Source organism: Betaproteobacteria bacterium (assembly GCA_016720925.1).
Lineage (GTDB): Bacteria > Pseudomonadota > Gammaproteobacteria > Burkholderiales > Usitatibacteraceae > UKL13-2.
Map to the genome: position 1 here is coordinate 57,672 of JADKJR010000036.1, position 57,671 is coordinate 115,342.

Sequence of the window (57,671 nt, forward strand, 5' to 3'; positions counted from 1 at the left end):
GCAAAGGTCTGGAAAGGTTTGCAAAGCCGAAACCCTTCGCGCAAATAATATGCGGCGGAATTTCCTTTGCTCTGATCTGCGTCAACACTTCTTGTTTAAGAAGTGCAGGCTTTGAAGTCGACCTCTGCGCGAACTGCAAGCCGCGAATCATTCCGGATCAATGATTGGCAGCCATATCTGCCACGTGTTCCGCAATGGACAACGATGCGGTCAGGCCTGGTGATTCGATGCCAAAAAGATTTATCACCCCTGGAACGCCATGGCTTTCGCGCCCGGCTATATGAAAATCTGCCGCAGGTTCCGTCGGGCCGTGAATCTTGGGCCGAATGCCGGCATAGGCGGGTTGCAATTCGTGATGGTCGATGCCGGGCCAGTATTTTCTGATTTCGCCGTAGAACGCTTTCGCGCGCGTTGCATCCACATCGAAGGAAGGTTTATCGATCCATTCCACGTCGGGACCGAACTTGGCCTGACCACCGAGATCGAGCGTCAGGTGAACGCCGAGACCGGCGGCCTCAGGCAGTGGATAGATCAGATGACTAAACGGTGCCCGGCCCGAGATCGTGAAATACACACCTCGCGCGTAACGCAGCACAGGAATGTGTTCTTTCGGAAAACCCTCGAGTGCGTTGGCGACGGCCTGCGCGCCCAGCGCCGCGCAATTGACGACCAGTCGCGCCTTGAGCGGGTCGGCGCCTTTCGCCATCACGACGACCCCGTCATCCTCGATGCGCCCGCCGATGACCGGCGTATTGAACACCACGGTTCCGCCCGCGTTTTCAAGGTCGCCGAGCAATGACAGCATGAAGGTGTGACTGTCGATGATGCCGGAACTCGGGCTAAGCAGGGCGGCCAGGCAATTTAACGCGGGTTCAAGGGCCATTGCATCGGCGGCAGAAATCAATTGCAGGTCATCGACGCCGTTGCCGGCGGCATTTTTCAGCAGCTTTCCGATTTGCGCAATTTGCGCATCGTCCGTGGCCACCAGCAGTTTGCCGCAGCGACGAAACGGTATCGCGCGCTCAACGCAGTATTGGTAAAGCAATTGTCTGCCGGCGACGCAATGACGCGCTTTCAGTGACCCATTCGGATAGTACAAGCCCGCGTGAATGACCTCGCTGTTGCGTGAACTGACGCCGGTGCCGAATGCCGGTTCGGATTCAAGCAACACCACTTCGCGTCCCGCCAGCGCGAGCGCCCTTGCACACGCAAGTCCGACTACGCCCGCGCCAATAACGACTATGTCTACGTGATCCATGAATTCAGAAATCCTTCACTAGCCCGGAAAATTGCCGTGTTTGTTTGAAGTGTGGTTTCTCACGATCACGCCGGGCAAAGTCTAGCACTGGTGCGGTTATCAAGCCGAAAACGCCTGAAACACCGCGCCAGTGCTAGAAATTAGAGTTCCATGGCGCGCATCTCGGCATTGGCATAGCGCAATCGGGCGGTCAGCACGCTGGCGAGGCCTTCAAGCAACTTGATAGCCACCATCTTATGTTCAAACGCGAGCGTATCGAAATTCTTGCGGGAAAGGACAAAAAGCTCGACATCGCTAAAAGCGATGGCGTCGGCCGAGCGTGCCGCACCGTCAAGGAATGCCATTTCGCCAAAGAAGTCGCCCCGTCCGAAAGTGCTAAGGTGAATGCTCTGACGGTCATTGAGAGGTAGCATGATGCGCGCTGCACCTGAGCGAATCAAAAACAGTTCATCGCCGGTATCGCCAAGCGCAAAGATTTTCTCGCCCATCTTGACGCGGCGCTTCTCCATGCAGGCATCGAGCGCCACCATGGTTTCCTCTTTGCGCCCTTTGAATAGCTCGATCTCATGCAGGTCCAGGGGCTTTTCGTCTTCGCGCGGCAGTGTCGCTTGCACCGATGATGCGGTCCTCAACCCATTCGACCGCTTCGTCGAGGTCGCCGAATATCTTGACCTCGCTTTCGGGGTGAACCAGGCCCACCGTGTCGAAGTATTGCTGCATGTCCTGGCCGCTGGGCAGTTTGCTGGGCAACCGGCTGAAAATCAGGAATCCATGGTGCTCTGCCAGCATGTCCCTGACTTGTTCGAGCATGTGGGCGGCCGTCACATCCACCGATTGAACGCGGCGCATATCAAGGATGACGTAGGTGCGCGACTTCAACTCGGCTTCAAGGGCGGAATAGAGCTGATCGGTGGTACCGAAAAACAGGCTGCCTTGCAATTCGAAGATCACCGCTGCATCACCACGCTGTTCCAGAATCTCCATTTCGTCGTGGAGGCGTACCCGCTTCGAAAACGTCTGGTTGCCGTAGCTCTTGCGCCTTACCACGCTGCCGCCGATCTGTTCGCGGATGAACAGCAGGATGGCAAGCGCAATTCCCGTGGCCGACGCCGCGATCAGGCTGATGGTGAGGGCGACACCGACCACGGCGGCAATCACGGCAAAATCGAAAATGGTTGTGCGCGACTTCAGGAAATGAAAGCTGGTGCGATCGATCATGCGTACGCCAATCACAGTCAGGATCGCCGCCAATGCGGCGACCGGCACCCACGCGATCAAGCTGCCGAGAATGAGAAATGCGAGTAGCGCGAGGATGCCCTCGATCAGTCCCGAGACTTTTGTTTTGGCACCGCCGGACATGTTCACCAGCGTGGCGCCCATGGTGCCGGCGCCGGGCAAGCCGCCGATCAAACCCGAGGCAATATTTCCCAGACCTTGCCCAATCAATTCGCGGTTGGAATCATGCCTGCTGTGCGTGAGCGCATCGAGTACGACGCAAGTCTTCAGCGTGTCGATCGAGAGCAGGACCGCCAGCGTCAGCGCGGGCATGATCATGTGGCCAAGTTGCTCGAGGCTGAACTGGCTCATGCCATGCCAGCGGGTCAGAAATCCATCGACGATGCCGTGGCTTCCGTCTCCTCCGGTCAAAGGCCCGACCACCAGCGTATTGCCCGCAAGACTTAGCAGGGCAACATCAAACATCGAGAGACAAAAGTAAGTGAGCACACCGCCGAGTAGCGCAAGAATCGCCGCCGGCACCAGCTTGGTCAAGCGCGCGGCCAGCAACATGATCAACGCCGTGACACCACCGACGGCAATGCCCTGCCATTGCCAAATCGCGGGCGTGGTCAGCGACCGCCATAGCGATGTGCCTGCGGGTGTACCCAGGAGCTTCGGCAACTGGCTGCCGATGATGATGAGGCCCACAGCCGATAGGTAGCCGCTGACCACGGGATAGGGCATGTACTTGATCAGCCGGCCCAGCCCGACCAAACCGAAGATTAGCTGCAGTAATCCCGCCGACAGGCCCAACACTGTCAACAGCAGCATTACTGTGTCGACCGGCATGCCACGCTGGATCTGCTCGATCGCGAATGCCGAGAGGACAGCCGCGGCAGGAGCACAGGGGGCGGTAATGAGGCGGTTGGTTCCGCCAAGCAGTGAAGCGACGAGGCCCAACGCGGTCGCACCAAGGATCCCCGCCAGGGCGCCATAGGCCGCATACGAACCGCCGAGGGTGGCATAGATTGTTACGCCAAACGCAATGGCGGCGGGCAGCGCCACCAGCATCGCCGCCATGCCGCCCCAGAAATCCCCCGCCAGGTTATTGTTTGATGCGTCAGCCATCGCAATGTGTGGTCGTGGAGAATGCACGACTGCTTACATCATAGCCAACTTACCCCGGTCACGCGTGCCCCTGTCCCGCGTTGGAGTCGCGAGGAATCGATTGTTTGGTGCGGCTTTGCGCGGCTATTTGCCGGCCAGCGCTTTCTTCCAATCGCGGTACAGGTCGATATCAAATCCGTCGGGATAGTTCAGGTATCCGGGCGCATGCCCCTTTTTGCCGGTTACGCCGTATTGCCAGATGATTTCCTTGGTCTTGCGGTCGACGACGATGACGCGATCCCGCAAATCATCGGCAATGAGAATGTCACCCGTATCGGGAAGTTCGCGAGCGAGCGACGGATGATCGAGCGCCTTCTCGCCATCGGCAAAGAAATACTCCCATGTAATCTTGCGGGTGGCTGGGTCGAAGATCACCACGCGGCCGGGCTTCCAGAAGTCCGCCACGATCACTTGCTTGCCATCGACAGTCGGAAACGCATCGGAAGGGTAGCGAATGTTCGGCGCGCGCGCGCTCCAAAGCACTTTGCCTTCGCGGGTGATACGGGAGATCCAGGCTTCACTGATCTCGGTGACGAGGATGTCGCCATTCTCCAATGGAGTGGCGCCATTGGGATGGCCCAGTTCATGCGGCGGGTTATGCCGGCACTTGCCGGGTGTTCCCCACTGCGTCGCGATCTTGCTTTCCTTCGGGTCGATGATCAGAACGCGGCAATTGCGAATGTCGGCAGTCAGAAACTTGCCGTCGGCGAGAAGGTGCGCGTCGTCCGGATAATTCAGCAGTCCGTCCTTGCTGCCGCGCACGTCAGGTACACCATAGGTCCAAGTGACTTCGCGCTTTTCGTAGTCGACAATATGAACGTCGTAATTGTCTTCCTCACTGACGGCCAGCAATTTTCCGTCGTGAGAAAAATTGACGTCCTCGTTGCCACGGTAGAGTTTGAGGTTGGGTGACGGAAATTCCCAGATGATGCGTTTGTCCGGCGCAATTTCAATCAGTCGATTATTACGCCGGTCGGCGATGACAATCGGATAGGGCAGGGGCTTGCCCCAAGAAGCAACAGGGTTTTTCCGATCGCCGGTAACGGGCGGAATCGGGGGTAGCTTGACACCGCTGGAGACCATGCCAGCCCCCGTCATTTCGGGCGTGACGACGACTTCCACGCCGGGGGAAGCCTTCTTGGCAGCGGTTGGGGCCTTGGCAGCCATGGGCGCTTTGGGTGCACTTGTGTTTGCAGTCATGTCGGGCGCATCGGTGGAGGCCGCCGCATGGGATGGTACGTACACGCACAGGCATGCCGCAACGAATAGTGCGTGCAGTGTGACCTTCGCGCTAGATGAGATTGCAAGCACATGTGCTGGCTGAAGCTGGAGATTACATCGGCAATTCATTGTTTGAAGCCCTCATTAAATGATCATGCTGTTGACGCCGCTTCTGAACAACGATTGCGCGGCACGATATCCCATCGTCGCGCTGCCCGCGCGGCAATACCCGCTTAACTCTAGGTGCTTTATCGCTGACTGTCTTGATTGAGATCAAATCCGACCGTCAGGTTTGCCGTACATTTCGTGGGCGATGAAAGTACAGGTTTGATCTCCATCAAAAACCGGAATGATTTGAATCGACGACATTTGATCGATATCATGTTCATTTCATGCATCCCCGGCCCTGACTTCAGGCCGGTCAACTTCCTGACGACAGGGCAAAAATGATGTTCCAGGTAAGAATTCACGGTCGCGGCGGCCAAGGGGTGGTAACGGCTGCCGAGATGCTCTCAGTCGCGGCTTTCATTGAGGGCCGGTACTCGCAGGCATTTCCCAGTTTCGGGTCCGAGCGCACCGGCGCGCCGGTGGTGGCTTTCTGCCGCATCGACGATAAGGAGATACGGCTGCGCGAACCGATCATGCAGCCCGATGCACTGATCATCCAGGATCCGACGCTGCTGCACCAAGTCGACGTGCTGGCCGGCCTGAAGCGGGCCGAAGGCTACATCCTGATCAATACCCACAAGACGTTCGCGGAACTGGGCCTGGGCGAATTCGTGAAAGACATGCGATGCGACCGCCTGGTGAGCCTGCCGGCGACCGAACTCTCGCTCAAGCACGTGGGCCGCGCCGTGCCCAACGTGCCGCTGTTGGGCGGTTTCGCCGCGGCCTCCGGCCTGATTTCCCTGGCGTCCGTCGTGTCCGCGATCAAGGACAAATTCAGCGGCAAAATCGCCGAGGGCAACATCGCCGCAGCCACCGAAGCCTACAACAGCGTGAAAGAAAAAACGAAAGAGGCCAGCCATGCTTAAGCAGTGCGAGGGTTCTCATGCCGTGGCCGAGGCGGTGGCCCTGTGCCGGCCCGAAGTGATCTGCGCCTATCCGATTTCGCCGCAGACGCATATCGTCGAAGGCCTGGGCGAGATGGTGAAATCCGGTGACGTGAAGAACTGCGAGTTCATCAACGTCGAATCCGAATTCGCGGCGATGTCGGTCGCAATCGGCTCGTCTGCAGCGGGCGCCCGCACCTACACGGCCACCGCCAGCCAGGGACTGCTGTTTATGGCGGAAGCCGTATACAACGCTTCCGGCCTTGGCCTGCCCATTGTCATGACCGTGGCCAACCGCGCGATCGGCGCGCCGATCAATATCTGGAACGATCACACAGACTCGATGAGTCAGCGCGATTGCGGCTGGATCCAGATTTTCGCCGAGACCAACCAGGAGGCGCTGGACCTGCATATCCAGGCGTTCAAGCTGGCGGAGGAATTGTCCCTGCCTGTGATGGTATGCATGGACGGCTTCATCCTCACCCACGCCTACGAGCGCGTGGACATGCCAACGCAGGAACAGGTGGACGCGTTCCTGCCGCCCTACGTGCCGCGACAGTCGCTCGATCCCGACGACCCGGTATCGATCGGCGCCATGGTCGGTCCGGAGGCATTCTCGGAAGTGCGCTATCTGGCCCATGCCAAGCAACTGCAGGCGCTGGAACTGATCCCGCGCATCTCCGCCGAGTACAAACAGATCTTCGGCCAGGAAGCGGGCGGGCTCATACGCCCTTACCGCATGGAGGGCGCGGATACCGTCGTGATCGCGCTAGGCTCGGTGCTGGGCACGATCAAGGACACCGTGGATGAAATGCGCAGCGAAGGCCTCAAGGTTGGTGTGCTGGGCATCACCTCGTTCCGCCCCTTCCCGCTCGCCGCCATACGCGAAGCGGTGAAGGGCACACAGCGCATCGTGGTGCTGGAGAAAAGCCTGGCGGTGGGCATCGGCGGCATCGTGGCCACCAACGTACGCATGGCGATCGACGGCCTGGCCATCAAGGTAAGCACAGTGGTCGCGGGCCTTGGCGGTCGCGCCATCACCAAAGCCAGCCTGCACCGGGTGTTCCGCCAGGCGATTCACGACCAGATCGAGCCCGTGCATTTCCTCGACCTCGACATCGGCATCGTCAATCGCGTGCTGGAGCGCGAACGCCAGACTCGGCGCACCGGGCCAATCGCGGAAAACATCCTGCGCGAACTCGGCGCGGTCGCGTCGAAAATTGGCTAATCGGAGAACCGGCACCATGGACCAACCAATCAAGTTCTACCAGACCGGCACCTTCACCGTCGGCAACCGCCTGCTCGCGCCCGAGCAGCGCTCGGTGCAGGCCGACATGGCCCGCACCAATTCGCTCAACTCCGGCCACCGCGCCTGCCAGGGTTGCGGCGAGGCGCTGGGCGCGCGCTACGCCATCGACGCGGCGATGCGCGCGGCGAACAACCAGGTCATCGCCTGCAATGCCACCGGCTGCCTCGAGGTGTTCTCCACGCCTTACCCGGAAACGTCGTGGCAGATTCCGTGGATCCACTCCCTCTTCGGTAATACCGCCGCGGTCGCCACCGGCATCGCCGCCGCGATGCGGGTCAAGGGACGCGACAAGGTGCGCGTCATCGCCCAAGGCGGCGATGGCGGCACCACCGACATCGGCTTCGGCTGCCTGTCGGGTATGTTCGAGCGCAACGATGACGTGCTCTACATTTGCTACGACAACGAGGCCTACATGAACACCGGCGTGCAGCGTTCTTCGGCCACGCCGCCAGCGGCGCGCACCGCCACCACCATGCCGGTGGGCCCGGAGCCAGGCAACGTGTTCGGCCAGGGCAAGAACGTGCCGCGCATCGCCATGGCGCACGGAATCCCTTATGTCGCCACCGCGACCGTGGCTGATTTGCGCGACCTGGAGCAAAAGGTCACCAAAGCGATGTCGATTCGGGGCGCGCGATACATCCACATTTTCGTTCCCTGCCCGCTGGGCTGGGGCGCGGCGTCTCACGACACCATCAAGCTCGCGCGGCTGGCCAAGGAAACCGGCATGTTCCCGGTTTACGAGGCGGAACACGGCGAGGTCACGGGCGTATCGAAAATACGCCGCCAGGTTCCGGTGGAAGAATATCTCAGGCTGCAACGCCGTTATGCCCACCTGTTCGGCAAGAAGCTGGCGGTGGAGACGATTGCCAGAATCCAGGCCATGGCCGACCTCAATATCCGCAAATTCGGACTGCTCGAAGCGGAGCGAACTGACATGAACAAAACCCTTTGCCATCACGCTGGACGTCGGCTCGTCGCTTGCGAACAAGACGGGGTCCTGGCGCACGCACAAACCGGTCTACCTCGACCGCCTGCCGCCGTGCAACAACCAGTGTCCGGCGGGTGAGGACATTCAGGGCTGGCTGTTCCACGCCGAGTCAGGCGACTATGAGAGCGCCTGGCGGCACCTGATCCGGGACAATCCCTTCCCCGCCATCATGGGCCGTGCCTGCTACCACACCTGCGAAGGCGCCTGCAATCGCGGCAAAATTGATTTGCCCGTGGGCATCAACTCGGTCGAGCGATTTCTGGGGGACGAAGCGCTGAAGAAGGGCTGGAAGTTCGATGCCCCGGCGCGGGACACCGGCAAGCATGTTCTGGTGGTCGGCGCAGGCCCGTCAGGCATGTCCGCTGCCTATCACTTGCGACGCCTCGGGCACAAGGTCACCGTTTTCGAGGCCGGGCCCAAGGTCGGCGGCATGATGCGCTTCGGCATTCCCAAATATCGCCTGCCGCGGGAGGTGCTGGACGCCGAGATGCAACGCATCACCGACCTTGGCGTTCGGCTTGTGCTCAACACCAAGGTGGACGACATCATGGCGAGCATGAAGGAAGGCGGGTTTGACGCCGCATTCCTTGCGGTCGGCGCCCACATCGCCAAACGCGCATTCATTCCATCGGGCGACGCCTCGCACGTGATGGATGCGGTGGCGGTGCTGCGTTCGATGGAAGGCGAAGACAAGCCCATGCTCGGCCGCCGCGTGATCGTCTATGGAGGCGGCAATACGGCCATCGACGTGGCCCGCACCGCCAAGCGCCTCGGTGCCGAACCCATCATTGTCTATCGCCGTACGCGCGACAAAATGCCGGCGCACGACTTCGAGGTCGAAGAGGCGATCGAGGAAGGCGTGATGATGAAATGGCTCTCCACCATCAAGCACACCGACGGCGGCAAGACCCTGATCGAAAAGATGGAACTGGATGCGAACGGCCAGCCCCAGCCCACCGGCGAGATCGAGGAACTGGAAGCCGACTCCCTCGTGCTCGCGCTTGGCCAGGAAGTCGACCTGTCGCTTCTCGACAAAGTGCCGGGCCTGGAACTCGCCGGCGGCGTGGTCAAGGTTGGCGCCAACATGATGACCGGCCATCCCGGTATCTTCGCGGGCGGTGACATGGTCCCCGCCGAGCGCAACGTGACCGTGGCCATCGGCCACGGAAAAAAGGCGGCGCGCAACATCGATGCCTGGCTGCGCGGGGAAGAGCACAAGGCAGCCATCAAGCACGAGCTGGCAGCCTTCGAAAAACTCAATCCCTGGTACTACACCGACGCGCCCAAGACCGTGCGGCCGACGCTGGATATCATCCGCCGGCAGAGCACGTTTGACGAAGTGCAGGGTGGGCTTGACGAGTCCAACGCCCTGTTCGAAGCGCGCCGCTGCCTGTCCTGCGGCAACTGCTTCGAGTGCGACAACTGCTACGGCGTCTGCCCCGACAACGCGGTTATTAAACTCGGGCCGGGCAAGCGCTTCGAGTTCAACTATGATTACTGCAAGGGGTGCGGAATGTGCGAAGCAGAGTGCCCATGCGGCGCGATAAAAATGGTGGCCGAAACCATCTAGAACCATGGTGTCGCCCGCTCGTTGCGTGAGGTAACGACAGTCGATTGAGACGGCGGTGAGGCTCATTGAAAGGAACATGGCATTGAGCACTGCGCCTCACCAAAACCGCAACATTGCCCTCCTGAGCGCGGCCCAGGCGCTGCTGTTCACCAACAATGTCACCCTGATCGCGTTAAACGGCCTGGTGGGCTATCAGTTGGCGGACGACAAATCATTCGCCACGCTTCCCGTGACTACGCAGGTCATTGGTTCCGCGCTCTTTGCCATGCCGGCATCGCATTTGATGCAGCGTATTGGGCGCCGCGCGGGCTTTCTGGTCGGTACACTCTGTGGGTTGATGGGTGGCGCGATAGCGACTTTCGGTGTTTACTCGCACAGCATGGCACTGCTCTGTTTCGGCACCTTTATCCTTGGCATTTACGGTGCCTTTGGCCAGTTCTACCGATTCGCGGCCGCCGATTTGGCGCCGCCTGACTTCAAGGCAAACGCCATTTCGCTCGTCGTCGCGGGCGGTTTGGTCGGGGGTATCGTCGGTCCGGCCTTGTCAAAATGGACGCGGCATCTCGCGGAGACCGAATTTCTGGCGTCGTATGCGTCGCTCATGGTGTTTTGCCTTCTTACCGCGCTGCTACTCAGCCAATTGCGGATCACCGAAACCAAAGCGAGCGCGAGCAGCGTGCCGGCCCGGCGACTGGGTGAGATTGCATCACAACCCGTGTTTGCAGTCGCCGTAATCTCCAGCGCATTTGGCTACGGCGTGATGAATTTGTTGATGACCGCAACGCCACTCGCGATGGGCTTGTGCGGTCACCCCTATAACGACGCGGCCAATGTGATCTCCGCGCACGTGGTGGCGATGTTCGCGCCATCATTTTTTACCGGCGCATTGATACGTCGCTTTGGCGTGCTGAAAATGATGCTCACCGGTGTCGTGCTGATGTGCGTGTGCCTGAGTGTTTCGCTTTCCGGTGTGAGCGTCGCACACTTCTGGTGGTCGCTGGTGTTGTTGGGCCTGGGCTGGAACTTCATGTTTGTCGGTGGATCCGCGCTCCTCACCGAGTGCTATCACCCCTCCGAAAAGGCCAAGGCGCAAGGCTTGCATGACCTGCTGGTGTTTTGCACCACCGCGACCTCGTCATTTTCATCGGGTTTGCTGCTCAAGGCGAATGGTTGGCTGATACTCAACTATGTGGCAATGCCGTTCCTGCTCATCGCGGCACTGGCGATGGGATGGCTGCTGATGCAACGTCGTGCGGCGGCGAGTGCGTGAGCGCGGAACAACGACACGGAAGTCAGAACTACTGTACGATCACGGCATAAACAAATGTAAAGCTTCCCTATGGGCGGCTCGATACAATGTAAAGCCCGATGTCCATTCAGTCCCTGATGTCCATGCAGTCGTTGTCGCTGATTCTGCTGTTGATGGGAATCGGACTCGCTTTTTCCCAAATTCGCCTGTCAGGCTGGATTCTGGGCTGGATTCTTCTCAGCGGCGCTTTGCTGCTGCAAGGTTTCCGCAGCCTGCTGAGCTACCTCTCCGAGCATGGCGGCGTGGATGCCGCCACCTACTCCATTGCAAATGGCTGGATGGGATTGGGATTCTCGCTGTTGATTGTGGCGGCGATGCCCATGATGCGGGACGTATTTGCCAGCCACCGTAGGGCTGCCGAAAGCCTGCGCATTATCAGCGCAACCGCGAATGACGCCATCATCGTTTTGGATCGATTGGGAAAGATTACGGTCTGGAACCAGGCCGCGCAAACGATTTTCGGTTATAGCGAGCAGGAAGCTCAGGGGAAGAAATTATCCGAATTGATTGTCCCGGAACGACTGCGTCCCGATTTTGAAAATATGTTCAGCCAATTCAGCGCCGACGGCCAGCGGTCGGTTCGCAGCAGTCCTGCCGACCTCGCGGGACTGCGCAAGGACGGTAAAGAGATCGTCACCGAGTATTCAATCTCCAATGCAAACGTAGAGGGAGAATGGCACGCGATCTACATCGTCAGGGACTTGACCGCTCGAAGACGGGCCGAGGAGGCACTGCGGAGGGTTGAAGCGAGGCAGGGAAAAATGTTCGCGAATATCGGTGATGTAATTGTCATTATCGACCGCGAGGGAATCATCAAATATCAAAGTCCCAACATTGAGAAATGGTTTGGCTGGAAACCGGATGAAGTTGTTGGTGTCAGCACGTGGGACAACCTGTATCCGGACGACCTGGACGCCACACAGAATTTCTTCCGCGCGCTTCTGAAGGGGCCCGACGCGACCGGCACCACGGAATGTCGGTATCGTTGCAAGGACCTTAGCTACCGGTGGATTGCGATTACGGTCGTCAATCTCTTGCATGACCCCGATATCCAGGGCTTTTTGGGGAACTACCATGACATCACCGAGCGCAAGCGGGCCGAAACCATCCACGCATCGCTCGAGGCGCAGTTGCGGGAATCGCAGAAGATGGAGGCCATTGGCACGCTTGCAGGCGGCATCGCGCACGACTTCAACAATGCGTTGGCCACCATACTGGGCAATACCGAACTCGCCCGGCAGGACGTCAGCGCCAATCCGTTGGCGCTGGAGAGCCTTGAGGAAATCCGTAAAGCGGGATCGCGCGCGCGCGGGTTAGTGCAGCAGATTCTCTCATTCAGCCGCCGTCAGCCGACCGAGCGCAAGCGGCTGACGCTTGCCTCGGTCGTTGAAGAATGTGCACGATTGCTGCGCGCCACGCTGCCTTCGCGCCTCTCGCTTGAGGTTAATTGTGATGCCGATGTGCCGCCTGTGCTGGCCGATGCGACGCAAATCCAGCAGGTCGTCATCAATCTGGCCACCAACGCCATGCAAGCGATGCCTAGCGGCCACGGGCGCATCGCCATCCAGCTAGACACGGTGGAGCTCGACGCGGCATGGGTGGAGCGGCATCCCGTGTCGCGCGCGTTGTATGAAAAACGCCCGGGCCGCACGGCGCGGCTTATGGTCAGCGACAATGGGCCGGGAATGGACGCCGCCACGCTCAGCCGGATCTTTGAACCCTTCTTCACGACCAAGGCGGTAGATGAGGGCACGGGGCTGGGCCTGTCGGTGGTGCATGGCATCGTGCAAGCGCACGAGGGTGCGATTGAAGTCGAAAGTCAGCCGGGCATTGGCTCGATCTTCACGCTCTACCTGCCTATCGTTACGGAGGATGCCGGCACACCACGGGACGATACAAACGTTGCAGCCAGCGCGCCCGCCCACACCGGCGACGAGGCGGCGACTGCGAACGGCGGTCCGCACATCCTCTACCTCGATGACGATGAGTCGCTGGTGTTCCTGGTCCAGCGCCTGCTGGAGCGCCGCGGCTTCCGCGTCAGCGGCTACACCGACCAGCGTGAAGCGCTTGATGCGATCCGCGCCAAGCCCGCCTTATTTGACCTGGTCGTGACTGACTACAACATGCCGGGCATGTCCGGGCTCGATGTGGCGCGCACCGCGCGCGAGATTCGCGCCGACCTGCCAATTGCAATTGCCTCCGGTTTTATCGATGAGGCGCTACGCACGCAGGCCGAGGGTGCCGGCGTGCGCGAACTGATCTTCAAAGCCAACGCGGTGGAGGATCTGTGCGACGCTTTTGCGCGCCTCGCGCAGACGGTCGGGGAACAACCCGTCCGGCAATGACCCATTGCGAAAACCCCGGCGCCGCTGAAATTTCGGGCTGGCCAACAAAACTCTAGTACTGGCGCGCCTTTTGGGGCAAAAAGCCGCTGTAACCAGCGCCAGTGCTAGTGTTTTACACCGAAGATGGCCGGCGGAAGGTTCTCTCCCGCCGCACTTGTAGCGAATCCTGTCCTGACTTCATTGGGTGTTGTCCAGGCGGCCAGGCATTCGCGTGGCCGGTTGCGACTTCCTGGCGAACATGTCCCATTCAAGGGTCCGGCCAGCATTTTGATTGATATCGATCAAAACAACGTGCCGCATGCCGCGCAAACTTAGATGGTGCCGAACTCAGTTTTGGCGGGGTTGCGGTTGAGTTTTAAAATTTTTTGCTCACGTCACGATACACATGCCGCACTGCGGCTCGGGCAGAGAGATTACTCAGGCACTTTTTTGAGTTTGCACCTGCTCTTGCAGGCGAGTGGGCGAGTTACTTTGGATCAATGGCAAGCGCACCAAATGCCGACGGGATTTGACGTAAATCCAATCGGCCAAACAATTTCACATTCTTGAAGGACAAAATGATGGGCGCCAGGCAATACATTTACGCATTCGAAGAGGGTGACGGCAAGAACAAGATCCTGCTTGGCGGAAAAGGCGCCGGCCTGTGCGAGATGACGCAGATCGGCTTGAATGTGCCCCCAGGCTTTACCGTGACGACCGACGCGTGTCTTGCTTATCTTGAGACCAATCGCCTGCCGGATGGCCTGATGGGCGATATCAAGAGCCACATGGCGGCGCTGGAGAAGAAGACCGGCAAGGGCTTCGGCAGCGCCGGGAATCCTCTGCTGGTTTCCGTGCGTTCAGGTTCGGCCATGTCCATGCCCGGAATGATGGATACCATTCTCAATCTCGGCCTCAACGAAATTTCCCTGCAGGGTTTGATCAAGCAGACCTCGAATCCGCGCTTTGCCTATGACGCCTACCGCCGCTTTATTCAGCTGTTCGGCAAGATCGCGCTGGGCATCGACGAGGCGCATTTCGACGAGAAGATGGTGGCGCTAAAGCGCAAGTACGACGCGCGGCTTGACCTGGACCTTTCCGCCGAGCAACTGAAGGAACTTGCAGGCGAGTTCCTGGAAATCGTCAAGCGGCATAGCGGCAAGCCGTTCCCGCAAGATCCGTATGAGCAGCTCGAAATCGCGGTGGGCGCGGTGTTTCGTTCATGGATGGGCAAGCGCGCGGTGGATTACCGCAAGCAGTTCAAGATCACCAAGGAGTTGGCAAATGGCACCGCGGTCAGCGTCTGCACCATGGTGTTTGGCAACATGGGCAGCGATTCGGGCACGGGAGTGGGTTTCACCCGCAATCCCGGCACCGGCGAGAACGTCATCTATGGCGAATACCTGACCAATGCCCAGGGCGAAGACGTGGTCGCTGGCATTCGCACACCCAAGCCGATCGCGGAGATGGAACAGGAGATGCCTGAGATCTACCGCCAGCTGACGGAACTGCATCACCGGCTGGAATCGCATTACCACGAAGTGCAGGATTTTGAATTCACCATTGAGCGCGGCACGCTCTACTGCCTGCAAACGCGCAACGGAAAAATGAACGCGAGAGGCATGGTTCGCAGCTCGGTTGAAATGTTCCATGAAGGATTGATTTCCAAGGAACGTGCATTGCTGCGCATCGAGCCACCAATGCTCGAACAGTTGCTGGTACCGCAGCTTTCACCCAACTTCCACGGCAAATCGCTGGCGCAAGGCCTTCCCGCGTCGCCGGGTGCCGCGTCCGGCAAAATTGTCTTCGACGCCAACACCGCCGAGGCGCGCGGTAACGCTGGCGAAAAAGTGATCCTGGTGCGCGAGGAAACCAAACCGGAAGACATCCACGGCTTCTTCAGGGCGCAAGGCATTCTGACCAGTCGTGGCGGCAAGACTTCACATGCCGCCGTGGTCGCGCGCGGCATGGGCAAACCCTGTGTTTCCGGCTGCGAGCAAATCGTGATCAATGACAAGACGCGCAGTGCCGTTATCGGCGAGACGACCCTGCATGAGGGGGACGTCATCACGATTGATGGCGGTACCGGACACGTTTACGCTGGCGAAGTGCCGACGGTGGAGGCCGAGTTTTCGGAGGAAATGGGGACGCTGCTTGGCTGGGCGGACGAAACGGCGGAGCTGCGAGTGATGGCAAACGCCGATACGCCGGAGGATGCGACGCGCGCGCGCGAATTCGGCGCGGTGGGGATAGGACTGGTCCGCACTGAACGCATGTTCAACAGCACCGATCGCCTGCCCATCATGCAGGAAATGATCCTGGCGGAGACGGCGGAAGAGCGTCAGGCCGCGCTGGATCGGCTGATGCCGATCCAGCGCACCGATTTCAAGGGTATTTTCAAGGCGATGAGGGGGCTGCCGGTGACGATTCGCCTGCTGGACCCGCCGATGCACGAATTCCTGCCTACCGCCGCGCAGCTTGAACTGGAAATCGCGCACCTGCACCACCTGCGCGACACGATCAAAGGGCTGGAGGAATTGCCGGACACGCTGAAGCTGCTTAACCCCAAGCTGTACCAGCAATACGCTGATGGCCTGACGAGGCTCATGGGCGGGTTGCGCACTTTCAAGGAATCGCACCTGGAAGAAGACGTGATCCTGCGCAAGGAAGTGATCCTGAAAAAAGTGCGCACACTGGCTGAAGTCAATCCGATGTTGGGGCACCGCGGCGTACGGCTGGGCATCACCTATCCGGAAATCTATGTCATGCAGATTCAGGCAATCCTCGAAGCAGCCGCCCTGTGCGCGAGGGAAGGGGTAGAAATCTATCCCGAGATCATGGTGCCGCAGGTCGCCACCGTGGAAGAACTAAAGCGAATTCACAGCATGGTCCAGCGCCTGCACAAAGTGGTGGAGCTTACTCACGGGATCAGCGTCAAATACAAGTTTGGCTCGATGCTCGAAGTGGTGCGCGGCTGCCTGCGCGCGGGCCGCATGGCACAGGACGCTGAGTTCTTTTCTTTCGGCACCAACGATCTGACCCAGGCGACTTTTTCTTTCAGCCGCGAGGATGCCGAAAACAAATTCCTTCCAGCCTACAACGAGACCGGCATCCTGCAGGACAATCCCTTCGAAGTGCTGGATATCAAAGGGGTAGGGCAGTTGATGAAAATGGCGGTAGATAGTGGACGTCAAACCCGACCCGAACTGAAGATAGGGATTTGCGGTGAACATGGCGGCGACCCGGCATCGATTCACTTTTGCCACCGGATCAAAATCAACTACGTGTCCTGTTCCGGTCCGCGTGTGCCTATCGCGCGTCTCGCGGCGGCCCAGGCGAAGCTGCTGGAAGGGAGTATTTTGGACTGAGATTGAATTCACAAGAACAGTCCGCGGAATTGGCCGAATCGGATCTGAACAAGTTCGATGATTGTCCCGACGTCCATTGCAGTTATGTGAGCAGGCGAAATAAAAGGAGTTTTTGAAAATGCTGAATACTGAAACAGGCATCACCGCCACAACTGACGCTGGCGCCCTGGCGCACGGTGCGGACGATATCGGCAAGGGCCGTAGTGAAATCGTGACGGTGGATGGGAACGAGGCGGCGGCCTACATCGCCCACCTCACCAGCGAGGTGATTGCGATCTACCCGATCACACCATCCTCGCCGATGGGCGAGTTTTGCGATCAGTGGTCGGCTCAGGGCGTCAAGAATCTATGGGGCACCGTACCCTGTGTGATTGAGATGCAACACGAAGGCGGCGCAGCGGGTGCCGTCCACGGCGCGTTGCAGACCGGCGCGCTGGCGACGACATTTACGTCGTCACAAGGCCTGCTGCTGATGATCCCGAACATGTACAAGATCGCCGGCGAATTGACCTCAACGGTGTTCCATGTGGCCGCACGCACTGTGGCGACCCATGCGCTATCGATCTTTGGCGACCACTCCGATGTGATGGCCGCACGCGCGACAGGCTGGGTCATGTTGTGTTCCAACTCGGTGCAGGAAGCCCACGACTTCGCGTTGATTGCCCAGGCGGCAACGCTGGAAAGCCGGCTGCCGGTGATGCATTTCTTCGACGGCTTCCGCACCTCACACGAGGTGGCCAAGATCGAACAGATCGGTCACCACGCCGTGCGGGCAATGATTTCCGACGAAATGGTGCAAGAGCATCGCGCCCGCGCCCTTTCGCCGGAGAGTCCGGTGGTGCGCGGTACCTCGCAGAACCCGGATGTGTTTTTCCAGATGCGCGAAAAGATCAATCCGTACTATGCGGCATTGCCGGGCATCATGCAGATGCAGATGGACAAGTTTGCCGCCATCACCGGCCGTCAATATCGCCTGTATGAATACGTTGGTGCACCGGATGCCGAGCGCGTCATCGTGATCATGGGGTCGGGGGCCACCGCGACCGAAGAGGTGGTGGAGCATCTGAATGCGCGTGGCGAAAAGCTCGGCGTACTAAAGGTGCGCCTGTTCCGGCCTTTCGATCCGGGTGCACTGCTGGCGGCCATACCCGCCACCGTGCGGAAGATCGCAGTTCTTGACCGCAACAAGGAACCGGGTGCGGACGGTGAGCCTCTTTACAAGGATGTGCTGGTCGCCATCGCCGAAGCGTTTAGCGCGGGTAACTCGCATTTTTCCGCGCTGCCGCGCGTCGTGGGTGGCCGCTATGGCCTGTCGTCCAAGGAGTTCACGCCCGGCATGATCAAGGCGGTGTTTGACGAACTTGCCAAGCCGGTGCCCAAGAATCACTTTACGGTCGGGATTAACGACGACGTGTCGCAAACCAGCCTGGTCTGGGATGAGAAATTTGGTGTGGACGCCTCGCAGGGTGTGGTGCGCGCCATGTTCTATGGTCTTGGCTCAGATGGCACGGTTTCGGCCAACAAGAACTCGATCAAGATCATCGGCGAGGAAACGGACCAGTTCTGCCAGGGTTACTTCGTGTATGACTCGAAGAAAGCCGGCGCGATGACTATTTCCCATCTGCGCTTTGGGCGCCAGCCGATCCGCTCGTCGTATCTCATCGGGGAGCAACAGGCCGACTTCGTGGCCTGCCATCTGCCGGTGTTTCTGGAGCGATACGACCTGCTCGATGTGGCCGCCGACGGCGCCGTGTTCCTGCTCAATTCGATGGCTGCTCCGGACAAGGTCTGGCAGACACTGCCACGCCGCATGCAGCAGCAAATTATCGACAAAAAGCTGAAGTTCTTCACCATCGATGCCTATGCAGTGGCGCGCAAAGCCGGCATGGGCGCGCGCACCAATACCGTGATGCAAACGTGTTTTTTTGCGATCTCCAACGTAATTCCGCGCGAGGATGCGATCCAGGCAATCAAGAAAGCCGTGCTCAAGACCTACGGCAAATCCGGCAAGGAAGTCATCGAGAAAAATTACCGCGCCATCGATGAGGCGCTCGCAAATCTGCACCAGGTGAGTATCCCCGCTACGGCGACAAGCGCATTCGAAAAGTTTCCGCCTGTCGCCAGTGATTCACCGGCATTCGTGCGCAACGTTACCGGCGAGATCATCGCCGGCCGCGGCGACCGCATCCCCGTGTCCCTGTTCCCGATGGACGGCACCTTTCCTTACGGTACGACCAAATTCGAGAAGCGCAATCTGGCGATCGAAATTCCCGTATGGGACAAGGAGTTGTGCATTCACTGTGGCAAGTGCCCGTTTGTTTGCCCGCACGCGGCGATTCGCTCCAAGGCATTCCCCGTCGGGTTGACCGCGTCCGCACCGCCCACGTTCAAGCATGTTCCGCTCAAGGGCAGGGAGATGGAAGCTGGCCTGCATATCTCGTATCAAATTTCGCCGGAAGATTGTACCGGCTGCAACCTATGCGTGGAATGTTGTCCTGCCGTTGACAAGAAAGACCCGAGCCGCAAGGCGTTGATGCTGGCACCCGTCGCACCGCTCAAGGAACAGGAAAAGGAAAACTGGGAATTCTTCCGCAAGCTGCCTGAATTCGACCGCGAGAAAGTCAAGCTGAATACCATGAAGGGCGCCATGCTATTGCAGCCGCTGTTCGAGTTTTCCGGCGCTTGCGTGGGCTGCGGCGAGACGCCCTATATCAAGCTGGCCACCCAACTCTTCGGCGATCGGATGGTTGTGGCCAATGCCACCGGCTGCTCGTCGATATACGGCGGCAATTTGCCCACCACGCCGTGGACCGCCACGGAAGAAGGGCGCGGCCCGGCATGGTCGAATTCCCTGTTCGAGGACAATGCCGAGTTCGGTTTGGGGTTCCGTATCAGTATCGACAAACAAAGCGAATATGCACGCGAACTCATCAAGCGCCACAGAAATAAAATTGGCGACGCATTGTCCGACGCCATACTCAGCGCGGACCAATCCAGCGAAGCAGGTATCCATCAGCAGCGGGAACGCGTCATCGCGCTCAGGCGTATTCTGGCAAATATCTCATTGCCGCAAGCTCGCGAACTCGAAAGCGTGGCGGACTCGCTGGTGAAACGCAGTGTCTGGATCATCGGCGGTGACGGCTGGGCCTATGACATCGGTTTCTCCGGTCTGGATCACGTCATTGCATCGGGACGTAACGTGAACATTCTGGTGCTCGATACCGAGCTTTATTCGAACACCGGTGGCCAGGCCTCCAAGTCAACGCCCTTCGGCGCCGTGGCCAAGTTTGCCGCCAACGGCAAGGCAACCGGCAAGAAGGATTTGGCGCAGATCGCGATGACCTACGGCCATGTTTACGTCGCGCGCGTTGCGTTCGGCGCCAAGGATGTACATACACTGAGGTCGTTCATCGATGCCGAATCCTACGATGGCCCGTCACTGATCATCGCTTACAGCCCATGCCGTGAGCAGGGCTTTGACCTGACCAATAACATCAATCAGCAGAAACTGGCGGTTGATTCCGGCCACTGGCCGTTGTTCCGATACGATCCGCGCCTGGTGGCCAAGGGCAGGAATCCCATGCAGCTGGATTCGCGGAAGCCATCGATTCCCTACCGGACTTTCGCCACGACCGAGACGCGCTTTCGCGAAGTACTTCGGAGCAAGAATGTCGAGTCCAAGCTCGCGGACATCCAGAAACGGGTGGATGACCGTTATGCCCATTATGAGCAACTCGCTTCAGCCGGTGCCGGTGAATCCGAGACGCCGAAGGAGGAATAGCAGGCATCGAATATCGGGTGCGACTTTGCCGAGCACCTGAAAAGCGGCGCACTGGCTGCTCAGGTCGCAATACTGCTCGCTTTGTCAAATTTTTACCGTTCGCCCTGAGGTATCGAAGGGCTTCCGGCGCAAATGCCCTTCGATACCTCAGGGCGAACGGTGACAAAGCGAATAGCATTGGCTCAGGTCGTGCCTTTCGGCTGCTTTCTACTTCAACAAGCCGGACTTGTCACAACGTAGTTTCGACCCGGTCAGAACGCACGTGGTCATGCGCGTTCCATGATGATCATAGGCACTGATCTGCCAGGTGTTATCCAGTTTGTCCATGACGGCGAAACCGAATTGATTGCTGTGGGCGATGCTTTCCAGCGTCACGCCGTCGGCGGGACCAATTTCGACGGGAAACGGATCGGGAAGATTGGAATATATCTGGCTACCGCCGGCACTCGACACTATTGTGGCGGGATGATTGGACAAGAAGTTGATGGCTTGAAAAATGTGCACGTGGCCTTGCAGCGCGAGGTTCACTGCGGATGGATAGTAGGTCGTGGGATGAAGGATTTTCATCGCCGAAAGCAATGCGGGATTGCCCTTGAGGAGTCGACGCTTGTCGTCGGTTCCAAAGCCGAGGATCGGATGATGATTGATGAAAATGCTGCTGACGCCCGCCTTGCCGGCGAGTGAATCGACCGTGACAAACTGCTCGCGATACTCGGCGAATGTGCGCGCGTCCCGGGGCTTTGCGAGGTCAAGCGGCGCGCCGCCCGCGACGGCTGAATCGAACACAATTAACTGCAGGTCCGCGGACAGCGGCACGGAATAGGGCGGCGTAAAGTTGCCGATCAAATCATTCGTTGCGTCATTGCAGCTGCGCCTTTCTTCAAAAGGGCGCGGATCGAGGAACCGGAACCAGCCTTGCCCGGCGCGCCGGCATTCTTCATGATTGCCGCGCGCAACCACCCACGGAGCCGCTGCCAACAGTCTCGCCGCCGGCTCGAAAAGCTCGGCCTGCCACGTATCCCAGCCATAGCCCCAGGGGCTGCCCTGGCAACCGGCAACGTTTGCCGGGCACGCGTTCTCGCGATAGTGAAAATCGCCGATGTGAATCACCAGGTCGGGTTCGAACGCGGCGGCAGCGTCCGCAATGGCCTGAAACGGCCATGCCTCCTTGTCGAGGCAGGCCTGCCATGCGTTGTCGGCTTTTTTCATGCGGCAGCCGGTATCACCCAGTATCACGATGCGCCGTGGCGCCGATTTGGGCAGGCGCAAGTTGATTCCGCCGACAGAGGCGCGAGTCGCTTGTTGCGGTAGCCGTAATTCGCACGTCAGCACCGGAAAAATGGACGGTTTGGAGTGGGCGGCGTCGCTGGCGGTAGGTCGTTGCGGAAGTGTCGCCGCGCCCGCGCGAACACTCATGCGCTGCGTGTCGCCATCCACGGTGATGCGCGGGCACTGCACATCCGCGAGGTCCGGTGCGGTTGCCGTCGTGGTCGCTGTAGCGATTGCCCGCGCCCACGCGGTTCCGTTTTCACCAACGATAACGTAGGCGGCGACCAATCGCGATTCCGGGCCAGTCACAGGTGCCGACGGAATCAGGCCGCAGCCGGCGAGCAACGGCGCCATGCATGACAAAAGACGAAAAGAGGAGCGCGCGCGATGTGGGGTAAAAAAGGTGCGCATGAGATTTTCGGAAAAGTCCTATGGTACCGAAAAACGATGGCAGGACGAAGGCCGCGTTGAATTGGGATGGTAGAACAAGTTGCGAATTATTGACCAGTGTTTGATTTCCGGGCTTGAGCGATCACCGGTTTGTGGCGCAATATGGATCCAGCGTGGCTGGTATGCATTATGTCTGCCGGATTTTCAATACGGAGGATTCAATGAGTGACGGTTCTTTTTGCGTCGTATTCAGTTCGAAAATGGATGACGCCTATTACCAGTTAATGGAAGGTTATCTGCAGACGGTGCCATCGAACTCGGAGGTACCGCTGTTGTGCGCGTTTTGTTCCTCCGTGGCGTCGGTGGAGCCGTTTTTGCATTTGCGCCTGACCCAGCTTACCGACGCAGGTCATGTCTGGAGCATCCGCATTCCATCGTCGATTGTGGTCGCGATCATTGACCAGAGCGAGGCGATGAACCCGATTGGTTTTCAGGCGAAAGTCGACTTGCTGGGCTAGGTCGGATAGGTGAATCGGGGCAGCAGGTCGCCAGTTCAGCGGCGCACTACCGTTGCGTCAGGGGCGCGCATCCATCATGCGCGGGCAAGCTTGGTCACCTGCCTGTGCGGGATGGGATCGATTGATTCGACTAAACTGGTTCAGTCGCTGGTTCAATAATTGTTCTACCTGAAACCCTAGCACTGGCGCGGCCCTCATGCGTAAAAAGCCATGGAAGCCTCGCCAGTGCTAGGGTTTGACATTTGGATTTGGCGGGCACGCAAGATGCCGCAATCACAGTTGCAAGGGGCGTATCAGTAGCTTTTCTTTGCTCGCCATCGCCATCGTCATGGCGGCGCGATGCCTTGTGGCAGGCTGCGGCAAGGGACGTTAAGGAAGCGCCGATTTATTCCCCGCGAGGGAAAAGATCGGCGCTTCCCTAAGTGATGGGAACAATCTGCGGAAGCACCACGCCCGCCGCTCCGCGTAGTGAAATTTGTGCGACGTTGGTCAACGGCGTTGACTCACGATTCACTTCAATTACCATGGCGCCCGACTGGCGCGCGACGAATGGCAATGACGCAGCCGGCTCAACCAGGGCGGACGTGCCGACCGAGAGAAAAACATCGCAGGTGCGCGCGGCTTTCATCGCGATTTCCAATGCATCGTCCGGCAGCGGCTCGCCAAACCACACCACATCGGGCCTGAGCATCGACCCGCATTGCGGACAACGCGGCGGCACGTCACCTGCCTCAGCCCATGACTCCGCCGGATGGTGATGGTCAAAGCACTTCACGCGGCGAATATTGCCGTGCAGTTCAATTACATTACGGCTGCCGGCCGCCTGATGAAGGCCGTCGACATTCTGCGTGATCAGGGTGAAGTTTGCATCGCGCGCGATGCACTTGCGCTCGAGCTCGGCCAATGCCGTGTGGCCGGAGTTTGGCACGGCTTCCGTTACCTTTCCGCGCCGCCACGTGTACCAGTCCCAGACCAGTTTCGGGTTGGCAACGAACGCTTCGGGGGTGGCCAACTCTTCGGGCTTGAAGCGCTCCCACAGGCCGGTGAGCGCATCGCGGAAAGTCGGAATACCGGATTCAGCGGAAATACCGGCGCCGGTGAGGACAGCAATCGATCGTGCGCGGGAAAGTGCTTCGCGGGCGAGTGTGATGAGATCGGAAGGCATAAATGCAATCATGCCATGGGAGGCGCCTACGTGGCACGCCAACGACTTTATCGATTCTCGCGCAGCGTTTAGACGCTGCCCGCGCAATCCTCAGGCGGCGGAAGCGACGGTGTAGAAATGTGCGGCGAGCATGACGCCTACCCAGATGGTCGGCGTGTAGCCGAACGGTTTGCTGTATTTCCAGATTGGCAATGCAGCAATCAGGATTACGATCAACACCACGGTAATAATGGTGGATGTCATGGTTCTGCTCCTTTGGCGTCAACGACAACGAATCATTTGCGGATTCGGCTTGTCGCTTGTTGCCAGCGAGAAGGCTTCTCGACTAGGGGCAGACACGTCACTTCCACTATAGGCGCATGCGGAAGGAAGCGTATTAATACTTGCGCCCGGTGTTGACGAGAAAACGGGCGCAATAGTTACCGGCATCACACTTCAAGCGCGGAACGCCCGGCATGATTGACGATTTGCCTGTCGGCGCAGATACTGGACTGGCTGGGTGAGGCTAAATTGGTTGTATGGTGAGCGGCGCATTTCATCGATACTTCCTGCGCCGACGTGAATGTTGAATCTGCCGCAATGCACCCCGCACACCGCGTCGCGTCCCACCATCAATGGAGCCGCTTGATGAAAAAGTTCGCCATCCTGTTTTTGTCACTGCTGACGGGTGCGTGCACATCGCTGCCAACCGTCGAGGGGTCCGATCACCTGTTCCGCGATGCACTGTTTGCGGTGCCATCCGAGCGCGTCGGCGCGGCGGAGGTTTTTGCCATCAGTGACGCCATGAAGCATTATCTTCATGTCGAAATCGCCGAGCAGCTGCGTGTCAAGGGCGCGCAGCAAGGGTTGATCGATGCGCTGTACAGCAAGAGCCAGCTGAAGGTTGAATACGATTCGACGCAGACACGCAATGCGGCCCAGACCTTTGATGAACGCGCGGGAAATTGCCTGTCACTGGTCATCATGACCTCGGCGCTGGCCAAGGAACTGGGTCTGCCGGTGCGTTATCAGAGCGTGTTTGTCGATGAAAGCTGGAGCCGTGCGGGCGGGTTGCACTTTTCGGCTGGCCACGTGAATCTCACCGTCGGCAAGCGATCCCATGAAGTCAAACGACGCGTTGATGACAACATCATGCTCACCATCGATTTCAATCCGCCGCAGGAGAACCGCAGCCACCATACCTGGGCCATTACCGAGGCGACCGTGCTGGCGATGTACATGAATAATCGCAGCGCGGAAGCGCTCGCCCGTGGCCAGCTGGACAACGCCTACTGGTGGGCGCGCGAGGCGATCCGGCAAGATCCCACTTTTTCAACGGGTTACAACACGCTGGCCGTGGTCTACCGCCGTCACGGCAATCTTGCCGAGGCCGAAGGCGCATTGCGGCGCGCGCTCGAGCGTGAACCGCTAAATATCCAGGCGATGTCCAATCTGGCCATGGTGCTGAATGATCTCGGTCGCACAACGGAATCAAAGGCCCTGACCGCCAAGCTGGAGCAGCGGCAGCCATTCCCGCCTTTCCACTTCTTCAATCTTGGCCAAGCTGCCATGCAGGCGGGCGACTACAAGACGGCGAGGGACATGTTTGCCAAGGAAGTGGACCGCGACGCCTATAACCACGAATTCCATTTCTGGCTCGCGTCCGCGCACTATCGGCTGGGTGATTTCAATCAGTCGCGCAAGCATCTCGCCATTGCAATGGACTATAGTCCCACTCGCAAGGACCACGATTTGTACACCGCAAAGCTGGATCGTCTCCGCGCCTACCAGTAGTCATTTACCTGCATTGACCCGTTCCATCATTCGCCGGAGAAAGATCGATCCATGTCCCGCCGCACGCTGACGCTCGACGATAAGCTCTACCAATACCTGCTCGACCATTCGGTGCGTGAACACCCTGCGCAGGCGGCGTTGCGTGAAGTCACGCGCACGCATCCGCATGCATCGATGCAGATTTCGCCGGAACAGGGGCAGTTCATGGCGCTGCTGATCAAGCTGCTGGGCGTCCGTCGCGCGATCGAGGTCGGGGTCTTCACCGGATACAGTGCGCTGACCGTTGCGCTGGCCCTGCCTGACGATGGCACGCTGCTGGCCTGCGATATCAGCGACGAATACACGCGTATCGGCAAGCCGTTCTGGGAGCAGGCGCATGTCGCACAGAAGATTAATTTGCAACTGGGGCCGGCGGTGGCGACACTCGATGCGCGCATCAAGGCGGGCGAATCAGGCCAATATGATTTCGCGTTCATCGACGCCGACAAGAGCAGCTACGATGCCTACTACGAACGCTGCCTCACGTTGCTGCGAGCCGGGGGATTGATCGCCATCGATAATACGCTGTGGAGCGGGAAGGTCGCCATTCCGTCCGCACCCGAAGACGCCGATACCGCCGCGTTACAGGCGCTCAATATCAAATTGCACGGCGATGACCGGGTCGATCTGTCGCTGCTGCCAATCGGCGACGGGCTGACGCTGGCGCGCAAGCGCTGATAACATTCACTTCTTGGCGCTCGCTCGTGTTTGCCAGCGAGCGCCTGCGATCATGTCTGCCTGTCCCGCCGTGAGTGCGGGCAATCATCAAAAGAACCAACAACGGAGATCCGATGCATTTATCACGCATATTGCTGCTTGCGGCACTAATTTGTTCAGCGGCGTGGGCGGCAGAGCCAGTTAACGAAGCTGATGCCGCGAAGAAGAAATGGGATGTCAATAGTCCTCCCGGCGAGGCGGCGACCGTGTCGCTCGATACGCGCAGCGGCACGTGGATGAGTGTTGACGTGAGCCCGGACGGCAGGCAGATCGTGTTCGACATGCTGGGTGACCTGTACCTGCTGCCAATTGAAGGCGGCGAAGCCAAGGCGCTCACACACAGCATTGCGTGGGAAATGCAGGCGCGTTTCTCGCCCGACGGCAAGCGCCTCACTTATATGTCGGACGCAGCCGGTGGCGACAACATCTGGGTCATGAATGTTGACGGTACCGACGCGCGCGAAGTATCCAAGGAAACCATCCGCCTGCTGAACAATCCGGTATGGCATCCGAATGGCCAGTACATCGCCGCGCGTAAGCATTTCGCCGGGACCCGTTCGTTGGGTTCGGGCGAGATCTGGCTCTATCACGTCGGTGGCGGTGAAGGCGTGCAACTCAACGAGAAGCCCAATTGGCAGAAAGATCTGGGCGAGCCGGCATTCTCACCGGATGGCCGCTATGTCTACTATTCGCAGGACACGACGTCGGGCATCCGCTTCGAGTACAACAAGGATTCCAACGGCCAGATCTACCAGATTTTTCGCCGCGATCTGCAGGAGGGGAAAACCAAGGCCTTCGTCAGCGGCCCGGGTGGCGCCGTGCGGCCCACGCCTTCGCCGGATGGAAAGTATCTCGCGTTCGTCCGGCGCGTACGTAACCAGAGCACGCTGTTCCTCAAGGACCTGAAGACCGGCGAGGAATTTCCCGCCTGGGGCGAACTGGAACGCGATATGCAGGAAACGTGGGCGATCCATGGCGTCTACCCGTCATTCGCGTGGCTGCCGGACAGCCGGCAGATTGTGGTCTGGGCCAAGGGAAAAATCTGGCGCGTCGATCCGTTTGCCAAGTCCGCAAAAGAAATTCCCTTCCATGTCAAAGACACCCGCGATGTCCGCAAGGCATTGCGATTTGAGAGCGCGGTGGCACCGGATCAGTTCGATGTGCACCAGTTGCGCGGCGTGAATGTCTCCCCGCAGGGTGACAAGGTCATTTATTCCGCGCTCGGATATCTCTACATCCGTGATTTGCCTGAAGGCAAACCGCAGCGGGTAACGCGGCAGGAAGATCATTTCGAATTTTCCCCGGCGTTTTCCCGTGACGGCCGCAGCATCGTTTTCACCACCTGGAATGATGAGAAGCTCGGCTCGGTGCGTACAGTCGAATTGAAGACCGGTCGGGAAACCATCCTTACCTCGAGCCCGGGAAAATATCTGGAACCCGTCCTCTCGCCTGATGGACGGCAAGCCGTTTACCTGCGCGCAACCGGTGGCTTTCTGACGAGCCCATGGAATGGCATCGATGCGGGAATCTTTGTGGTGAGTACCGATGGCAAAGGTACGCCACGACTGCTCGCCGAAGAAGGCCGCGCACCACAGTTCGGCAAGGACAACGAACATGTCTACATCACGCGCCTCGTCAAGAAAGAGAAAGACGAGGAGGAGTGGGCGACGCATCTCATTCGCCTGAAGCTCGACAAGTCTGAACAGCAAGCCATCGTCAAAGGGGAATTTGTCAGCGATTTCGCCTTGTCGCCGAACGGGGAATGGCTGGCCTTTCGCGAACGCTTTCACACCTATGTCATGCCGCTGCCGCTGGTCGGCAGCACGATCACGATTAATATCAATCCGAAGAAGGAAGCGTTGCCTTTCAAGCAGCTTGACGTCAACGCCGGCGACTATCTGCATTGGTCCGGTGACAGCCGCGCGCTGAATTTTTCGCTGGGCGATGAATTGTTCACCCGCGAGTTGAAGGATGCATTTGTCTTCGTGCCGGGTGCGCCCAAAGATTTGCCAAAACCGGCCGAGGCGGGCCGCAAAATCGGCTTCAGCGAAAAGGCGGACAAGCCCGCCGGTGTGACGGTGATTTCGGGTGCACGCATCGTCACCATGAAAGGCGATGAGGTGATCGAGAACGGCCGCATTGTGGTGACAGACAACCGCATCACCGCGATCGGCAAGGCAACCGAAGTTGCCGTACCCGCAGGCGCGACGCAAATCGATGTGCGCGGCAAGACCATCATTCCCGGCCTGATCGATGTGCACTGGCATGGCCGCATGGGTGACAACGGCGTGATTCCGCAGCAAAGCTGGGTGAATTACGCGTCGCTTGCGTTCGGCGTGACGACGATTCACGATCCTTCAAACGATACCGCCACCATTTTCACGGTGAGCGAAATGCAGCGCGCTGGCAAGATTGTCGCACCGCGCGTGTATTCGACCGGCACCATCCTCTACGGAGCAAAAGCCAACGTAACCGCCGTGATCAACAGCCTCGATGATGCGCTTACCCATTTGAAGCGCATGAAAGCGGCGGGGGCGACGACGGTGAAAAGCTACAACCAGCCGCGCCGCGACCAGCGTCAGCAGGTGCTGGAAGCCGCGCGCCAGACACGCATGATGGTGGTGCCGGAAGGGGGTTCGCTGTTTCAGCACAACATGACCATGGTGATCGACGGCCACACCGGTGTCGAACATGCGCTTCCGGTTGCCAGTGTCTATGACGACGTGAAGCAATTATGGCCACAGACGCAGGTCGGTTACACGCCCACACTCGGTGTCGGCTATGGCGGGCTCGACGGCGAACACTACTGGTATGCGCGTACCGACGTCTGGAAGCATCCGCTGCTGTCGAAATACGTGCCTCGCACCGTGCTTGAGCCGCGCAGCATTCGCCGCGAAACCGCACCCGAAGAAGATTTCAACGTGTTCAAGATCGCGAGTACCGCGACCGCGCTGCAGCGTGCCGGCGTCGCGGTCAACCTCGGCGCGCACGGCCAGCGGGAAGGCCTCGCCGCGCATTGGGAGATGTGGACACTCGGTCGCGGCGGCATGACGCCACTGGAGATCATTCGTGTGGCCACATTGAATGGAGCGAAGTATCTGGGCTTGGACAAGGATATCGGTTCGCTTGAGCCGGGCAAGTTGGCCGATCTGGCGATCATCGATGGCGATGTGCTTGCCGACATTCGAAATTCCGACCGTGTTACCCAGGTCATGCTGAATGGACGCATTTACGACACGGCGACCATGAACGAAGTGGGTGCGGTATCGAAGGCGCGCAAGCCGTTCTTCTTCGAGGGCGCACGGGGAACGAACGCAGCAGTGGGAATTGAGAGCTTGGGCGATAGTGATGCACAGGGGCACGGGCTTTGTGCAGGGCATTGATGAATTTGCGGCGAAGGCTTGCCACAATTTGTGAAACTCTAGCGCTGGCGGGCGTTTCAGGGCAAAAATGCCTCAAACGCCGCGCCAGTCTTTGTGTTTGAGTATCTCTTTGGTGGAACGGCAAATAGTTGCCGTTCCCGCGTCGCATAGCGGGACTTCGCTTGTCCGCTTGCGGCGTTGAATGTGACTGTAGTAATGAAGTCAGTCGAACGCATGACGATGAAAGTGTTGAAGGTCTGATTCGATAAACCTGACAGGTTACTCAGGCTCGAAAGCGCGCTTACAATTGACAGGTTCGTTTCGAACACAACCGGTACTTCGGCAACTTGATCTTCCAATGAAACTCGGCACGATGCAGCCATGACCAGACTTTTCCTATGCCGTCTTTAGCGGCACCAATGGACCGGCCAAATCGGACGTTACGTCCCGGAGACGCAATTCGGACCAATCCTCAAGACGGATACTGGGGCTTGGCCGTCGTACTCGACTTGTTCGTATCCGGACCGACAAATCGGGAGCGGGTCCATATTGCGATCACGCCCGTGGTTCGTCGGCAGGAGTTTGCGCTTGACGATCTTGATGATTGCGAGCTTCAAACCCTGCAGTTCGAGCAACACTATTCCCCTTCCAGAGATGTAACTCTGGTAAAGACGGTTCCGTGCGTATACAAGTATCCCAATATTGAAGCGTCAGGAATTGAGATAATTGGGTCCGTCGAACCCGGCTGCATCTACTCGGGCCCGCTGAGCGAACATGTCGACACATCCATTGCCGGCGCATTCCCTTCGGCTCCCAAGATCGACCGCTACCTAGGAAACGAAGCAGTTATTGCGTGGAGGCGCTTGCATGATGCGGACGCATGGAACGCTATCGTGGCCGAGAGCAAGGCTAAGTACTTTGCGCATGAAGAGAAGCGATTGCGCGATGCGAGAGAGAAGGCGCGAATGCGAAGGCAACAACGAAAGCGCACGCGTGTAAACACTTAGCCTGTGTCGGGTGTCGTCCAACCCGTCGCTCAACACGAACGTCCGTATGCAGGATTTCGCCCGCGCAACGGGCCGCCGGTTAGCTTACTTTGTTAAACGTTCGCTTTGTACAAGTCTGACTGTCCGATGTGGGGTGATGGAAGTTCGCGCCTCCAGAAGGGGGTCGCCCACCAGTGAGACCGTGGCCGACTTGATGAATTGGTAAGGTGAATCCCCAACAGCCTTTGCGGATTCGCCCATTCACAAATTGCCCATGAACCGCGCTTGGCACTTCCGACAGACTCTATTGCTACCGCTAAATGTCAGCACTGTCCCGTATAAAACCGCCGCGGACATACCGCCTCATAGCGATCATTGCCGCCGATTTCCACCTGCTCGCCAACGGTGACGCGATTGCCGCGTTCATCCAGCCGCACATTCATCGTTGCCTTGCGTCCACAGCGGCAGATGGTCTTCATTTCCTCCAAATCATCGGCCAGTGTCAGCAAGGCGCGTGAGCCTGGAAAGGGTTTGCCCAGAAAATCACTGCGAAGGCCGTAGCAGATCACCGGCGTGCCGCGCGTATGGGCGAGTTCGTGCAGTTGCACCACTTGCGCCTCGGTCATGAATTGCGCCTCGTCGATCAGGATGCACGATGGCAGCGCGCGCACTTTATACAACTCGGTGAAATTTGTACCGGCGGAAAATACTTCCGACGCGCGCTCCACACCCAGGCGAGAAACAATGCGGCCCTCGCCATAGCGATCATCAATGGCGGCGGTGAACAGATTGACTGTTTGTCCGCGCTCTTCGTAGTTGTAAGCCACCTGCTGCAACGAGGTCGATTTACCGGCGTTCATGGCGGCAAAGCGAAAATAGAGTTTGGCCAATGCGTGCTCCTGATGAGAATTGGCTCACAGTATAACTTTGGATGGTCACTGGCCAGTCGCGGATGTGTGTGATGGTAAGTGACGCCACGCCGAAAGCTTTGATTGCGCCGATGTATTGTGCGATGCTCGTTCATTCAATTCAGTTGAGACCACGGAGAAATTCATGCGAACAAAAAATGCCACCAATTGGTTGGCCGGTGCGGCCATGGCAATGATCACCTTGATCGCGCAGGGCCAGGCTCAGGACGTGGCCAAGGCCGCGCCAATGCCACAATCACCCGCGGCGACAACGGCGAGCGTCACTCCACCACAATTGAAGCCCGGCGAAGCGATCGCGCCCGCGTTGCCTTTGTTCATCGTGCATTTCATCACCGGGCCGGGCTGGGACAAAGACAAGGCTGCTGATGAACAGAATGGATTCAAGGAACACTCACAGAACCTGTCGCGGATGCGCGCGGCGGGAATGCTGGTACTGGGGGCGCGTTATCAGGACAGTGTCGCCGACAAGGGCATGTTGATCGTGCGTGCCGACAATGCCGAGGCGGTGAGTTCGCAATTCGTTGCGGACCCGATGGTGAAAAACAAATTGTTTGTTCTGGATATCGCCGCGTTCATGCCGTTCTTTGAGGGATTTGTTGGGCGGCCGACACGGACCATTGCGGCGGATTCACCATTGAATGCACTGACCTGGCTGGCAGGATGCTGGTTCGGCCGCAGCGGAAAAAATGAATTCCGCGAGCACTGGATGCGTCCGGCAGGTGGTTTGATGCTTGGGATGGGACGCACCATCTCCGGCGGCAAGGCAGTGTCCTACGAGGCGATGCGGATCGAGCTGGATAGTGCAGGTGCGCCGGTGTTTGTCGCCAAGCCGTCAGGACAACCCGAGGCCAGCTTCAAGCGTTTGAAATTCGATGCGACCAGCATCGTGTTTGAGAACGCTGAACACGATTTTCCACAGGTCATCAAGTACCAGCTACAGCCGGATGGCGCGCTGCACGCTCAAATTGAAGGCAAGCTCAAGGGCAGGGATGCGCGTATCGAATTTCCTATGCGCCGAGGGAGTTGCGAGTAGATGTGCATGGGCAAGAAAACAAGCCCGGCAGGCAACAATTACATCGTTACATCGTGCGCACGACGCCCACCACCAAACCCTCGATATCGAGCTCTTTCTTGTCGAGATCCACCACGATCGGCAGGAAATCCGGATTCTCTGCAATCAGGTAAGCCTGCCGGCCTTTCAGCTTGAGGCGTTTCACGGTGGCATCGCCCTCGATACGCGCGACCACGATCTGACCGGTGCGCGCCTGCGTGGTTTTGTGGATGGCGAGCCAATCACCGTCCATGATGCCGACATCCTTCATGCTCATGCCGGATACCTTCAGCAGGTAGTCCGCCTTGGGCTTGAACATGAGCGGGCTCACCGGATAGCGGCCAACCACATTTTCCTGCGCAAGAATCGGAGAGCCGGCGGCAACCTTGCCGATCAGCGGCATGCCGCCTTCTTCATCGTTGACCGCTTCCGAACCCATCGCGCCGCCTTCGCGGATGCGGATGCCGCGCGATGAACCGGCAAGCATTTCGATGGCGCCTTTGCGCTCGAGCGCACGCAAATGCTCTTCTGCCGCGTTGGGCGATCGAAAGCCCATGGCGGCGCACATTTCTGCGCGGGTGGGGGGCATACCATTCTCGGCGATCCAGGCTTTGAGAAAGGCGAGTATTTCCTGCTGGCGGGCGGTGAGTTCGTTCATACCTGTCTTTTTATACAGTTTTTGACGGGATTGCAAGTGTTTTCTGGAAAAGGCTTTCCCGGGAAATGCGTGGTTGCGCTCACACCCGTCTAGAGAATCGCTGTTCGCAGTGCTATTCTGACCCGCTAACATTCTGCATCCCTCATTTCGGAATCTTGTTATGAACTACCGCCTTCCCTTGCGCCTTCTTGCCTGCCTGTTTGCCGCCGCACTGGCATCACCTGTCGTATCTTCCGCTGAACTAACTGCCGGGCCAATGGCCGGTGCGTCGTACATGCGTGGCGCAAAATTGTGGGTACAGGCGAGCGGGCCAGCCAAGGCTGTAATCGAATACTGGGACACGAAGGAGCCGAAGAAAGTCATGCGCACCATAGCGATTGCGCTGCGGCAGGATGAGGACTACATCGGACATTTCAATATTGATGCGCTGGAGCCGGGCCGGAGGTATGGCTACCGCGTCAGATTTGACGGCAAGGAACAAAAAGTCGGGCAATCGCTCACGTTTCAGACCCAGACACTTTGGCAATGGCGCACCGACGCCCCCGACTGGAAGCTCGCCTTCGGCACCTGTGCCTACACCAACGAAGTCGCATACGACCGGCCCGGCCGCCCGTATGGCGGCGCAGCGGAAGCCATGCAGATTTACGACAGCATCGCCATGCAAAAGCCGGATGTGATGCTATGGGGTGGCGATTACCTTTACCACCGCGAAGTCGATCAGGACAGCGAAACGGGTCTGCGCTACCGCTGGAAGCACGATCGCAGCATCCCGCAAGTGCAGAATCTGTTGCGCACCGGCCATCACTTCGCGATTTGGGACGATCACGAATACGGGCCCAATGATTCAAATTCCAGTTACCCGCTTAAGGGCGAATCGCTGAAGCTCTTCAAGCGGCATTTTGCCAACCCCAGCTATGGCTTGCCGGAAACGCCGGGCGTGTTCGGTAACTTCATTTTCAACGATGCGGAGATTTTTCTGACGGACAATCGTTACTATCGCGATAGTGACAAGTTGATTGCCGATGACAAATCGATGCTCGGCGCCGCGCAATTGCGCTGGCTGAAGAACGCGTTGCTTTCCTCGGTGTCGCCGGTGAAAATCATCGTCGTCGGCAACCAGGTGACCAACGCCGTCAATCCCTGGGAAGGCTGGGACAAGTTTCCAAAGGAACGCGCCGACTTCCTCAAATTTCTCATCGACCAGAAAATCAACGGCGTGATATTTTTTTCAGGCGATCGGCATTTCACGGAACTGCTGAAGACCGAGCGCGCGGGAACCTATCCCTTGTATGAGTTGACCTGCTCGCCATTGACCTCGGGCACGCCGTCCGGCCTCGATTCCGAAAAGGCCAATCCGCAAGTTGTGGCGGATACGTTTGTCGCGGAGCGCAATTTCTGCACGGTGGATTTTTCAGGCACGCGCAAGGAGCGCAAGCTGATGATTCGCAGCTTCTCCACCGAGGGGCGGCAAATCTGGGAGAAGGAGATTGCGTTGTCGGCATTGCAGTCGCCGAAGTAGCGCAAATTTCAGTGCCGCAAATTAGGCGGGGTGGGCAGCTCTTGACCTGAGCTTGTCGAAGGGCCCACCGTACGCACCCTGCGCGGTCTACAGCCGCCAAAGTTGCCGGCCACTCGCGCGGATCGCGCCCGCATCCAGCACTGATTTCACGTCGATTACCGCCCCTTGCAGCTTGACCTTCTCCAGCAGGGTGGCCAGCGGCTTGTCCAGATATTCCTTGTGCGACACCGCCAGTATTACTGCATCAGCCGCGGGCATCCGATCCCACTCGGTTAAGGCGATACCGTACTCGTGCTGTGCTTCCGCCGGCGACGCGTAGGGGTCATGCACCTTCACAGTCAGTCCGTATTCCTTCAACTCTTTCACGATGTCGACGACTTTTGTATTGCGCACATCGGGACAGTTTTCCTTGAAGGTCAGCCCCAGTACGTTGACGGTGCCGCCCTGCAATTTTCCACCGGCGCGAATCATGGTCTTGACCGTATTCTCGGCGACGTATTTGCCCATGCTGTCATTGATGCGCCGCCCGGAAAGAATCACTTCCGCATGGTGGCCGAATTTTTCGGCCTGATAAGTGAGGTAGTAGGGGTCGACGCCAATGCAATGTCCACCGACGAGGCCGGGACGGAATTTCAGGAAGTTCCACTTGGTCCCGGCCGCAGCCAGCACTTCGGCGGTATCCAGTCCCATGCGATTGAAAATGATCGCGAGTTCATTCATGAACGCGATATTGATATCGCGCTGGGAGTTCTCGATAACCTTAGCGGCTTCAGCAACCTGGATGCTCGATGCGCGATGTACGCCAGCCTTGACGACTGCCGCATAGGCGTTTGCGAGCCGCTCCAGCGTTTCGGGCGTGTCACCGGACACAACCTTGACGATACTGACCAGCGTATGTTCCTTGTCGCCGGGGTTTATGCGCTCCGGGGAATAGCCGACAAAGAAATCGCGCTTCCATTTTTTACCGGACGCGCGTTCCAGTTCCGGAATGCACACTTCTTCGGTAGCACCCGGATAGACGGTGGACTCGTAAACCACGATAACGCCGGCCTTGAGGTGCGGGCCGATGGCCTTACTCGCGCTGAGCAAAGGCGCGAAATCCGGCAGGCGCGCTTCATCCACCGGCGTCGGCACGGCGATGATGATGATGTCAGCCTTTGCCAGCGCCGCAACGTCGGTCGTGCAGGTAAGCCTGGTCGCCGCGCGCAAGTCTTCCGTGGATACTTCGCCAGTCGGATCAACATGCCCGCAATAGGCATCAACTTTTGCCTGGGATAAATCAAACCCATACGTTTCAAATTGTTTGCCGAATTCAACGGCGAGCGGCAGGCCCACATAGCCAAGACCGACAACGCCAATAATTTGTTGCTTCATGTGATGCTCCCATTTTTTTGTTTTTGCGACATGCCGTTCATTCATTGTGCGAACGAAGGTATGAATGCACTTACGCGTATTTAACAGGCTATATGACACGCGCTTGCGAGCAGTTGACGATCATCAAACCTTATAGTAATTCCGATACCATTTTACGAATCGCGCGATGCCGTCTTCGACCTGTGTGGCCGGTCGAAATCCGACGTCGCGTTCCAGGCGCGACACATCCGCCTGCGTTGCGGGCACATCTCCTGGCTGCATCGGCAACATGTCCATGATCGCTTTCTTGCCGAGACATTCTTCCAGTGCGTTGATGTATCGCATCAACTTTACCGGTGTGTTGTTGCCGATGTTGTAAATGCGGTAGGGCGCATAGCTGGTGCCTGGGTCGGGCTGGTCGCTGTTCCATGCCGGGTCCGGCGCGGCGGGTTGGTCGATGACCCGCACTACACCCTCGATGATGTCATCGACGTAAGTGAAATCGCGCACCATGTTGCCGTGATTGAACACCCGGATCGGCTCACCAGCGAGGATCGCCTTGGTGAACATGAACAGCGCCATGTCCGGTCGTCCCCACGGACCATATACCGTGAAAAAACGCAGTCCGGTGCACGGCAATTTGTAAAGATCCGCGTAGCAGTGCGCCATCATCTCGTTGGCTTTCTTGGTCGCCGCATAGAGTGAAATGGGATGATCGACCGGATCGGCTTCCGAAAATGGCAGTTTGGTATTGGCGCCATACACCGAGCTCGACGAGGCGTACACGAGGTGCTTCACCGCGTTGTGGCGTGAGCCTTCCAGAATGTTGGTGAACCCGACCAGATTGGCTTCAACATATGCGTGCGGATTTTCCATCGAGTAGCGTACGCCCGCCTGTGCCGCGAGATTCATGACGGTGTCGAATTTTTCTGCGGCGAATAGCGCTTTGGTGCCATCGCCATCGGCGATGTCCAATTTGACGAATCGGAAGCGCGGATAGGCCGCCAGGCGGACCAGGCGATTCTCTTTTAGTCTTGACATCGTAATAGTTGTTCAGGTTGTCGATGCCGACGACTTCATCGCCGCGCTCGAGCATGCGGATAGCCAGCGTGTGGCCGATGAAACCGGCGACGCCGGTGATCAGGATTTTCATGGTTTGGGCAGACAGGTTTTGACGCGAGTTTTAGGGCGGCTCTTTGACGCGGGCCATTAGCGGAAATGGATCCTTGATTCGACTATTTTAGCCAGTCCTGCGAGGTGCACGGCAATCCTTTCATTAGTACGGCAGCGGCACATCCGATTTCGCCGCCGTCAGCACCCGGCGGAAATCTTCCTTTATACGCTGCAACGCGATATCGGTTTCTGCCTCGAAGCGCAGCACGATCACCGGCGTGGTGTTGGACGCACGCGCCAGGCCGAAGCCGAACGGATACTCGACACGGAAGCCGTCAAGCGTGATTACTTCGGTGGCGCCCTCAAACTTGGCGTCTTTCTGCAATTGGGCAACCAGTGTGTGCGGCTCGCCTTCCTTGAGATGCCAATGGAGTTCTGGCGTCGAAATGGAGTTGGGCAGGGCTTTCAGTTGTGCATTGGCATCGACGTCTTTGCTGACGATTTCCAGCAATCGCGCGCCGCAATACAGCGCGTCGTCGAAGCCGTACCACCGTTCCTTGAAAAAGATATGGCCGCTCATTTCGCCGGCAATCGGCGCGCCGGTCTCCTTCATCTTCAGTTTGATCAGCGAATGCCCGGTCTTGTACAGCGTGGGCCGGCCACCGTGGTCGCGCACCCACTTGAACAGATTACGTGACGATTTCACGTCAAAAATAACTTCGCCACCCGGCACGCGCGACAACACATCGGCGGCGAACAGCATCAACTGCCGATCGGGGTAGATGATCTCGCCGTCTTTCGTGACAACGCCCAGGCGATCCCCGTCACCGTCAAACGCCAGCCCCAATTCGGCATCGGTTTCCTTTAGCGCGCGGATGACGTCCTGCAGATTCTTGGGTTCGGCCGGATCGGGATGATGATTGGGAAAGGTGCCATCGACGTCGCAGAATAATTCGATCACGTCGCAGCCCATTGCACGGAAGAGGCGTGGCGCATAGGCACCGGGGGCCCCATTGCCGCAATCGACCACAATCTTCATCGGGCGGGTGAGCTTTGCGTCACCGACGATGCGGGCGATATAGGCCTCCGTCAGGTCGCGCTTTTCGTAGGTGCCTACACGCGCCGGGGGAGCGATTTCGAAATCGTCCGTGTCGATGGCGCGCTTCAGCGCCTGTATCGCGTCCAGCGCCAGTGTTTCGCCCTGGATCACCATCTTGATGCCGTTGTAGTCGGGGGGGTTGTGCGAGCCAGTAATCATCACCCCCGAGCCGGTATTGAAATGGACCGCGCCGAAATAGACCATCGGTGTCGCCACCATGCCGATATCGATGACGTGGATGCCGGTCGATTGAATGCCTTGGGCGAGCGCTTCGGCGAACAGGGGACCGGATAGCCGGCCATCGTAGCCGATCGTGATATGCGTGCCGCCACGGCGTTTTGCCTCTGTGCCCAGCGCTTTGCCAACCAGTTTGACGGTTTCGCCGGTCAGCGATTTACCGACGATGCCACGAATATCGTAAGCCTTGAAGATTTCGGATGCGACTTTGCTCATGATGGTTCTCTAGGTTTGAGTGTCAAAAAAATGAAAAACACGCCGGGTCATCCAACTGTTGCCGGGGAATGGTTCCGCCAGAAAGCCCACATGGCCGCCATGTTCCGGAAATTCCAGCGTCACGTGCGCGGATACTTCATTTGCCGTGGGCAGGGCGGACGCCGGCAGGAACGGGTCGTTACGGGCATTCAATACCAATGTCGATACCTTAACATCGATCAGGCCCGGCTTGGCCGACCCGCGTGTCCAGTAATCGTCGGTGTCCCGGTAGCCGTGCAGCGGCGCGGTGACCTCGTTGTCGAACTCGCGCAAGGTGCGCGCGCGCCGCATGACCTCCTCGCGGAAGATGCCGGGGTGGCGCCTGAGTTTGGCCAGCGAACTCGTCTTCATGGTCGCGAGAAAGCGGCGTGTGTAGAGCCGGCAAAAGCCGCGTTCAAGCGCCGCGCCCGAGGCCATTAAATCCAGCGGCGCGGAAATCCCCACGGCAGCAGTCGCGATTCGGGTCGCTTCGCTTCCTTGTTCGCCCAGCCATTTCAACGTCGCGTTGCCGCCCAGAGATATGGCAGCGACATAAAGCGGCCGATCGGGTGCTTCGGCTTTTGCGCGGCGCAGGATCCAGTCGATCTCGGTCGAGTCGCCCGAATGATACGCGCGCGGCAGAAGGTTCATTTCGCCGCCGCAGCCGCGGAAATGTGGCACCAGTCCGCGCCAGCCACGCCGCGCCACTTCATTCATCAGGTTGAGCGAGTAGATGCTTTGCGATGAGCCTTCGAGCCCGTGAAAGACCACTACCATCGGCTTGTCCAGCGGTCCCGTGACGCGATCGACATCGATAAAATCGCCGTCCGGCTTGCCGTTCGGCGTAGTGTCCCAGCGTTCGCGGCGGTAATGTGGTTTGTCCGGTCGGTCAAAGACGAACGGATAGACCGTCTGCCAATGTGCGCCAAACACACCGCGGCCCAGCCACCATGGCGCGCGATACCGCGGAGCCGCCGCCGCATTGGCGTCGATGCCCGCCCCTGTCGTTACCATCGGGCCTTCCAATCGACACGCAGGCGGCCATCCGGCGTCGGCTGCCCGATGGACTTCAGTTGGGCAAGCAAATCCTCAGGCAGCGCAGGCGATGGCGTGATGTGTCCCGCGTAGGCAATCTGGCCCGGAGATGTCGTCTGAATCGATCCGCCACCGTCAAGTTTCAACGCGCCACTCGATTGCTCGACAACATAGTCGATAGCCGTGCCTCGTGCGGCGAGTTTCAGTTGGTAGTTTCCCAATGCCTGCGGGGAAAACCGCGCGAGGCCGAAGCTGTCCGCATTGATTTGCACATCACCGTTTACGCGAAGGACATCACCGTAGGCCACATCCATTCGCATCGCGCCAGGTGTGCTGACACGCATCGTTCCCGAGGGCGCGAATAGTGCCAGGACGGGTATCGCCAGTTGAAGGGCCCCTGCGTCCATGGTGACGGCCACATTGCTGAACTCAACCGACTGCCAACCTGCACCGACTTCAATTGACCCGGCGAAGGTGGGCGATGTCGGCACGACTTTCCATGCCATTCGCAGCCGCGTCAACGCCCGCAGGTCGAATTTCCAGGTAAGCGGCACGGTCAGCGCGTCAGATGCCTGGCCTGCCTGCAGCACACCAAAGCCGTCCCAGATCGATCCGGCCACCGAGACATGCCATGGCGGCGGAAGCGCCCGATTGATGCGGTCCTCGAACAGGTACGCCGGCAGGAATTCGATCACGCCAACTACAAAGGCGATGGCCACCAGGATTCCGATGCGGCGCCCGGTGAGCCACGTCATTTGGCGCTCCCGGCAGCCGGTGACCCGCTGGGCCGCGTCTGGTCAGCCATGAGCATGTCGACGGAGACTTCCCGCCTGCCATCCGGCAAAGCCTGCAATGTAAGTGAAATGATCTGGAGTTGATGCCGCGACTGCACGTCGCCCAGCCGATCCCACCACGTTGCATAGACAATTCTTGGAATCACAACCCGGAACGCGCGGCTGGGATCAAGGTTCACGCGGGCGCCGTCACCAAACGCGGACTGCAAAGTGTCGATATTGGCAATGGTTGGCGGCGCGGGCGCGATGAGGCTGGTACTCGTCAGCTGGCGAATTTCTTCAGCCTGGGTTTTCATCAGCGCAAGTTGAGCGCTGAGTTGCGGAAGCCTGGCGGTCAGGCGGTCGCGTTCGCGCACGGCAGGTAGCCAGACGTAGGCGAACAGAATGGCCACAATCAGAAGCAACGCGCCGATGCCGATGACACGCTGATGACGCTGTTCAGCCGATGCCAGCGTTGCAATGCGGGCGCAAGCGATTGCGCGAGCCGAATCCGTATCAACGACGGCAAGTTCATGTGCCTGCTCGCAATATGACGCGCACTGCAAGCCTCGTTGATTTCGCATCGGTGGCAGTGCCGCTCTTGTTGCCCACGGGATTGCCAAACGAAGCGCCGTGCAAGCGATCCACGGCGCGTTGCAGGTGAGCACGCTGATCCGCCGTGGCCAACACCAAGTCAAGCGTGGCGGTGCCATCGCGGACGGCCAGTGTACTAACCGATACCGGCTCGCCGGGAAGCGTTTGCAAGAGCGACACCAGTCTTGCTATCAGATTTTGCGCGTCAGCATCCGCCGGTAAACCGCGCTCGCGCTTCAGTTGCTGCAGGTTGCGCTGCAACTGCAATGGCGGATCGACGATCGCCTGCGCTGCGGGAAACGCGGCCTTGAACACTTGCGTCATCTCGCGCTCAAGCGCCAGCCGCTCGCCATTGAGCCGCCAGTTGTCGATGAGAATCAGAAGGACATGTACGCTAACCATCAGCGCCAGCACGATCAGCGCAGGTCTTAGCAGACCAATCCATTTGCCGACCGCTTCGCGCGGGGCGAATTCGCCGGTGAGCAGGTTGGCGGATTTACTGGCAATGAGCAGCGTCTGCAGATTGTCTATGGATGACGGGCCGAGTCTGACTGGCAGGTCCAGCGCGCGTTCCCACTGATGTGCGAGGGCGGCATCGGGCGCGGCAACAACCGCTCGGGACGGCATTGACTGCAGCACCAGCGCACTGGGGGCGCGCCGCTGATCACGCGCTTCTTTCAATGCCAGCGTCAATCCAAATGGTGGCTCGCGACCGGCGCCAACATCGAGGTTGTATACAAAACCATCCGCCCGTTTGGCGAAGCCGCGCCGTTCATCAAGCACGACGGCCCATTCCCCTGCATCGACCGGTATGCGTGAGGCGATCGAAATCAGGCAGTCCGGCGACAATCCGGCCTGCTTAAGCCACGCCAGGACACCCACGAGCCACGTGCGGTCAATGGCGGCAACCACATGCTGCTGCGTGACGGACTTGCCCAGCACGACGGCATGCACGGTCGAGGGATCAATGGTGAGTTTGTCTTCAATGGCATAGCGGAGGAGGGCGTCGCGTTTCGCCGGCGCGACTGGTGGAAGCGTGGTTTCGATGAACAACAATCGGCCCACGGGTGCCAGCGCCACGACGCGCTCTGCGCGCGGCAGTGATGCGAGCGGTCCCTCGCCCGCACGCAGGATCGCGTTCGCGTTGTCCAGCAGCGTCCACTCGGCTGACGCGGCGGGATCAAAGCGGGGCAGGTCGGGGATGCTGAGGAGGAGGGTCAGTGCCAATGGAAGCGTGTTGCCTAGTCGGTTTTGACCCAAATTATACTGGGCCATTTGGGGACACCGCTGCCGTCGCCGGGGGCGCGTTGCAGAAGCGCCGACTGGCGCATCTGCGCGCCGGCGTTGTCGATAGCGATCGTCACCAGGAAGAACTGGCTCGTAACGTCCACGTCAATGGTTGCGGCCGGAACACTTTTCAAGAATTCAGATTCCGCGATGGCAGCCTTGTTTGCCAGGGGCTTTGTTAACCGCAGTTTTGCCAACGCCGTGAGCCGGTCAATTGCCAGCGTCGGAAATATTGCGGCCAGCACTTCCTGCGGCGCGGTATTGAGGTTGATCGGGGTGCGGAACGGAAGCGCCGTGACGAACGGCATCAATCGCGCCAGGATTGCCGTATCAAAGCCGCGCACGCGGCGCAGTTCTTCCACCTGCACCAGGTTCTGATTGGCAGCGCGATACGGATTGGCAAGTGCCATGTAAGTCGCACTTTCCGCGCCACTCGCGCCGCTCGGCTCGTCGTCGGCATCGATCCAGTCGACGACGGCATCGGCCAGATCAGGGCTCAGTTTGAGTTCTGTGAGCAGGCGGCGGAATACCTCCATATCGGCCTCGCTCTTTGCGCCGTTCTTCACCAGATTATTCAGATTGAACAGCCCGCCGTCGTCGCGCACCGCGCCGGCGGCCATCGCGCCATCGATGGGAATGGCGTTGAGTCCCTGTGCCCAGGGCTGCGATAGATCGACGCGTTGCGTGGTTTTCTGAAGTTGAAATAACGCCGCGCGTGCCCAGTCCAGCGTCGGCGCCGCGTACAGCGCCGCTTGCGCGCGTTCGCCGGCGCGCGCAGTGCGGGTAAGCGCCTGGCTTTGCTGGGACAGCAGGAATGCAGCAATGCTGGCCGCGAGCATCACTACCAGCAGGGCGGTGATGATGGCGACGCCGCGCTGGTGTTTGCGCGTCATGTGTTGCCGCGCAGTGCGAACACGCGGACGAACTGCTCGCCGCCCGCCAGCGTGATGGTGAGTTCAAGTGCGGCCGGGTAGGCACCCGGTGCACTCGCGGCGCCGGATGCCGGACTGCCACCGACCGGCGTGGATCGCCACACGTTTTGCCAGGTGCCGGCACGATCCATGGCTCGCCATTTGGCCTCGCGGACCTGGCCCAATGCGGGATATGCCTGCGGTGCCGTGCGCGGGGCAGCGTCGAGGCTCGGCCATAGCACCAGTTCCAGCGTACCTTCCTTCAATCGATAGCCGACGCGCTGTGGCGTGGCGGCGATACCGGTACTGCCGGCAAACCCGCTTCGGGTAAAGACCAGCGTGGCATCGTCCGCGCCGGGAAGCAGGGCAGTGAGACGCAGGGCATCATCGAGCAAGTTGTCGGCATTGCGCGGCCGCCGGTCGAGCAGCGTAGTGAAGTCGTCATCGAGCCGCGCAAATAGCAGCGCGACATCGCGAAGCCGTGCCGTCTCGGTGTTCAGGTGTTGCCGGGTCTGAAATACCGAATCGAGCGTGCGATACGACATCACCGCCATGATCGCGAAAATAGCGAGCGCGACCAACAACTCCACGAGTGTGAAGCCGGATTGTTTTGGTGCAAAGCGGACTTTCACGGCCCGCTCCCCGGCGGCCGCACGAGATAGGCGTTCAGCGTCACCAGCGATTGTGACTGAGCCGGACGCAGTACCTTGAGTGAAACCTTGCGGAATGCCGCGTTCGGCGTCTCCGATGTCACCTGCTGCCATTCGAACTCGATTCCCGACATGCTGCTGCGTCCGCTGACGGTACCGGCCGAAGGGAAGGTATTCATCGCCGTCAGTTCAGCGACGCGATTTTGCGCGATCCAGGTGGCCAATGTGCGCAGGCGCGTTTCCTGCGCGCTGTCGGTCGCAACATTTGCGGCGCGCGCGGCGGCCGCCAGCGCGATGGCGAGGATAGTCAGCGCAACCAGCACCTCAATAAGCGTGAATCCGCGCCGGTGGTTTGTGCCAATACGCATCACGACGGATCTTTGCCGAGACGCAAATTGCCGATGGCATCGCCGGCGATCTTGCGGTTACCGGCTGGGCCACTCAGGGCAAGCTCAAATGGCGCGGCAACACCAATGGGCAAAAACGTAATGATGTTGTCTTTCGCATCAGCAGATGCCGAACCGACACGCAACCGCGCGCTGAATGTGTCCGATAGCGTGTGGGGCCTGAGGCCTTCGATGGCCGACGCATTCCAGCGCGACGGATCGGCAAAGTCTCGTTCCAGGAATTGAATTTCGTTGCCGGTGATTGTCACCGCAATGACACGCCCGCCGAACGCGGCTTCATCGCGCGCGATTTGCAGGACCGCGAGCAGTTTTTCGCTTTCTTGCTGGAGTTTTTCTTCGGCGGTCTGGAACAGATTCGCGGTGGCAAGAACGGTGGTGATGCCGAGAATGACGATCACCACCAGGATTTCGATCAGGGTGAAGCCACTTGATAAACCCAAGCACTGGCGCGGTGTTTCAGGCATTTTTGCCCGGAACGGCGCGCCAGTGCTAGACTTTACGAGTTGCGCATGCACCTTTTCTCAAAGCCCCCACGATCCGATATCGGCATTGGACCCTTCGCCGCCCGGTTGCCCATCCGCGCCAAGACTGAAGATATCAATCTCGCCTTTGATACCGGGGTTCAGATACTGATAAGGCCGTCCCCACGGGTCGTTGGGCAGGCGCTCCAAGTAGCCGCCTTGTTTCCAGTTCAGTGGCATGGGATTGGTCGCCGGCTTGACGGTCAGTGATTCCAGTCCCTGATCGGTCGAGGGATAGAAACTGTTGTCGAGCCGATAGAGTTTCAGTTGCTGCATGATCACGGCGATGTCCGCCTTGGCGGCGGTCACACGCGCCTGATCGGGGCGATCGAGGATTTTCGGAATCACCACCGCCGCAAGGATGCCGAGGATGACGACGACGATCATGATTTCGATGAGCGTGAATGCTTGTTGCGTCTTGAGAGTTTTCATATTTTTCCTGGAGACGACAAATCATCGTCCCACGAGTTGATTCAATTCAAATATCGGCAGCAATACCGCCAACACAATGGTTAGTACGACGCCGCCCATCATCAGCATCATGGCCGGCTCGATGATGGCGGCAATGGCGGTGGTTCGTAATTCCACATCGCGTTGCTGTTGGTAGGCCGCCGTCGCCAGTGTTTGCGGCAATCGCCCGCTCGCCTCACCCGAGGCAATCAGGTGCACCATTACCGGCGGAAACTGACGGCTTTGCGCGAGCGACTGGGAGAGTCCCGCGCCTTCGCGAACGGCATTGGCGGCACGCTCGAGCGCATCGCGCATCGGCAGGTTCGCTACCACGCCGGCGCCAGCGGCAAGCGCGGTCAACACCGGCACGCCGCTGCCGACCAGAATCGACAACGTGGCAGCGAGCTGCGAGGATTCCTGCGCGCGAATCAGCCGGCCGATCACCGGCAGCGTCAGCAGCCACGCATGCCACTTGCGGCGAACCGCCTCGCGCTTCAGTGCCGCACGCGCACCGAAAAAACCAGCGACGCCCAGCACAATCCAGACGATGCCGGTGGCCTGCAGGAATTTCGAAAGGCCAAGCATCGCGCGCGTGATCCACGGCAGTGTCTGCTTGGTCGATTCAAACACGCCCACCACCTGCGGCACCACGTAAATCATCAACCCCGCCACCACCAGTATGCACACCAGCATGACGATGGCCGGATAGATCATGGCCACGAGGAATTTCTGTTTCATCGCCTGCTGGTTTTCCACATGGTCGGCGAGACGGGACAGCACGTCGGGCAATTTGCCGGAGGCTTCGCCGGCCGTGATCAATGTGCGGTACAGGTCTGAAAAAGGTTTCCGGATACGCGGACAATGCTGAGCCGAGCGCATGGCCCTCCAGCACCGCGCCGCGCAGGCGCGCCAGCAACTGCCGTTCGGGCTCTGACTCCGCCTGCTCAATGAGGGCATTGAATGTCTGCTCGATGGTGAGGCCCGCGCCGAGCAGCGTGGAAAGCTGCCGGGTGATGCGCGCGAGATCGCTGGTGCCCAGGTGGATGCGACCAGATTTGCGGCCAACGCTCGCATCATTGGCGGCTTCAATTAGCGAGACGTCGAGCGGGAACAGGCCACGCTCTCGCAGCACCGCGCGCGCAAGGCGCGGGCTGTCGGACTCGAGCACACCGCGTTGTTCGCGGCCATCGATGTCGTAGGCGGTGTATTGGTAGCCGGGCATGTTGCGAGGTCAGTCCCGGGTAACGCGCAAGACCTCTTCCAGCGACGTCACGCCCGAATTCACCCACCGCTGGCCATCTTCGCGCAAGGCGACCATGCCATTTTTCATTGCCATGGCCGCAATCGCGCTTTCCGCGGCGCCGTCATGAATCAATGTGCGCAGGGGTTCATCGACTGTCAGCAATTCGTAAATGCCGGTGCGCCCCTTGAATTCATCGTGCTTGCCGGGCGCCAGCTTACGCACCAGTCGCTGCGCGAGCACGCCCGACAGCGTCGATGCCAGCAGGTAGGGCTCAATGCCCATATCCACCAGCCGCGTCACCGCACCCGCCGCCGAATTGGTGTGCAGCGTCGCCAGCACCAGGTGTCCGGTGAGGGAGGCCTGCACCGCAATCTGCGCGGTCTCCAGATCGCGAATTTCGCCGATCATGATGACATCCGGGTCCTGCCGCAGGATCGCCCGCAACGCGCGCGCGAAGGTCATTTCGATCTTCGGATTGACCTGCGTCTGGCCGACGCCGTCGAGATCGTATTCGATCGGGTCTTCCACCGTCATGATGTTGCGGGTGGTGGCGTCCAGCCGGAAAGCGCCGCGTACAGCGTCGTGGTCTTGCCCGAGCCGGTGGGGCCGGTGACGAGGATGATGCCGTGCGGCTGCTGGATCAACTGGTCCAGTTGCGCGAGCGTGCCCGGCGCCATGCCGAGGCCGTTCAGTGACAGGCGTCCTGCCTGCTTGTCGAGCAATCGTAGCACCACCCGTTCGCCGTGGCCGGTTGGCAGCGTGGACACACGCACATCGACCGGATGCCCGGCGATGCGCAACATGATGCGGCCGTCCTGCGGCAGGCGCTTTTCCGCGATGTCGAGTTGCGCCATCACTTTCACGCGCGACACCATCGCCGCGTGCAGCGAACGCTTCGGCTCGACCACATCACGCAACGTGCCATCGACACGGAAGCGAACCAATGAACGCCGCTCAAAAATTTCCAGGTGAATATCCGATGCACTTTCGCGTACCGCTTGCGTCAGCAGCGCATTGATAAGCCGGATGATCGGCGCATCGTTTTCGGTTTCCAGCAGATCGGTGATTTCCGGCAACGACTCCGTGAGTTGCGCAAGGTCAGCCGCGCTTTCGATATTGCTGGCGATTTCCTGGACCGCTGCATCACCATCGCCATTGTCTGCACGCTCGCCACCGATGCCCGCACCATAGGCATGCGCCAGGCGCGCACCAAATTCATCCTTGGACAGCAATACGGGACGCAGGCTTTTGCCCGTCATTCGCCGCACTTCCGACAGCGTCGATGAGGCCGGATCGGGCGCCAGCCAAACTTCGATTTCTTCGCCGATTTGCCTGGCGGTGATGACGCCCTTGGCTTTCGCGAAGTGATAGGGCAGCAGACGTACCGTCACCGGGTCGGCTACGGCAATCGCCTCGCGCTGTCTGGCGTCGGAAGAACCCACGGCTACTTTCCCGCCTTGCCGGCAGAGCGGCGGGCGCCGCCCACACCGGTGCGGTCCACGCCGGTGGAAGGATCGACTCTCCTTCTTCGCCGATGCCCTGTTCATTGCGGATGAAATCGTAGCGCTCGCCGGTAACTGGTTGGCGGCCTTGCCATCGCGCAACACGTAGGGGCGCAGGAACATCATCAGGTTGGTTTTATCGCGATTGCGCGTCTGGTATTTGAACAGATTGCCGATGACGGGAATATCCCCCAGCAGCGGCACCTTGCTGTCGTTATTCTTGGTGTCATCCTGAATCAGGCCACCGATCACCACGATCTGGCCGTCGTCCACCAGCACGGTGCTGTCAATCGAGCGTTTGTTGGTGATGAGGTCGGCGGATTTCACCGTCGCCGCGGTCGGCACCACGCTGGAGACCTCCTGGTAGATCTTGAGTTTCACGGCGCCACCCTCGGCGACCTGCGGGGTCACCCGGAGCGTGACGCCAATATCCTTGCGCTCGATGGTCTGGAACGGATTGGTCGAGGCATTGGAAGTCTGCGTAAAACTGCCGGTAACGAACGGCACGTTCTGACCGACGACGATTTTGCTTCTTCGTTATCGAGCGTCAGAATGTTCGGCGTCGCCAGGATGTTGCCTTTTTGGTTGGCCTTCGAGCGCCCGCGCCAGCGCGCCAAGGTTGAGCACTTCGATGCCGTTGATCGTCACCGTGCCATTGACGAGGCCGAAATTGAGGCCGTGCCAACCGACGAGATTCGCCGCCGTGTCGATAATATTGGTGCCGCCACCGCGCGCGCCGAAGTTGGTGCCACCGATCACCTGCGTGCCGTCGCGCCGCAGGCCGGTCAAATCCTGCCATTGAATGCCGAATTCAGTCGCCACGGATGAACTCACTTCAACGATGAGCGCTTCCACAAATACCTGCGCGCGTCGCGCATCGAGTTTGTCGATCACCGTGCGCAGCGAGTTATAAACGTGGTCGGGTGCCACGATCACCAGCGAATTGGTGGCGGCATAGGCCTGGATGCTGCTGGACGGCGAGGCGTTGCTGGCGCTCGACATTGTTGCGGCTGACGTTGCCGAGGCTGCAACCGGCGGAGAGGTTGTCGTGCTGGTTGCCTGCGCGCTCACCAATGCCCGCAACGTTTCCGCAAGCTTGGTCGCTTCGGCATTGCGCAGATACACCACATGGATATTGCCGCCGGCGGCGGTGGGAATGTCCAGGCCCGCGATCAGCGTCTTGACGCGCGTCACCAATGCCGGTGTCTCGGCGCGCACGATCAGGCTGTTGGTACGTGGTTCAACGCCCAGGCTGAGCTTGGGCGGCATCGCGACCGCAGCGGGGTTTGCGCTGGCTTCCGGCATCAGTGTTTTCAGCAGGCCCGCGACATCAACCGCACTGGCGTATTTCAGCTGGATCATTTGCAGATCCGCGCTGGCGGGCACATCGATAGAAGCGATGATTTTGGCGATGCGCTTCACATTCTCGGCGTAATCGGTGATCACCAGCGTGTTGTTGCCGGGATATGCGCCGATGAAATTGTTTGGTGCGACCAAGGGACGCAGTACCGTCGCCAGCTGAGCGGCATTTTCATTTTGCAGCGCGAATACCTGGGTGACGATGCGATCGCCGGAGATCTGCGTGCCGCGCTCGATCACCGTGCCAGACGTCTTGGCGTCGGCTTCCGGCACGATCTTCACCACGCCCCGCTCTTCAATGGCGGCATAGCCGTGTACCCGTAGCGCGGACAAAAGAATCTGGTAGGCAAGGTCCTTGGTCACCGGCGTCTGCGAAATGATGTTCATGTTGCCTGTTACGCGCGGATCGATGATGAAGTTCTTGCCCGTATGCCCGCCGATGGCTTTCACTACCGACGGGATATCGGCGTTGACAAAATTGAGCGTCACGGTGTCCTGCGCGACCGCGGACGGCAACGGAGCCAGGGCGAGCGTGAGGATGGTGCCAAGGGCGGCCAGTTTTTTCATGATCTTGCGGGTTTGGCGCATTGCGAATCCGGTTGGAAATGACTCGGCTGATTGTACGTCATGAATGCAAATACTGCGTAGCCAGCGCAGTGTGGCGCGAGCGCTATGCCATTCCGCGCGCGCAGGCAAAAGCAAGCACTGGTGCGCCTTGCAGGGCAATTGTGGCCGAAGAGGCGCACCAGTGCTGGTGTTTGGCTATATTTTTTGTCCGCGCACCATGCGAAAGTCCGCTTGGGTATCATGCCGGATCTGCAATAGCGTGACCGGGGTAGCATGAAGCTTGATCTGGGGTGTGGTCCCAAGAAGAAGGAAGGATTCATTGGCGTCGACCGGCTGGCGATGCCGGGTGTCGATACGCTCTGCGATCTGCGCGTATTGCCGTGGCCATGGGCCGACAACAGCGTGGATCAGGTGCATTGCGCGCATTTCGTCGAGCATCTCACGGGAATCGAGCGCATCGCGTTCTTCAACGAGCTCGGTCGCGTCATGAAGCCCGGCGCGACGGCGGAAATCATCACGCCTGACTGGTCGAACCCCAGTGCCTATGGCGACCCGACGCATCAATGGCCGCCGATGTCGCGGTGGTATGTGGCCTATCTCGACAAACAATGGCGCGACAAAGAGGCGCCACACGTGCCATACACCTGCGATTTCGTGAGCCGCTGCGCGTTTACGACCGAAGAGTGGTTGCGCAAAGAGAGCGAAGAGGCGAAGAAGTTTGCCATCGCCCATTACCTTGGTGCCGCGCATGAATTGAGGGTGACGTTGACGAAGCGGGCGCCGGGCTAATTTTGTATTGAATAATTCAGCATCACCGGCTTACCCGCCCGCCGCACTTCGGCACGGATGCTGGTGAGCGAATTGAATTGTGCGTACATGCGCACCAGGTCGCCCTGCGAATTGATCGGCTGGCCGTTGATGCTGGTGATGATGTCGCCGGGTTGCAGGCCCAGCTTGTTTGAAAGCGAACCGGATGGCGCGTCTTCCACGCGTACACCGCCGCTCGGCGCGGGGCCAACCCGGCCGAGAAAATTCATTTGCCGCGGATCCTGCAGTACGGTGTTCAATTCCTGGCGGGAAAGTGAAAACGCATTGGTACCGGTGGTAGCGATGTTGAGGCGAAAACTGGTGACGGCGGGCTGCCCAGCGATGGTGCCGGGGCGCGGCGCCGCGACGAAACGCTCGAGGTCGATACGCTCACGCGCGCCGTTGCGATGGATGATGATGAAATCCGGGTGCACATCTACCAGTTTCACACCGGGCGCCAATTCCTGATTAAGAAGTACGCTCTGGTCCCTGCCGCCAAGATTGACGACGGCCGCCGAGAGCGTCTTGCCATCGACGGCGTAAACGCCCTTCAATCGCACGCCGCCGTTTACAACCGGCGAACCGGTACTGACGGTGGCTCCTTCGCGATCGCCGAACAGTTGCCGGCCGAGGGAGAGCGGGACCGGCGCGACCGCGGGGGTGGCATTGACGACCAGGCCTTTCCACGAGGGCACCACCATCTGCCAGGTCCACCACGCCAGTTGCAGGCCGAGCGCCATCAACAGCAGCACCGTCAGCGTGTTCGCCAGCCATTGCAGGATGCGTGGATTCATTTTTTCAGGTTCTGCGGCAGTTTGGAGAGGTCGATATCGAGATAGCGCCACGGCTCATGCGCGAACGGATGCTTCCGGTAGCCCAGCAGCCACGGCTGGATGAGAATGGTGCCTTGTTTCAGCGTATTCACCCGCCATGGATTGTAAACCCACAGCTGTCGCACCATGCGGCCGTACAAGGCGGTGCGCTCGGGCGAATCCGGCATGATTTTGATGCGCTCATAGAGCTGATCGAATTCAGGCAACGCGAACATCGAATAGTTGGTGCCGCCAATACTCCTGCTCCAGAACAGTTGCAGGAAATTCTCGCCGTCCGGGTAATCGGCGATCCAGCCGTAGCTCATCATCTGCACCCGGCCGTTTTGCGCCTGTTTTCGCAGTTCAGGCATCTTTTCCACTTTGTCGAACGTCATGCGGATGCCGATGTTGTCCATCGCCCGGCGCCACAGTTCGTTGCGGCTGCGTGCACGCTGGTCGGGCGTGGTGGCCTGGTCGATGGTGAGGGGAGAACCATCCGGCATGTCGCGCCAGCCGTCGCCATCCTTGTCGACGTAACCGTACATGTCCAGCAGCGCCTTGGCCTTGGCCGGGTTGTACTCAAGCGTCGGCGTGCGCTCATCGACGAATCCCGCCATGCCTTCGGCGATTGGGCTCCAGGCTTTCAATGCCTGGCTCTTTTCAACGATGCTGATTTCCTCTTCCACCGGATAGGCTATCGAAATCGCACGCCGCAAGGCAATCCGGTCCGCAGAATAACCGCCAACCACGTTCGGCTTGCCGTCGATGGTCTCGTTCATGTTGAACGTGGTGTACGTGATCCACGCGATTTCTTCGGGGCGCACGGTGATGCCGCGCCTGGCCAGTTGAGGCGCGAGCTTGCCGCCGGGCATCGCGGTATCGATGAACGGCGTGGGCACCGGGCGGATGTAGTCGTAGTCGTTGTTCAGGAACGCGAGCCAGCGCGGCTGCTCTTCCTCGACCGGATAGATCTCGATCCGGCCGACCAGCGGGATGCGTTTGCCCTTGAGATGGTCGATGATCGCCTGATCGCGCGGATCGCCATTGCCGATGCTTGTGAAATAGTCCTCGCGAAAATCCGGATTTGCCTCCAGCACCACGCGTGACGCGCGCCGCCAGTCCTTCAACCTATACGGACCACTGCCGACCGGGTGCTCGGCGAAACTGGCGCCGTAGAATTCGACGACTTCGCGCGCCACGGCTGACGTAGGTGGCATGGTGAGGATGTAGTTGAGGTTATAGTCCGGCGCGGTCAGTCGAATGATGAGGGTGTAGGGGTCGGGCGCTTCCAGCCCCGGGATCGGCTTGTCGTAATCGAACTTGCCGGTCTTCTTCGCCTCTGCCACCAGCTCGTTGCCGCCCTGCAATTTGCCGTCGAACAGGAATTGCCACTGCGCGCGCAGTTTCGGATCAAGCATGCGCTTGATGCTGTACACATAGTCGCTCGCAACCAGCTCGCGCTTTCTGCCCTTGAACGCCGGATCATCGGTGAAGTAAATGCCGCGCTTCAGTTTGAGGGTGTAGGTCTTGCCATCGGCGGAAATATCCGGAAGCGCCACGGCGGCGCGCGGTTGCAGCTTGATCGGTCGCGCAAGGAGATCGTATTGCAGCAGCGCATCGAAAATGTTGTCGCAGAGCTCACCCGTGAATTCGTCGGATTCCACCACGCAATCGAATCCCTTTTCCGCGGACTGCACCGGCGTACGCACGACTTTGTTCAGGTCGGCCGCGTGGAGATTGGCGTCAGCGGCTAAAATGCCCAGCACCAGCAACAGCAGGACGGCGCGCCGCAGCATCGTCAGTGCAGGATCCGCGACACGCCTTGCTCTTCCGCCGTCGTCCCTTGCGGCGACAGCGAGCCATGATGCATTATCATGCGCCAGCCGTTGGGCGTCAGCATGTACACATTGGTGGCCAGCACCGGCGCCACTGCCGCTGGCTGTCCGGGCGCCACGAACGTTTCATAGACACTATGGATGGCAAGCGTCTGCCCTTCGTGTTTGCGAAGCTCGCTGACTTTCAAGTTCGCATTCGGTCCGTGCGAGAAAATTTCCGTGAAACTCTCGCGGATGGCCGTCAGGCCCGCCAGGCGCGAACCCTGTGGGTGAATGCACACCACCCCCGGCTCGTCGGCCCATACGGCCATCATGAGATTCAGATCCGCCCGTTCGAAGGCGTTGTAAAACGCCGCTTCGCAGTCGGACGGTGTGGGGAATAATTTGAGGGTCTTTTTAGCCATGCGCGATGATAGCGCGTTCGCCTGGCGTATTAACAATCCCCCCAAGCAATCCCGCGCTTTTGGCGTAAACTTTCCGGCTTGCGCGTGGCCAGCCACGATTGCATTTGCCCGCCGATTCCTTTCTCACGGAGAAAATCATGATCCGTTTTACCGTCAATGGCGAACGCCTTGAAACCGATGTCGCCGCGGATACGCCGCTGTTGTGGTTCCTGCGTGACAACCTGCAACTGACCGGCACCAAATACGGTTGCGGAATAGCCTTGTGCGGGTCGTGCACGGTGCATGTGAATGGGGAACCGGTTCGCGCCTGCGTAACGCCCCTCTCCGCGCTGGAGGGCAAGCGCGTGACGACCATTGAGGAGATTGGCAAGACCCCGGTCGGAAAGAAAGTGCAGGACGCGTGGCTTGCCGAGGATGTGGTGCAGTGCGGCTATTGCCAGTCGGGCCAGATAATGGCCGCGGCGGCGTTGCTCACCAAGACCAAATCGCCCAGCGACAAAGAGATCGATGAAGCCATGAATGGCGTCATCTGCCGCTGCGGCACGTACAACCGCATTCGCGCGGCGATCAAGGTGGCCGCGGGTCCCGCATTCGCGCCGGTCAAGCCTGCCGTCAAGGTCAAGGCATAGGGAGAAATCATGAAACAACTCGCACAACCGAAAAACACCACGCGCCGCCAATTCCTCAAGGCTTCCACCGCCGCAACCGGCGGCCTGGTGATCGGCTTCAATCTTGCGGGCGGTAACAAGTTTGCCCGCGCGCAGGCGCCGCAACCGGTCAATCTGAACGTGCCGAATGCCTTCCTGCGCATCGCCAAGGATGGCTCGGTCACGGTGCAAGTCAAACACCTCGAATTCGGCCAGGGTGTGATGACCTCGCTGCCGATGCTGGTGGCGGAAGAACTCGAATGCGACTGGACCAAGGTGCGTGCGGAACTGGCGCCGGCCGCACCCGTATACGCGCATACCGCGTTCGGCATGCAGGCCACGGGCGGCTCGTCGTCGGTGGTGAATTCGTGGGAACAGTTGCGCACCGTGGGCGCGATGGCGCGGACCATGCTTATCGCCGCCGCAGCAAAGCAGTGGAAGGTCGATCCCGCAAAATGCCGTGCGGAAAAGGGCGTCGTGATCGGCCCGGCCGGAAAGAAAGCCACTTACGGCGCACTGGCGGAAGCTGCCAACGCCACGAAGGTGCCAGAAAAAGTCGCGCTCAAGGACGCGAAGGATTTCAAAATCATCGGCAAGCCCACGCGCCGCATCGATGCCGCCACCAAGGTCAACGGCGCCGCCAAATACGGCCTCGACCTGACGCGCAAGCAGTTGCCCAATCTGCATACCGCGCTCGTCAAGCATCCGCCGGTATTCGGCGCGCGCGTCGGCAAAATCGATGCGTCGAAGGTCACCGGCATTCCCGGCGTGACGCACGTGGTGCAGGTCTCGAATGGCGTCGCGGTGGTCGCGAAGAATTTCTGGGCCGCCAAACTCGGTCGCGATGCGCTGGTGGTCGAATGGAAAATGGAAGATGGCAGCAAGGTCAGCACGGCGGACTTGAAGAAATCTTATCGCGACCTGGCCGCGACACCTGGGCCGGTGGCGAAGGCCGGCAACGTCGAGGCACTCAAGACCGCCGCGAAAACGGTGAGCGCGGAATACGATGTGCCGTTCCTGGCGCACGCGCCGATGGAACCTCTCAATTGCACCGTGGAGCTGAAAGCAGGCAGTTGCGAAATCTGGGTCGGCTCGCAATTCCAGACCGTGGACCAGGGTGCCGCGGCGAAGGTCGCGGGCCTCAAGCCCGAGCAGGTAAAGCTCAATACCTTGATCGCCGGTGGCGGGTTCGGCCGACGTGGCAACCCCGTATCCGACTACGTCATCGAAGCGGTGGAAATCGCCAAGGACGCCAAGGTGCCGGTGAAAACGGTGTGGACGCGCGAAGACGACATCAAGGGTGGCTACTACCGCCCGCAGTACATGCACAAAGTCACCGCCGGCCTTGACGCCAATGGAAAAATTGCGGCATGGAACCACGTCATCGTCGGCCAGTCGATCGCGGCGGGCACGCCGTTCGAAGGGTTCATGATCAAGAACGGCGTCGATGACACTACCGTGGAAGGTGTCGCCGATACCCCGTACGACATTCCCAACATGCATGTCGTTTCGCATACCACCAAGTCGGCCGTGCCGGTGCTGTGGCTGCGTTCGGTCGGTCATACGCACACTGCATTCGTCATGGAAACCATGATGGACGATCTCGCCAAGGCCGCCGGCAAGGACCCGGTCGCGTTCCGTCGTGAATACCTAGGCAAACATCCGCGCGTCTTGAAAGTACTGGAAATGGCCGCGGAAAAAGCGGGCTGGGGCGGGCCGGTGCCGAGTGGTGTCGGGCGCGGCATCGCGGTGCATGAAAGTTTCGGCAGCGTATGTGCGCACGTCGTGGATGTGAGCATCGACAAGGGCCAGATCAAGGTGCTGCGCGTGGTGTCGGTGATCGATTGCGGCCTGGTAGTGAATCCGCTCACCGTTACCGCGCAGGTCGAAAGCGCGATGGTGTACGGCCTGTCGGCAGCGCTCTACGGCCAGATCACGATGAAGGACGGCGTCGTTGAGCAAAGCAACTTTCACGATTACCCGGTGCTGCGGATGGCTGAGATGCCGAAGATGGAAGTGCATATCGTGCCCGGCGGGACTGCGCCAACCGGTGTCGGCGAACCAGGCACGCCACCGATTGCGCCGGCGGTGTCGAACGCGATTTTCGCGTTGACGGGGAAACGGTTGAGGGAGATGCCGTTCAAGGTTTAGGCGGGCGAATGGTCATCACTCGGAAACAAGCCGAGCGGTAAAAGAACACTGTCGTTCCCGCGTCCCGTAGGGACTTCCGTTGGTCGCAGCGGGAATCCATGTGCTTCGTTGTTTCACGAAAAGGCAACAACTTGGATTCTTGCGGCGGAAAGCCCTGCATGGCTTTCCGGTTCAGCAGGTGCGCCCTACCGGATACGAAATCCCTGTCTCACCTTGCACGGGCATGAAAGGTATTTGAGCGCGCCAACAAGAAAGACAAACGCCAGCACCGGCGCGCCTTCCCGGTCGAAAACGCCACGAAAGCCGCGTCAGTGCTTGAGTTTGACGATATAGTTCGCAGGCGGACCGCTTCCAATCGGCACGCGCATCGTTGGCATTGTCATTGCTCAAAATTGTGTATCGTTGTGTTCGTGCCGCCTTCGCCGCGGCGAACCTCAATTTCCCGCACCAGGAACGTCTGTTCATGACAAATTTTGCGAAATCGATGAAGTTTGCTGTGGTTGCGTTGGCACTGCTCATTGCCGCGCCCGTCGCAAGCCAGGCGCAGCCGGTGATCCCCATTATCCCCAATACACATCCGCGCATCCTGCTGGTCGGGGCCGAGCTGCAGCGGATGCGTAACGATCTCACCGGCAATCTGCCGGCCGCGACGCGCTTTCGCAACATGGTGGACGGTCAACTTGCAGACGCGAATTATTACGGGTACGAGCCGTGGTATTCGGCCATGATCGGCGTGATT

General features: G+C 59.4%; 41 protein-coding genes and 6 pseudogenes (1 of these 47 only partly in view). 19 read left to right on the forward strand and 28 right to left on the reverse strand.

The annotated features are described in order from the left end of the window. Nucleotides 1-157: 157 nt before the first annotated feature. The 3 genes and pseudogenes from IPP88_23105 to IPP88_23115 form a co-directional block, all read right to left on the reverse strand. Nucleotides 158-1,258, reverse strand: a complete 1,101-nt coding sequence (locus IPP88_23105) for an NAD(P)/FAD-dependent oxidoreductase (protein ID MBL0125427.1) — start codon at nucleotides 1,256-1,258, stop codon at nucleotides 158-160. A 140-nt stretch (nucleotides 1,259-1,398) separates the two neighbouring features. Beyond that, nucleotides 1,399-3,547, reverse strand: a pseudogene (locus IPP88_23110) (SLC26A/SulP transporter family protein). A gap of 180 nt (nucleotides 3,548-3,727) precedes the next feature. After that, on the reverse strand, nucleotides 3,728-4,810 hold the full coding sequence (locus tag IPP88_23115; protein MBL0125428.1) for a PQQ-binding-like beta-propeller repeat protein: 1,083 nt from the start codon (nucleotides 4,808-4,810) through the stop codon (nucleotides 3,728-3,730). 503 nt (nucleotides 4,811-5,313) lie between these two features. Here IPP88_23115 and IPP88_23120 point away from each other — a divergent pair. The 8 genes and pseudogenes from IPP88_23120 to nifJ all read left to right on the forward strand — a co-directional run bounded on the left by IPP88_23120 (nucleotide 5,314) and on the right by nifJ (nucleotide 20,565). Beyond that, a complete protein-coding gene (locus IPP88_23120) occupies nucleotides 5,314-5,898 on the forward strand; it encodes a 2-oxoacid:acceptor oxidoreductase family protein (protein ID MBL0125429.1) in 585 nt (194 codons plus the stop codon). Next, the gene (gene porA, locus IPP88_23125) at nucleotides 5,891-7,144 is read left to right on the forward strand and encodes a pyruvate ferredoxin oxidoreductase (GenBank protein MBL0125430.1); all 1,254 of its coding nucleotides are present in this window, start codon (nucleotides 5,891-5,893) and stop codon (nucleotides 7,142-7,144) included. Before IPP88_23120 ends, porA begins: the two co-directional genes overlap by 8 nt. A 16-nt stretch (nucleotides 7,145-7,160) precedes the next feature. After that, a pseudogene (locus IPP88_23130) lies at nucleotides 7,161-8,147 on the forward strand (pyruvate ferredoxin oxidoreductase). A gap of 31 nt (nucleotides 8,148-8,178) precedes the next feature. Then, the gene (locus tag IPP88_23135) at nucleotides 8,179-9,783 is read left to right on the forward strand and encodes an NAD(P)-binding protein (protein MBL0125431.1); all 1,605 of its coding nucleotides are present in this window, start codon (nucleotides 8,179-8,181) and stop codon (nucleotides 9,781-9,783) included. 76 nt (nucleotides 9,784-9,859) lie between these two features. After that, the gene (locus IPP88_23140) at nucleotides 9,860-11,053 is read left to right on the forward strand and encodes an MFS transporter (GenBank protein ID MBL0125432.1); all 1,194 of its coding nucleotides are present in this window, start codon (nucleotides 9,860-9,862) and stop codon (nucleotides 11,051-11,053) included. A gap of 98 nt (nucleotides 11,054-11,151) precedes the next feature. Next, nucleotides 11,152-13,437, forward strand: a complete 2,286-nt coding sequence (locus IPP88_23145; protein MBL0125433.1) for a PAS domain S-box protein — start codon at nucleotides 11,152-11,154, stop codon at nucleotides 13,435-13,437. A gap of 557 nt (nucleotides 13,438-13,994) precedes the next feature. Then, nucleotides 13,995-16,784, forward strand: coding sequence for a pyruvate, phosphate dikinase (locus IPP88_23150; protein ID MBL0125434.1), 2,790 nt, complete (start codon nucleotides 13,995-13,997; stop codon nucleotides 16,782-16,784). A 118-nt stretch (nucleotides 16,785-16,902) separates the two neighbouring features. After that, nucleotides 16,903-20,565, forward strand: coding sequence for a pyruvate:ferredoxin (flavodoxin) oxidoreductase (gene nifJ / locus IPP88_23155; protein ID MBL0125435.1), 3,663 nt, complete (start codon nucleotides 16,903-16,905; stop codon nucleotides 20,563-20,565). Nucleotides 20,566-20,772: 207 nt separating this feature from the next. Here the strand turns inward: nifJ and IPP88_23160 are convergent, their stop codons facing one another. Continuing rightward, nucleotides 20,773-22,245, reverse strand: a complete 1,473-nt coding sequence (locus IPP88_23160) for a metallophosphoesterase (GenBank protein MBL0125436.1) — start codon at nucleotides 22,243-22,245, stop codon at nucleotides 20,773-20,775. Nucleotides 22,246-22,445: 200 nt separating this feature from the next. Between IPP88_23160 and IPP88_23165 the strand changes: the two genes are divergently transcribed. After that, entirely contained in the window at nucleotides 22,446-22,742 is a 297-nt protein-coding gene (locus IPP88_23165; protein ID MBL0125437.1) for a hypothetical protein, read from the forward strand. 418 nt (nucleotides 22,743-23,160) lie between these two features. Here IPP88_23165 and IPP88_23170 read toward each other — a convergent pair whose 3' ends face one another. Next, nucleotides 23,161-23,919: an NAD-dependent deacylase gene (locus tag IPP88_23170; GenBank protein ID MBL0125438.1), complete on the reverse strand. Its 759-nt coding sequence runs from the start codon at nucleotides 23,917-23,919 to the stop codon at nucleotides 23,161-23,163. 78 nt (nucleotides 23,920-23,997) lie between these two features. After that, on the reverse strand, nucleotides 23,998-24,150 hold the full coding sequence (locus tag IPP88_23175; GenBank protein ID MBL0125439.1) for a DUF3309 domain-containing protein: 153 nt from the start codon (nucleotides 24,148-24,150) through the stop codon (nucleotides 23,998-24,000). A 384-nt stretch (nucleotides 24,151-24,534) separates the two neighbouring features. On the opposite strand from IPP88_23175, the gene IPP88_23180 reads away from it, so the two are divergent. The 3 genes from IPP88_23180 (at nucleotide 24,535) to IPP88_23190 (ending at nucleotide 29,819) form a co-directional block, all read left to right on the forward strand. Next, complete coding sequence (locus IPP88_23180; protein ID MBL0125440.1) at nucleotides 24,535-25,680, forward strand: tetratricopeptide repeat protein; 1,146 nt, start codon at nucleotides 24,535-24,537, stop codon at nucleotides 25,678-25,680. Between the two features lie 51 nt (nucleotides 25,681-25,731). After that, nucleotides 25,732-26,397: a class I SAM-dependent methyltransferase gene (locus IPP88_23185; GenBank protein MBL0125441.1), complete on the forward strand. Its 666-nt coding sequence runs from the start codon at nucleotides 25,732-25,734 to the stop codon at nucleotides 26,395-26,397. Nucleotides 26,398-26,510: 113 nt separating this feature from the next. Next, a complete protein-coding gene (locus tag IPP88_23190; GenBank protein ID MBL0125442.1) occupies nucleotides 26,511-29,819 on the forward strand; it encodes a PD40 domain-containing protein in 3,309 nt (1,102 codons plus the stop codon). A gap of 56 nt (nucleotides 29,820-29,875) precedes the next feature. Here IPP88_23190 and IPP88_23195 read toward each other — a convergent pair whose 3' ends face one another. Beyond that, nucleotides 29,876-30,181, reverse strand: a complete 306-nt coding sequence (locus IPP88_23195; protein MBL0125443.1) for a hypothetical protein — start codon at nucleotides 30,179-30,181, stop codon at nucleotides 29,876-29,878. A 108-nt stretch (nucleotides 30,182-30,289) separates the two neighbouring features. On the opposite strand from IPP88_23195, the gene IPP88_23200 reads away from it, so the two are divergent. Then, complete coding sequence (locus IPP88_23200; protein MBL0125444.1) at nucleotides 30,290-30,805, forward strand: hypothetical protein; 516 nt, start codon at nucleotides 30,290-30,292, stop codon at nucleotides 30,803-30,805. 302 nt (nucleotides 30,806-31,107) lie between these two features. Here the strand turns inward: IPP88_23200 and IPP88_23205 are convergent, their stop codons facing one another. Beyond that, nucleotides 31,108-31,674, reverse strand: coding sequence for a thymidine kinase (locus IPP88_23205; protein ID MBL0125445.1), 567 nt, complete (start codon nucleotides 31,672-31,674; stop codon nucleotides 31,108-31,110). A gap of 163 nt (nucleotides 31,675-31,837) precedes the next feature. Between IPP88_23205 and IPP88_23210 the strand changes: the two genes are divergently transcribed. Beyond that, nucleotides 31,838-32,746: a hypothetical protein gene (locus IPP88_23210; GenBank protein ID MBL0125446.1), complete on the forward strand. Its 909-nt coding sequence runs from the start codon at nucleotides 31,838-31,840 to the stop codon at nucleotides 32,744-32,746. Between the two features lie 46 nt (nucleotides 32,747-32,792). Here IPP88_23210 and lexA read toward each other — a convergent pair whose 3' ends face one another. Further along, nucleotides 32,793-33,422, reverse strand: a complete 630-nt coding sequence (lexA, locus tag IPP88_23215; protein MBL0125447.1) for a transcriptional repressor LexA — start codon at nucleotides 33,420-33,422, stop codon at nucleotides 32,793-32,795. Between the two features lie 160 nt (nucleotides 33,423-33,582). Between lexA and IPP88_23220 the strand changes: the two genes are divergently transcribed. Next, the gene (locus IPP88_23220; GenBank protein ID MBL0125448.1) at nucleotides 33,583-34,941 is read left to right on the forward strand and encodes an alkaline phosphatase D family protein; all 1,359 of its coding nucleotides are present in this window, start codon (nucleotides 33,583-33,585) and stop codon (nucleotides 34,939-34,941) included. Between the two features lie 87 nt (nucleotides 34,942-35,028). Here the strand turns inward: IPP88_23220 and IPP88_23225 are convergent, their stop codons facing one another. The 16 genes and pseudogenes from IPP88_23225 to gspD all read right to left on the reverse strand — a co-directional run bounded on the left by IPP88_23225 (nucleotide 35,029) and on the right by gspD (nucleotide 50,297). Then, nucleotides 35,029-36,315, reverse strand: coding sequence for a nucleotide sugar dehydrogenase (locus IPP88_23225; GenBank protein MBL0125449.1), 1,287 nt, complete (start codon nucleotides 36,313-36,315; stop codon nucleotides 35,029-35,031). Between the two features lie 123 nt (nucleotides 36,316-36,438). Next, nucleotides 36,439-37,447: pseudogene (locus IPP88_23230) on the reverse strand (NAD-dependent epimerase). Between the two features lie 123 nt (nucleotides 37,448-37,570). Continuing rightward, nucleotides 37,571-38,959, reverse strand: coding sequence for a phosphomannomutase/phosphoglucomutase (locus IPP88_23235; GenBank protein ID MBL0125450.1), 1,389 nt, complete (start codon nucleotides 38,957-38,959; stop codon nucleotides 37,571-37,573). Nucleotides 38,960-38,968: 9 nt separating this feature from the next. Continuing rightward, nucleotides 38,969-39,991: an alpha/beta fold hydrolase gene (locus tag IPP88_23240; GenBank protein MBL0125451.1), complete on the reverse strand. Its 1,023-nt coding sequence runs from the start codon at nucleotides 39,989-39,991 to the stop codon at nucleotides 38,969-38,971. Further along, entirely contained in the window at nucleotides 39,985-40,767 is a 783-nt protein-coding gene (gene gspN, locus IPP88_23245) for a type II secretion system protein N (protein MBL0125452.1), read from the reverse strand. Before gspN ends, IPP88_23240 begins: the two co-directional genes overlap by 7 nt. Next, nucleotides 40,764-41,369: a type II secretion system protein M gene (locus IPP88_23250; protein MBL0125453.1), complete on the reverse strand. Its 606-nt coding sequence runs from the start codon at nucleotides 41,367-41,369 to the stop codon at nucleotides 40,764-40,766. Before IPP88_23250 ends, gspN begins: the two co-directional genes overlap by 4 nt. Next, nucleotides 41,317-42,606, reverse strand: a complete 1,290-nt coding sequence (locus IPP88_23255) for a hypothetical protein (GenBank protein ID MBL0125454.1) — start codon at nucleotides 42,604-42,606, stop codon at nucleotides 41,317-41,319. Before IPP88_23255 ends, IPP88_23250 begins: the two co-directional genes overlap by 53 nt. A 14-nt stretch (nucleotides 42,607-42,620) precedes the next feature. Next, nucleotides 42,621-43,559: a type II secretion system minor pseudopilin GspK gene (gene gspK, locus IPP88_23260; GenBank protein ID MBL0125455.1), complete on the reverse strand. Its 939-nt coding sequence runs from the start codon at nucleotides 43,557-43,559 to the stop codon at nucleotides 42,621-42,623. Beyond that, the gene (gene gspJ / locus IPP88_23265; GenBank protein MBL0125456.1) at nucleotides 43,556-44,209 is read right to left on the reverse strand and encodes a type II secretion system minor pseudopilin GspJ; all 654 of its coding nucleotides are present in this window, start codon (nucleotides 44,207-44,209) and stop codon (nucleotides 43,556-43,558) included. Before gspJ ends, gspK begins: the two co-directional genes overlap by 4 nt. Continuing rightward, nucleotides 44,206-44,595: a type II secretion system minor pseudopilin GspI gene (gene gspI, locus IPP88_23270; protein MBL0125457.1), complete on the reverse strand. Its 390-nt coding sequence runs from the start codon at nucleotides 44,593-44,595 to the stop codon at nucleotides 44,206-44,208. The genes gspJ and gspI overlap by 4 nt, the downstream gene beginning before the upstream one ends. Continuing rightward, nucleotides 44,595-45,098: a GspH/FimT family pseudopilin gene (locus IPP88_23275; GenBank protein MBL0125458.1), complete on the reverse strand. Its 504-nt coding sequence runs from the start codon at nucleotides 45,096-45,098 to the stop codon at nucleotides 44,595-44,597. The genes gspI and IPP88_23275 overlap by 1 nt, the downstream gene beginning before the upstream one ends. Nucleotides 45,099-45,155: 57 nt before the next feature. After that, nucleotides 45,156-45,587 (reverse strand): type II secretion system major pseudopilin GspG, encoded by a 432-nt coding sequence (gene gspG, locus IPP88_23280; protein MBL0125459.1) that lies wholly within the window; start codon nucleotides 45,585-45,587, stop codon nucleotides 45,156-45,158. A gap of 21 nt (nucleotides 45,588-45,608) precedes the next feature. Beyond that, nucleotides 45,609-46,827, reverse strand: a pseudogene (gene gspF / locus IPP88_23285) (type II secretion system inner membrane protein GspF). A gap of 9 nt (nucleotides 46,828-46,836) precedes the next feature. Continuing rightward, a pseudogene (gene tadA, locus IPP88_23290) lies at nucleotides 46,837-48,395 on the reverse strand (Flp pilus assembly complex ATPase component TadA). Between the two features lie 51 nt (nucleotides 48,396-48,446). Beyond that, a pseudogene (locus IPP88_23295) lies at nucleotides 48,447-48,875 on the reverse strand (type II secretion system protein GspD). A 12-nt stretch (nucleotides 48,876-48,887) separates the two neighbouring features. After that, complete coding sequence (gene gspD / locus IPP88_23300) at nucleotides 48,888-50,297, reverse strand: type II secretion system secretin GspD (GenBank protein ID MBL0125460.1); 1,410 nt, start codon at nucleotides 50,295-50,297, stop codon at nucleotides 48,888-48,890. Nucleotides 50,298-50,549: 252 nt separating this feature from the next. Here gspD and IPP88_23305 point away from each other — a divergent pair, with 252 nt between their 5' ends. After that, the gene (locus IPP88_23305; GenBank protein ID MBL0125461.1) at nucleotides 50,550-51,065 is read left to right on the forward strand and encodes a methyltransferase domain-containing protein; all 516 of its coding nucleotides are present in this window, start codon (nucleotides 50,550-50,552) and stop codon (nucleotides 51,063-51,065) included. Here the strand turns inward: IPP88_23305 and IPP88_23310 are convergent. The 3 genes from IPP88_23310 to IPP88_23320 are packed head-to-tail and all read right to left on the reverse strand — an operon-like array spanning nucleotide 51,062 to nucleotide 54,134. Beyond that, nucleotides 51,062-51,877 carry a PDZ domain-containing protein gene (locus IPP88_23310; GenBank protein MBL0125462.1) on the reverse strand — a complete coding sequence of 272 codons (816 nt, stop codon included), beginning with the start codon at nucleotides 51,875-51,877 and terminating at the stop codon, nucleotides 51,062-51,064. The genes IPP88_23305 and IPP88_23310 overlap by 4 nt on opposite strands. Then, the gene (locus tag IPP88_23315; protein MBL0125463.1) at nucleotides 51,874-53,691 is read right to left on the reverse strand and encodes a hypothetical protein; all 1,818 of its coding nucleotides are present in this window, start codon (nucleotides 53,689-53,691) and stop codon (nucleotides 51,874-51,876) included. The genes IPP88_23310 and IPP88_23315 overlap by 4 nt, the downstream gene beginning before the upstream one ends. A gap of 2 nt (nucleotides 53,692-53,693) precedes the next feature. Continuing rightward, on the reverse strand, nucleotides 53,694-54,134 hold the full coding sequence (locus IPP88_23320) for a nuclear transport factor 2 family protein (protein MBL0125464.1): 441 nt from the start codon (nucleotides 54,132-54,134) through the stop codon (nucleotides 53,694-53,696). 137 nt (nucleotides 54,135-54,271) lie between these two features. Here IPP88_23320 and IPP88_23325 point away from each other — a divergent pair, with 137 nt between their 5' ends. The 3 genes from IPP88_23325 to IPP88_23335 all read left to right on the forward strand — a co-directional run. Beyond that, nucleotides 54,272-54,763, forward strand: a complete 492-nt coding sequence (locus IPP88_23325; GenBank protein MBL0125465.1) for a (2Fe-2S)-binding protein — start codon at nucleotides 54,272-54,274, stop codon at nucleotides 54,761-54,763. A gap of 9 nt (nucleotides 54,764-54,772) precedes the next feature. Beyond that, nucleotides 54,773-56,932, forward strand: a complete 2,160-nt coding sequence (locus IPP88_23330; GenBank protein ID MBL0125466.1) for a xanthine dehydrogenase family protein molybdopterin-binding subunit — start codon at nucleotides 54,773-54,775, stop codon at nucleotides 56,930-56,932. A 463-nt stretch (nucleotides 56,933-57,395) separates the two neighbouring features. Continuing rightward, nucleotides 57,396-57,671: the start of a fibronectin type III domain-containing protein gene (locus tag IPP88_23335; protein MBL0125467.1), read on the forward strand. Its footprint extends 2,805 nt past the window's final position; 276 of the gene's 3,081 nt are visible here — the first part of the coding sequence; the start codon lies at nucleotides 57,396-57,398; its stop codon lies beyond the right edge, outside the window.

What these genes read in the sequence shown, in the direction of transcription:
- IPP88_23105 (MBL0125427.1), bottom strand. Translation starts at nt 1,258, where the DNA reads ATGGATCACGTAGACATAGTCGTTATTGGCGCGGGCGTAGTCGGACTT.
- IPP88_23115 (MBL0125428.1), bottom strand. Translation starts at nt 4,810, where the DNA reads ATGGCTGCCAAGGCCCCAACCGCTGCCAAGAAGGCTTCCCCCGGCGTG.
- IPP88_23120 (MBL0125429.1), top strand. Translation starts at nt 5,314, where the DNA reads ATGTTCCAGGTAAGAATTCACGGTCGCGGCGGCCAAGGGGTGGTAACG.
- porA (MBL0125430.1), top strand. Translation starts at nt 5,891, where the DNA reads ATGCTTAAGCAGTGCGAGGGTTCTCATGCCGTGGCCGAGGCGGTGGCC.
- IPP88_23140 (MBL0125432.1), top strand. Translation starts at nt 9,860, where the DNA reads ATGGCATTGAGCACTGCGCCTCACCAAAACCGCAACATTGCCCTCCTG.
- IPP88_23145 (MBL0125433.1), top strand. Translation starts at nt 11,152, where the DNA reads ATGTCCATTCAGTCCCTGATGTCCATGCAGTCGTTGTCGCTGATTCTG.
- IPP88_23150 (MBL0125434.1), top strand. Translation starts at nt 13,995, where the DNA reads ATGATGGGCGCCAGGCAATACATTTACGCATTCGAAGAGGGTGACGGC.
- nifJ (MBL0125435.1), top strand. Translation starts at nt 16,903, where the DNA reads ATGCTGAATACTGAAACAGGCATCACCGCCACAACTGACGCTGGCGCC.
- IPP88_23160 (MBL0125436.1), bottom strand. Translation starts at nt 22,245, where the DNA reads ATGCGCACCTTTTTTACCCCACATCGCGCGCGCTCCTCTTTTCGTCTT.
- IPP88_23165 (MBL0125437.1), top strand. Translation starts at nt 22,446, where the DNA reads ATGAGTGACGGTTCTTTTTGCGTCGTATTCAGTTCGAAAATGGATGAC.
- IPP88_23170 (MBL0125438.1), bottom strand. Translation starts at nt 23,919, where the DNA reads ATGATTGCATTTATGCCTTCCGATCTCATCACACTCGCCCGCGAAGCA.
- IPP88_23175 (MBL0125439.1), bottom strand. Translation starts at nt 24,150, where the DNA reads ATGACATCCACCATTATTACCGTGGTGTTGATCGTAATCCTGATTGCT.
- IPP88_23180 (MBL0125440.1), top strand. Translation starts at nt 24,535, where the DNA reads ATGAAAAAGTTCGCCATCCTGTTTTTGTCACTGCTGACGGGTGCGTGC.
- IPP88_23185 (MBL0125441.1), top strand. Translation starts at nt 25,732, where the DNA reads ATGTCCCGCCGCACGCTGACGCTCGACGATAAGCTCTACCAATACCTG.
- IPP88_23190 (MBL0125442.1), top strand. Translation starts at nt 26,511, where the DNA reads ATGCATTTATCACGCATATTGCTGCTTGCGGCACTAATTTGTTCAGCG.
- IPP88_23195 (MBL0125443.1), bottom strand. Translation starts at nt 30,181, where the DNA reads ATGGCTGCATCGTGCCGAGTTTCATTGGAAGATCAAGTTGCCGAAGTA.
- IPP88_23210 (MBL0125446.1), top strand. Translation starts at nt 31,838, where the DNA reads ATGCGAACAAAAAATGCCACCAATTGGTTGGCCGGTGCGGCCATGGCA.
- lexA (MBL0125447.1), bottom strand. Translation starts at nt 33,422, where the DNA reads ATGAACGAACTCACCGCCCGCCAGCAGGAAATACTCGCCTTTCTCAAA.
- IPP88_23220 (MBL0125448.1), top strand. Translation starts at nt 33,583, where the DNA reads ATGAACTACCGCCTTCCCTTGCGCCTTCTTGCCTGCCTGTTTGCCGCC.
- IPP88_23225 (MBL0125449.1), bottom strand. Translation starts at nt 36,315, where the DNA reads ATGAAGCAACAAATTATTGGCGTTGTCGGTCTTGGCTATGTGGGCCTG.
- IPP88_23235 (MBL0125450.1), bottom strand. Translation starts at nt 38,959, where the DNA reads ATGAGCAAAGTCGCATCCGAAATCTTCAAGGCTTACGATATTCGTGGC.
- IPP88_23240 (MBL0125451.1), bottom strand. Translation starts at nt 39,991, where the DNA reads ATGGTAACGACAGGGGCGGGCATCGACGCCAATGCGGCGGCGGCTCCG.
- gspN (MBL0125452.1), bottom strand. Translation starts at nt 40,767, where the DNA reads ATGACGTGGCTCACCGGGCGCCGCATCGGAATCCTGGTGGCCATCGCC.
- IPP88_23250 (MBL0125453.1), bottom strand. Translation starts at nt 41,369, where the DNA reads ATGCGAAATCAACGAGGCTTGCAGTGCGCGTCATATTGCGAGCAGGCA.
- gspK (MBL0125455.1), bottom strand. Translation starts at nt 43,559, where the DNA reads ATGACGCGCAAACACCAGCGCGGCGTCGCCATCATCACCGCCCTGCTG.
- gspI (MBL0125457.1), bottom strand. Translation starts at nt 44,595, where the DNA reads ATGCGTATTGGCACAAACCACCGGCGCGGATTCACGCTTATTGAGGTG.
- IPP88_23275 (MBL0125458.1), bottom strand. Translation starts at nt 45,098, where the DNA reads ATGCCTGAAACACCGCGCCAGTGCTTGGGTTTATCAAGTGGCTTCACC.
- gspG (MBL0125459.1), bottom strand. Translation starts at nt 45,587, where the DNA reads ATGAAAACTCTCAAGACGCAACAAGCATTCACGCTCATCGAAATCATG.
- gspD (MBL0125460.1), bottom strand. Translation starts at nt 50,297, where the DNA reads ATGCGCCAAACCCGCAAGATCATGAAAAAACTGGCCGCCCTTGGCACC.
- IPP88_23305 (MBL0125461.1), top strand. Translation starts at nt 50,550, where the DNA reads ATGAAGCTTGATCTGGGGTGTGGTCCCAAGAAGAAGGAAGGATTCATT.
- IPP88_23310 (MBL0125462.1), bottom strand. Translation starts at nt 51,877, where the DNA reads ATGAATCCACGCATCCTGCAATGGCTGGCGAACACGCTGACGGTGCTG.
- IPP88_23315 (MBL0125463.1), bottom strand. Translation starts at nt 53,691, where the DNA reads ATGCTGCGGCGCGCCGTCCTGCTGTTGCTGGTGCTGGGCATTTTAGCC.
- IPP88_23320 (MBL0125464.1), bottom strand. Translation starts at nt 54,134, where the DNA reads ATGGCTAAAAAGACCCTCAAATTATTCCCCACACCGTCCGACTGCGAA.
- IPP88_23325 (MBL0125465.1), top strand. Translation starts at nt 54,272, where the DNA reads ATGATCCGTTTTACCGTCAATGGCGAACGCCTTGAAACCGATGTCGCC.
- IPP88_23330 (MBL0125466.1), top strand. Translation starts at nt 54,773, where the DNA reads ATGAAACAACTCGCACAACCGAAAAACACCACGCGCCGCCAATTCCTC.